The sequence below is a fragment of the Streptomyces sp. PA03-1a genome, from assembly GCF_033792805.1.
GTDB lineage: Bacteria > Actinomycetota > Actinomycetes > Streptomycetales > Streptomycetaceae > Actinacidiphila.
In genome coordinates this window covers 1-54,902 of record NZ_JARAVO010000027.1, presented here as the reverse complement: position 1 = coordinate 54,902, position 54,902 = coordinate 1, and the positions used below count along the sequence as shown (strand labels likewise).

General features: G+C 71.6%; 53 protein-coding genes, 5 tRNA genes and 1 pseudogene. 22 read left to right on the top strand and 37 right to left on the bottom strand.

Annotation, left to right across the window (positions count from 1 at the left end):
• Nucleotides 1-242 precede the first annotated feature (242 nt).
• Complete coding sequence (gene rpmB, locus PV341_RS08720; RefSeq protein WP_014628431.1) at nt 243-428, top strand: 50S ribosomal protein L28; 186 nt, start codon at nt 243-245, stop codon at nt 426-428.
• Between the two features lie 94 nt (nt 429-522).
• Here the strand turns inward: rpmB and thiD are convergent, their stop codons facing one another.
• Together thiD and PV341_RS08710 are read right to left on the bottom strand one after the other, a co-directional pair.
• Nucleotides 523-1,311 carry a bifunctional hydroxymethylpyrimidine kinase/phosphomethylpyrimidine kinase gene (gene thiD, locus PV341_RS08715; RefSeq protein ID WP_500325636.1) on the bottom strand — a complete coding sequence of 263 codons (789 nt, stop codon included), beginning with the start codon at nt 1,309-1,311 and terminating at the stop codon, nt 523-525.
• A gap of 22 nt (nt 1,312-1,333) precedes the next feature.
• On the bottom strand, nt 1,334-2,293 hold the full coding sequence (locus PV341_RS08710; RefSeq protein WP_499514196.1) for a thiamine-monophosphate kinase: 960 nt from the start codon (nt 2,291-2,293) through the stop codon (nt 1,334-1,336).
• A 155-nt stretch (nt 2,294-2,448) separates the two neighbouring features.
• Here PV341_RS08710 and PV341_RS08705 point away from each other — a divergent pair, with 155 nt between their 5' ends.
• Together PV341_RS08705 and PV341_RS08700 are read left to right on the top strand one after the other, a co-directional pair.
• Nucleotides 2,449-2,682, top strand: coding sequence for an Lrp/AsnC family transcriptional regulator (locus tag PV341_RS08705; RefSeq protein WP_018562083.1), 234 nt, complete (start codon nt 2,449-2,451; stop codon nt 2,680-2,682).
• Nucleotides 2,683-2,705: 23 nt separating this feature from the next.
• Nucleotides 2,706-3,197 carry a DUF3515 domain-containing protein gene (locus PV341_RS08700; RefSeq protein WP_500357270.1) on the top strand — a complete coding sequence of 164 codons (492 nt, stop codon included), beginning with the start codon at nt 2,706-2,708 and terminating at the stop codon, nt 3,195-3,197.
• Between the two features lie 34 nt (nt 3,198-3,231).
• Here the strand turns inward: PV341_RS08700 and PV341_RS08695 are convergent, their stop codons facing one another.
• Genes PV341_RS08695 through PV341_RS08685 form a run of 3 tightly spaced genes read right to left on the bottom strand, consistent with a single transcriptional unit; the run spans nt 3,232 to nt 6,119 of the window.
• A complete protein-coding gene (locus PV341_RS08695) occupies nt 3,232-4,368 on the bottom strand; it encodes a D-alanine--D-alanine ligase family protein (RefSeq protein ID WP_500325634.1) in 1,137 nt (378 codons plus the stop codon).
• Between the two features lie 27 nt (nt 4,369-4,395).
• Nucleotides 4,396-5,343, bottom strand: coding sequence for an NAD(P)H-dependent glycerol-3-phosphate dehydrogenase (locus tag PV341_RS08690; RefSeq protein ID WP_500325860.1), 948 nt, complete (start codon nt 5,341-5,343; stop codon nt 4,396-4,398).
• A gap of 50 nt (nt 5,344-5,393) precedes the next feature.
• Entirely contained in the window at nt 5,394-6,119 is a 726-nt protein-coding gene (locus tag PV341_RS08685) for a lysophospholipid acyltransferase family protein (protein ID WP_500325632.1), read from the bottom strand.
• A gap of 289 nt (nt 6,120-6,408) precedes the next feature.
• On the opposite strand from PV341_RS08685, the gene cofC reads away from it, so the two are divergent.
• Nucleotides 6,409-7,122: a 2-phospho-L-lactate guanylyltransferase gene (gene cofC, locus PV341_RS08680; RefSeq protein WP_500357268.1), complete on the top strand. Its 714-nt coding sequence runs from the start codon at nt 6,409-6,411 to the stop codon at nt 7,120-7,122.
• A 10-nt stretch (nt 7,123-7,132) separates the two neighbouring features.
• A complete protein-coding gene (locus PV341_RS08675; protein WP_018562077.1) occupies nt 7,133-7,351 on the top strand; it encodes a hypothetical protein in 219 nt (72 codons plus the stop codon).
• Between the two features lie 76 nt (nt 7,352-7,427).
• Here PV341_RS08675 and PV341_RS08670 read toward each other — a convergent pair whose 3' ends face one another.
• The 4 genes from PV341_RS08670 to leuC all read right to left on the bottom strand — a co-directional run bounded on the left by PV341_RS08670 (nt 7,428) and on the right by leuC (nt 10,549).
• On the bottom strand, nt 7,428-8,039 hold the full coding sequence (locus tag PV341_RS08670; RefSeq protein WP_500325631.1) for an HU family DNA-binding protein: 612 nt from the start codon (nt 8,037-8,039) through the stop codon (nt 7,428-7,430).
• A gap of 123 nt (nt 8,040-8,162) precedes the next feature.
• Nucleotides 8,163-8,396: an SCO5555 family protein gene (locus PV341_RS08665; RefSeq protein WP_018562075.1), complete on the bottom strand. Its 234-nt coding sequence runs from the start codon at nt 8,394-8,396 to the stop codon at nt 8,163-8,165.
• A gap of 132 nt (nt 8,397-8,528) precedes the next feature.
• Nucleotides 8,529-9,122 carry a 3-isopropylmalate dehydratase small subunit gene (leuD, locus tag PV341_RS08660; protein WP_500325629.1) on the bottom strand — a complete coding sequence of 198 codons (594 nt, stop codon included), beginning with the start codon at nt 9,120-9,122 and terminating at the stop codon, nt 8,529-8,531.
• Nucleotides 9,123-9,127: 5 nt separating this feature from the next.
• Nucleotides 9,128-10,549, bottom strand: a complete 1,422-nt coding sequence (leuC, locus tag PV341_RS08655; RefSeq protein ID WP_499514190.1) for a 3-isopropylmalate dehydratase large subunit — start codon at nt 10,547-10,549, stop codon at nt 9,128-9,130.
• Between the two features lie 161 nt (nt 10,550-10,710).
• On the opposite strand from leuC, the gene ndgR reads away from it, so the two are divergent.
• On the top strand, nt 10,711-11,427 hold the full coding sequence (ndgR, locus tag PV341_RS08650; RefSeq protein WP_499514189.1) for an IclR family transcriptional regulator: 717 nt from the start codon (nt 10,711-10,713) through the stop codon (nt 11,425-11,427).
• 15 nt (nt 11,428-11,442) lie between these two features.
• Here ndgR and PV341_RS08645 read toward each other — a convergent pair whose 3' ends face one another.
• Nucleotides 11,443-11,943, bottom strand: coding sequence for a DUF4188 domain-containing protein (locus PV341_RS08645; protein ID WP_500357266.1), 501 nt, complete (start codon nt 11,941-11,943; stop codon nt 11,443-11,445).
• Nucleotides 11,944-12,024: 81 nt separating this feature from the next.
• Between PV341_RS08645 and PV341_RS08640 the strand changes: the two genes are divergently transcribed.
• Nucleotides 12,025-12,669 carry a MerR family transcriptional regulator gene (locus PV341_RS08640; protein WP_500325626.1) on the top strand — a complete coding sequence of 215 codons (645 nt, stop codon included), beginning with the start codon at nt 12,025-12,027 and terminating at the stop codon, nt 12,667-12,669.
• 76 nt (nt 12,670-12,745) lie between these two features.
• Here the strand turns inward: PV341_RS08640 and PV341_RS08635 are convergent.
• From PV341_RS08635 to PV341_RS08590, 10 genes are all read right to left on the bottom strand, one after another.
• A tRNA-Glu gene (locus PV341_RS08635) sits at nt 12,746-12,818 on the bottom strand.
• 18 nt (nt 12,819-12,836) lie between these two features.
• Nucleotides 12,837-12,908, bottom strand: a tRNA-Gln gene (locus PV341_RS08630).
• A 12-nt stretch (nt 12,909-12,920) separates the two neighbouring features.
• A tRNA-Glu gene (locus PV341_RS08625) sits at nt 12,921-12,993 on the bottom strand.
• A gap of 27 nt (nt 12,994-13,020) precedes the next feature.
• Nucleotides 13,021-13,093, bottom strand: a tRNA-Glu gene (locus PV341_RS08620).
• Between the two features lie 17 nt (nt 13,094-13,110).
• Nucleotides 13,111-13,182: transfer RNA gene (locus PV341_RS08615), tRNA-Gln, on the bottom strand.
• An 87-nt stretch (nt 13,183-13,269) separates the two neighbouring features.
• A complete protein-coding gene (locus tag PV341_RS08610) occupies nt 13,270-13,989 on the bottom strand; it encodes an HAD family hydrolase (RefSeq protein ID WP_500325624.1) in 720 nt (239 codons plus the stop codon).
• Nucleotides 13,990-13,998: 9 nt separating this feature from the next.
• Nucleotides 13,999-14,958, bottom strand: coding sequence for a pseudouridine synthase (locus PV341_RS08605; RefSeq protein ID WP_500325622.1), 960 nt, complete (start codon nt 14,956-14,958; stop codon nt 13,999-14,001).
• Nucleotides 14,959-15,027: 69 nt separating this feature from the next.
• On the bottom strand, nt 15,028-16,512 hold the full coding sequence (gene gltX, locus PV341_RS08600; protein ID WP_500325621.1) for a glutamate--tRNA ligase: 1,485 nt from the start codon (nt 16,510-16,512) through the stop codon (nt 15,028-15,030).
• Nucleotides 16,505-17,296, bottom strand: coding sequence for a fumarylacetoacetate hydrolase family protein (locus PV341_RS08595; protein WP_499514183.1), 792 nt, complete (start codon nt 17,294-17,296; stop codon nt 16,505-16,507). The genes gltX and PV341_RS08595 overlap by 8 nt, the downstream gene beginning before the upstream one ends.
• 85 nt (nt 17,297-17,381) lie before the next feature.
• Complete coding sequence (locus PV341_RS08590) at nt 17,382-17,570, bottom strand: hypothetical protein (protein ID WP_500325619.1); 189 nt, start codon at nt 17,568-17,570, stop codon at nt 17,382-17,384.
• Between the two features lie 746 nt (nt 17,571-18,316).
• On the opposite strand from PV341_RS08590, the gene PV341_RS08585 reads away from it, so the two are divergent.
• From PV341_RS08585 to PV341_RS08545, 9 genes are all read left to right on the top strand, one after another.
• Nucleotides 18,317-21,613 (top strand): sensor histidine kinase, encoded by a 3,297-nt coding sequence (locus PV341_RS08585; protein WP_500357264.1) that lies wholly within the window; start codon nt 18,317-18,319, stop codon nt 21,611-21,613.
• A 9-nt stretch (nt 21,614-21,622) separates the two neighbouring features.
• Complete coding sequence (locus tag PV341_RS08580; RefSeq protein ID WP_018562063.1) at nt 21,623-22,036, top strand: roadblock/LC7 domain-containing protein; 414 nt, start codon at nt 21,623-21,625, stop codon at nt 22,034-22,036.
• Nucleotides 22,037-22,115: 79 nt separating this feature from the next.
• Complete coding sequence (locus tag PV341_RS08575; RefSeq protein WP_361792631.1) at nt 22,116-22,523, top strand: DUF742 domain-containing protein; 408 nt, start codon at nt 22,116-22,118, stop codon at nt 22,521-22,523.
• Complete coding sequence (locus PV341_RS08570) at nt 22,504-23,112, top strand: GTP-binding protein (RefSeq protein ID WP_078620110.1); 609 nt, start codon at nt 22,504-22,506, stop codon at nt 23,110-23,112. Before PV341_RS08575 ends, PV341_RS08570 begins: the two co-directional genes overlap by 20 nt.
• 462 nt (nt 23,113-23,574) lie before the next feature.
• On the top strand, nt 23,575-26,658 hold the full coding sequence (locus tag PV341_RS08565) for a sensor histidine kinase (protein ID WP_500325856.1): 3,084 nt from the start codon (nt 23,575-23,577) through the stop codon (nt 26,656-26,658).
• Nucleotides 26,659-26,667: 9 nt separating this feature from the next.
• Nucleotides 26,668-27,081 carry a roadblock/LC7 domain-containing protein gene (locus PV341_RS08560; protein WP_018562059.1) on the top strand — a complete coding sequence of 138 codons (414 nt, stop codon included), beginning with the start codon at nt 26,668-26,670 and terminating at the stop codon, nt 27,079-27,081.
• 71 nt (nt 27,082-27,152) lie between these two features.
• Nucleotides 27,153-27,692, top strand: coding sequence for a DUF742 domain-containing protein (locus PV341_RS08555; protein WP_500325615.1), 540 nt, complete (start codon nt 27,153-27,155; stop codon nt 27,690-27,692).
• Entirely contained in the window at nt 27,673-28,251 is a 579-nt protein-coding gene (locus tag PV341_RS08550) for a GTP-binding protein (protein WP_089224993.1), read from the top strand. Before PV341_RS08555 ends, PV341_RS08550 begins: the two co-directional genes overlap by 20 nt.
• A gap of 154 nt (nt 28,252-28,405) precedes the next feature.
• The gene (locus PV341_RS08545) at nt 28,406-28,987 is read left to right on the top strand and encodes an SUKH-4 family immunity protein (RefSeq protein WP_500325613.1); all 582 of its coding nucleotides are present in this window, start codon (nt 28,406-28,408) and stop codon (nt 28,985-28,987) included.
• A gap of 73 nt (nt 28,988-29,060) precedes the next feature.
• On the opposite strand, the gene PV341_RS08540 is transcribed toward PV341_RS08545, so the two are convergent.
• The 5 genes from PV341_RS08540 to PV341_RS08520 form a co-directional block, all read right to left on the bottom strand.
• Nucleotides 29,061-29,279 carry an acyl-CoA carboxylase epsilon subunit gene (locus PV341_RS08540; protein ID WP_089224994.1) on the bottom strand — a complete coding sequence of 73 codons (219 nt, stop codon included), beginning with the start codon at nt 29,277-29,279 and terminating at the stop codon, nt 29,061-29,063.
• 16 nt (nt 29,280-29,295) lie between these two features.
• Nucleotides 29,296-30,918: an acyl-CoA carboxylase subunit beta gene (locus PV341_RS08535; RefSeq protein ID WP_500325611.1), complete on the bottom strand. Its 1,623-nt coding sequence runs from the start codon at nt 30,916-30,918 to the stop codon at nt 29,296-29,298.
• Between the two features lie 167 nt (nt 30,919-31,085).
• Entirely contained in the window at nt 31,086-31,958 is an 873-nt protein-coding gene (locus PV341_RS08530; RefSeq protein ID WP_500325609.1) for an HpcH/HpaI aldolase/citrate lyase family protein, read from the bottom strand.
• A complete protein-coding gene (locus PV341_RS08525; protein WP_500357262.1) occupies nt 31,955-33,046 on the bottom strand; it encodes an HpcH/HpaI aldolase/citrate lyase family protein in 1,092 nt (363 codons plus the stop codon). The genes PV341_RS08530 and PV341_RS08525 overlap by 4 nt, the downstream gene beginning before the upstream one ends.
• Before the next feature lie 92 nt (nt 33,047-33,138).
• The gene (locus PV341_RS08520; RefSeq protein WP_500357260.1) at nt 33,139-33,618 is read right to left on the bottom strand and encodes a GNAT family N-acetyltransferase; all 480 of its coding nucleotides are present in this window, start codon (nt 33,616-33,618) and stop codon (nt 33,139-33,141) included.
• 69 nt (nt 33,619-33,687) lie between these two features.
• Between PV341_RS08520 and PV341_RS08515 the strand changes: the two genes are divergently transcribed.
• Nucleotides 33,688-34,521 (top strand): MOSC domain-containing protein, encoded by an 834-nt coding sequence (locus tag PV341_RS08515; protein ID WP_500325603.1) that lies wholly within the window; start codon nt 33,688-33,690, stop codon nt 34,519-34,521.
• Complete coding sequence (locus PV341_RS08510; protein WP_500325601.1) at nt 34,518-34,715, top strand: hypothetical protein; 198 nt, start codon at nt 34,518-34,520, stop codon at nt 34,713-34,715. The genes PV341_RS08515 and PV341_RS08510 overlap by 4 nt, the downstream gene beginning before the upstream one ends.
• On the opposite strand, the gene PV341_RS08505 is transcribed toward PV341_RS08510, so the two are convergent.
• From PV341_RS08505 to ureA, 6 genes are all read right to left on the bottom strand, one after another.
• Nucleotides 34,694-35,200, bottom strand: coding sequence for a hypothetical protein (locus PV341_RS08505; protein WP_499514173.1), 507 nt, complete (start codon nt 35,198-35,200; stop codon nt 34,694-34,696). The two genes, PV341_RS08510 and PV341_RS08505, sit on opposite strands and share 22 nt — an antisense overlap.
• A 220-nt stretch (nt 35,201-35,420) precedes the next feature.
• Nucleotides 35,421-37,025, bottom strand: coding sequence for a citramalate synthase (gene cimA / locus PV341_RS08500; RefSeq protein ID WP_500325599.1), 1,605 nt, complete (start codon nt 37,023-37,025; stop codon nt 35,421-35,423).
• Between the two features lie 320 nt (nt 37,026-37,345).
• Entirely contained in the window at nt 37,346-37,960 is a 615-nt protein-coding gene (locus tag PV341_RS08495; RefSeq protein ID WP_500325597.1) for a TetR/AcrR family transcriptional regulator, read from the bottom strand.
• Nucleotides 37,961-37,976: 16 nt separating this feature from the next.
• Entirely contained in the window at nt 37,977-39,020 is a 1,044-nt protein-coding gene (locus tag PV341_RS08490) for an agmatine deiminase family protein (protein ID WP_500357258.1), read from the bottom strand.
• 14 nt (nt 39,021-39,034) lie between these two features.
• Nucleotides 39,035-40,723: an urease subunit alpha gene (locus PV341_RS08485; protein WP_500357256.1), complete on the bottom strand. Its 1,689-nt coding sequence runs from the start codon at nt 40,721-40,723 to the stop codon at nt 39,035-39,037.
• On the bottom strand, nt 40,720-41,403 hold the full coding sequence (ureA, locus tag PV341_RS08480) for an urease subunit gamma (protein ID WP_500325591.1): 684 nt from the start codon (nt 41,401-41,403) through the stop codon (nt 40,720-40,722). The genes PV341_RS08485 and ureA overlap by 4 nt, the downstream gene beginning before the upstream one ends.
• Nucleotides 41,404-41,558: 155 nt before the next feature.
• Here ureA and PV341_RS08475 point away from each other — a divergent pair, with 155 nt between their 5' ends.
• Entirely contained in the window at nt 41,559-42,986 is a 1,428-nt protein-coding gene (locus PV341_RS08475) for a cytosine permease (RefSeq protein ID WP_500325589.1), read from the top strand.
• 99 nt (nt 42,987-43,085) lie between these two features.
• Here the strand turns inward: PV341_RS08475 and PV341_RS08470 are convergent, their stop codons facing one another.
• Nucleotides 43,086-44,174, bottom strand: coding sequence for a branched-chain amino acid aminotransferase (locus PV341_RS08470; RefSeq protein WP_500325587.1), 1,089 nt, complete (start codon nt 44,172-44,174; stop codon nt 43,086-43,088).
• Nucleotides 44,175-44,382: 208 nt separating this feature from the next.
• On the bottom strand, nt 44,383-45,420 hold the full coding sequence (locus PV341_RS08465; RefSeq protein WP_499514165.1) for a 3-isopropylmalate dehydrogenase: 1,038 nt from the start codon (nt 45,418-45,420) through the stop codon (nt 44,383-44,385).
• A 130-nt stretch (nt 45,421-45,550) separates the two neighbouring features.
• Between PV341_RS08465 and PV341_RS08460 the strand changes: the two genes are divergently transcribed.
• Nucleotides 45,551-47,161, top strand: coding sequence for a purple acid phosphatase family protein (locus PV341_RS08460; RefSeq protein WP_500325585.1), 1,611 nt, complete (start codon nt 45,551-45,553; stop codon nt 47,159-47,161).
• Between the two features lie 416 nt (nt 47,162-47,577).
• Here PV341_RS08460 and pruA read toward each other — a convergent pair whose 3' ends face one another.
• On the bottom strand, nt 47,578-49,218 hold the full coding sequence (gene pruA, locus PV341_RS08455; protein ID WP_500325583.1) for an L-glutamate gamma-semialdehyde dehydrogenase: 1,641 nt from the start codon (nt 49,216-49,218) through the stop codon (nt 47,578-47,580).
• A gap of 37 nt (nt 49,219-49,255) precedes the next feature.
• Nucleotides 49,256-50,185 carry a proline dehydrogenase family protein gene (locus PV341_RS08450; protein ID WP_500325581.1) on the bottom strand — a complete coding sequence of 310 codons (930 nt, stop codon included), beginning with the start codon at nt 50,183-50,185 and terminating at the stop codon, nt 49,256-49,258.
• Between the two features lie 142 nt (nt 50,186-50,327).
• Here PV341_RS08450 and PV341_RS08445 point away from each other — a divergent pair, with 142 nt between their 5' ends.
• Both PV341_RS08445 and PV341_RS08440 read left to right on the top strand, forming a co-directional pair.
• A complete protein-coding gene (locus tag PV341_RS08445) occupies nt 50,328-51,515 on the top strand; it encodes a PucR family transcriptional regulator (RefSeq protein WP_500325579.1) in 1,188 nt (395 codons plus the stop codon).
• A 138-nt stretch (nt 51,516-51,653) separates the two neighbouring features.
• Nucleotides 51,654-52,961: a glycosyltransferase 87 family protein gene (locus PV341_RS08440; RefSeq protein ID WP_500325577.1), complete on the top strand. Its 1,308-nt coding sequence runs from the start codon at nt 51,654-51,656 to the stop codon at nt 52,959-52,961.
• Here PV341_RS08440 and serA read toward each other — a convergent pair.
• Both serA and PV341_RS08430 read right to left on the bottom strand, forming a co-directional pair.
• Nucleotides 52,945-54,534 (bottom strand): phosphoglycerate dehydrogenase, encoded by a 1,590-nt coding sequence (gene serA / locus PV341_RS08435; RefSeq protein WP_499514159.1) that lies wholly within the window; start codon nt 54,532-54,534, stop codon nt 52,945-52,947. The two genes, PV341_RS08440 and serA, sit on opposite strands and share 17 nt — an antisense overlap.
• Before the next feature lie 253 nt (nt 54,535-54,787).
• Nucleotides 54,788-54,902, bottom strand: a pseudogene (locus PV341_RS08430) (ketol-acid reductoisomerase); the annotation flags it as partial.

Sequence of the window (54,902 nt, the reverse complement as noted above, 5' to 3'; positions counted from 1 at the left end):
GACCTGGGGTGGGGAGGTGTCCGCACGCAGCGTACTGAGCGCCGGGGCCCACCGGGCGACCGCCCGTACCGCTGACCATGGTAATTTCGAGGGACAGGAGCGGACGTAGTATGCTGCTCCGGTTGCCTGGGGCTGTCCCGGGCCGTCCCTCGGCATCACTGGTCTTCCTTCAATCATTTTGACGGATGCCGGATGCCGCCGGGATTTATCCGTTAGTGCATCTGAAGTCTTTGGAGTGACCCGTGGCTGCCAACTGCGACGTCTGCGGCAAGGGGCCGGGCTTCGGCAACAACATCTCGCACTCGCACCGCCGTACTCGCCGTCGTTGGAACCCCAACATCCAGACGGTGCGTGCTGTGGTCGGTCGGACGCCGAAGCGCCTCAACGTCTGCACCTCGTGCATCAAGGCCGGCAAGGTCGCGCGCTGACGCATAGGACGTCGTAGCGCAGCCTTGCGGCTACCGGAGCCGGTCCACCCTCGTGGTGGACCGGCTTTCTGCTGTGCCCTCCCGCCGGTTCGCCTCAGCGCTGCCGCCAGGCGTGGTCCACGGGGCCGATGCCGCCGCCCAGGGGGAAGCCCGCCGCGATGGCGCCGGTGACGTACTCCTTGGCGGCGTGGGCCGCCTCGGGGACGTCCAGGCCCCGCGCCAGGAACGAGGCGACGGCGGACGCCAGGGTGCAGCCGGTGCCGTGGGTGTGCCGGTTGTCGTGGCGCGTGGCGCGCAGCCAGTGCTCGCGGCTGCCGTCGGTGAGCAGGTCGACGGCGGCGCCGCTGAGGTGGCCGCCCTTGATCAGGACCCAGCGGGGGCCGCACTTGAGGACGGCCGCCGCGGCCTCGCGCATGGCGGGCTCGCCGTCCACGACGACTCCTGTGATCTGGCGCACCTCGTCCAGGTTCGGGGTGGCGACGGTGGCCAGCGGCAGCAGGCGGGTCCGTACGACGTCGACGGCGTCGGCGGCGAGCAGCGGGTCGCCGTGCTTGGAGACGCCGACGGGGTCGACGACCACGGGGACGTCGAGCGGGGCGAGGAGTTCCGCGACGGCGGTGACGAGTTCCGCCGAGGAGAGCATCCCGGTCTTGACCGCCTGGACGCCGATGTCGTCCACGACACTGCGGAACTGGGCCCGTACGGCGTCCACCGGCAGGTCCCAGGCGCCCTGGACGCCCAGTGAGTTCTGCGCCGTGACGGCCGTGACCACGCTCATCCCGTGGACGCCGAGGGCGAGCATGGTCTTCAGGTCGGCCTGGATGCCCGCTCCGCCGCCGGAGTCGGAGCCGGCGACGGTGAGCACACGCGGTGGGATCGTCATACGGCGAATCTAGTCGCCGTCGCTACTCGGATCCGAAGTGGTCCCAGCCGCCCGCCTTGTCCCAGGGGGCGCCGTCCACGGTGACCTGGGGTGCCGTGGTGGCCTTCACCACCCGGCCGATGACCCGCCAGCGGGCGGGCAGCTTCGTGTCCGGGGGGAAGGCGGCGACTATCGCGTGGTCCTCTCCCCCGGTCAGCACCCAGTGCAGCGGGTCGACCCCGACGGCCTGGCCGATGTCGGCCATCTGCGCGGGGATGTCGATGTCGGCGGAGGACAGGTCTATGGCGACGCCGCTGGCGGCGGCGATGTGGCCGAGGTCGGCGACGAGCCCGTCGCTCACATCGGTCATGGCCGTCGCACCGAGTTCCGCGGCGGCGGGACCTGCGTGGTACGGCGGTTCGGGACGGCGGTGGGCCTCGACGAAGGCCCGCGGCGAGCGGAACCCCCGGGAGAGGACGGCCAGTCCCGCCGCGGACCAGCCCAGCCAGCCGGTGACGGCGACGACGTCGCCGGGGCGGGCACCGGATCGGGTGACGGGTTCGCGGTCGCGCAGGTCACCCAGTGCGGTGATGGAGACCATGATCGTGTCACCGCGGACGACGTCGCCGCCGACCACGGCCGCGCCGGCCACCTGGCACTCGTCCCGGATGCCGTCCATCAGCTCGACCGGCCAGGTCACCGGCAGGTCGGCAGGGACGACCAGGGCGAGCAGCACCGCGGTCGGGACGGCACCCATGGCGGCGATGTCGGCGAGGTTCTGCGCGGCGGCCTTGCGGCCCACGTCGTAGGCGGTGGACCAGTCGCGGCGGAAGTGCCGCCCCTCCACGAGCGCGTCGGTGGTGGCCACCACCCGCCGGTCCGGGGCGGCGACCACGGCGGCGTCGTCACCCGGTCCGAGCCGGACGGCGGGGCTGGAGGTGAGCCGGGCGGTCAACTCCCTGATGAGTCCGAACTCCCCCAGTTCGCCCACGGTGCCCTTCATCTGACTGTCCCCTTCACCTGGCCGGTCCCCTTCTGTGTGCGCTTGCGCGACGGCTTCGGCACGGCCGGTACCGCGCGGGTCTCCCCGCGGCATGCGGCGACGCGGTACCGTGACGTTCCCTCCCACATGATCCTCGTAGCCGCCCTGGAGGTTCCGTGGTACAGGCGTACATTCTGATCCAGACCGAGGTCGGGAAGGCCTCGGCAGTAGCGGAGGTGATCTCCAAGATTTCCGGGGTCATCCAGGCCGAGGACGTCACCGGTCCGTACGACGTGATCGTGCGGGCCCAGGCCGACACGGTCGACGACCTGGGGCGCCTCGTGGTTGCGAAGGTGCAGCAGGTGGAGGGCATCACCCGCACCCTGACCTGTCCGGTCGTCCATCTGTAGGCCCCCTGTAGGCTCGGCGGGTGATGTACCGCCGGGTCGCGCTCGTCTCCCTGTCCGCCGTCGCGTGCTCGTCCGCGGCGGCGGTCTGGATTTCCGCTTCCGGCGGTGCCGCGGGCGGGGTCGCCGTCCCGTCGCCCTCCGCCTCCGCCGCCCGGATGTGCGGCGCCCTCCACGACGCGCTGCCGCGGAAGGTCGACGGCCTGTCGAAGCGGTCGGTGAGCCCCGTCTCCGACCTCACCGCCGGATGGGGGGATCCTACGGTGGTGCTGCGCTGCGGCGTGCCGCGACCCGAGATGCTGACCCCGGGCAGCGCGGCGTACAACCCCACCGCGGACGCGGTGGAGGTCAACGGCGTGAGCTGGCTCATCGAGAAGACCGACGACGGCTACCGCTTCACGACGACCGGCCGCAGGACCTTCGTCGAGGTGACGGTGCCGGCAAAGTACGCGCCCGAGGTCGATCCGCTGACCGACCTCGGACGCGCCGTGGAGACGACGATCCCCTCCGAACTCTGACGGGTCCGGCGGACCGCTCCCGGCCGATCGCGGCTCAGCGCAGGCCGGTGGAGCGCCGCAGCGCGGCCTGGATCAGCCGGTCCACCAGTTCCGCGTAGCCGACGCCGCTCTCCTGCCACATGCGCGGGTACATGGAGATCGGCGTGAAGCCGGGCATCGTGTTGATCTCGTTGATCACGAACTCGCCGTCGTCCTGCAGGAAGAAGTCCGCACGGACCAGGCCCTCGCAGGAGGCCGCGTCGAAGGCGGCCACGGCGAGCCGCTGCACCTGCGCGGTCTGCTCCGCGGTCAGCGGCGCGGGGACGACGCCCTCGGCGGAGTCGATGTACTTCGCCTCGAAGTCGTAGAAGTCGTGCGCGGTGACCGGGGGGATCTCCGCGGGGACCGAGGCGCGCGGGCCGTCCTCGAACTCCAGGACGCCGCATTCGATCTCGCGGCCCCGCAGCAACGACTCCACGAGCACCTTGGGGTCGTGCCGGCGGGCCTCCTCGATCGCCTCGTCCAGGCCGGTGAGGTCGTCGACCTTGCTGATGCCCATGGAGGACCCGGCACGGGCGGGCTTCACGAAGACCGGCCAGCCGTGGTCGGCGGCGAAGTCCACGACCTTCTTGCGGGCCGCGGCCGGGTCGTTCTCCCACTCGCGCGGGCGGATCACGACGTACGGGCCGACGGGCAGGCCGAAGGAGGTGAAGACCCGCTTCATGTACTCCTTGTCCATGCCCACGGCCGAGGAGAGCACTCCGGAGCCGACGTAGGGCACGCCGGAGAGTTCCAGCAGGCCCTGGAGGGTGCCGTCCTCGCCGTACGGGCCGTGCAGCATGGGGAAGACGACGTCGACGTCGCCCAGGACCTTGGGCACCGAGCCGGGCTCGCTGTAGACGACCTCACGGCTGGCCGGGTCCACCGGCAGCAGCACCGTGCCGTCGGAGGACTCGGTGAGCTGCGCGACGCTGGGCAGCGTGCGGTCGGCGATCGCCATCCGGGACGGGTCGTCGGCGGTGAGCGCCCAACGGCCGTCGGTGGTGATGCCGATCGGCAGCACGTCGTACTTGTCGCGGTCGATCGCGCTCAGCACCGCGCCTGCGGTGACGACCGAGATGGCGTGCTCGGAGCTGCGTCCGCCGAAGACGACGGCGACGCGCGGCTTGCGGGAAGAAGGCTGAATGCTCATGTCGCGTTGACCTTACCGTTCCGGACGTCAGCGTTCCGACTTCGCGGAGCGCGACATCAGCTCCTTGACCGCGACGACGGGCTGCTTCCCGTTGTGCACGATGTCGACGACGGTCTCGGTGATGGGCATGTCGACGCCGTGCCGGCGGGCCAGGTCGAGCACCGACTCGCAGGACTTGACGCCCTCGGCGGTCTGCCGGGTGACCGCGATGGTCTCCTCCAGCGTCATGCCCTTGCCCAGGTTGAAGCCGAAGGTGTGGTTGCGCGACAGCGGCGAGGAGCAGGTCGCGACCAGGTCGCCCAGACCCGCCAGGCCGGAGAAGGTCAGCGGGTCGGCGCCGAGCGCGATGCCGAGCCGGGTGGTCTCCGCCAGTCCGCGGGTGATCAGCGAGCCCTTGGTGTTGTCGCCCAGGCCCATGCCGTCGGCGATGCCGACCGCCAGGCCGATCACGTTCTTCACCGCGCCGCCGAGTTCGCAGCCGACGACGTCGGTGTTGGTGTACGGGCGGAAGTACGCGGTGTGGCTGGCGGCCTGCAGCCGCTTGGCGACGGACTCGTCACGGCAGGCGACCACGCTCGCGGCGGGCTGCCGCGCGGCGATCTCCTTGGCGAGGTTGGGGCCGGACAGCACGGCGACGCGCTCCGGGCCCGCCTTGGCGACCTCCTCGATGACCTCGCTCATCCGCTTGGCCGTGCCGAGTTCGACGCCCTTCATCAGGCTGACCAGCACGGAGTCGCGGGGCAGCAGCGACTGCCACTCGGCCAGGTTGCCGCGGAGCGTCTGCGACGGTACGGCGAGGATCACGAACTCCGCGTCCCGGGCGGCCTCGGCGGGGTCGGTGGTGGCCCGGATCGACTCCGGCAGCTCGGTCCCGGGCAGGTAGTACGGGTTGCTGCGCGTGCTGTTGACGGCCTCGATCACCTCGGGGCGGCGGCCCCACATGGTGACCTGGGCACCCGCGTCGGCGAGGACCATCGCGAAGGCGGTGCCCCAGGAGCCCGTGCCGTAGATCGCGCAGCGCGTCGTCACTTGGTGCTGCCCTTCTGCTTGCGCGGGTCGAAGCGCTCGGCGGGCGGGGTCTGACCGCGCAGTTCGCCCAGCAGCTCGCTGACCGCGGCCATGATGGTGTCGGTGGCGTCCTTGAGCACCTCGACGCTGGCCTCCTGTCCGTAGAAGGCCGACAGGTCCACCGGCGGCCCGGCGACGACCCGCAGCGTCTTGCGCGGGAAGAGGCGCAGCTTCTTCTCCTTCGCGTACGGCGGCATGACCTCGTTGGCGCCCCACTGGGCGACCGGGATCACGGGGGCCTTGGTCATCAGCGCGACCCGGGCGACGCCCGTCTTGCCCACCATCGGCCACATCTCGGGGTCGCGGGTCAGCGTGCCCTCCGGGTAGAAGGCGACGCACTCGCCGGAGTTGATGGCGTCCACCGCGGCCCGGAAGGCGTTGGCGGCGTCGGTGCTCTCCCGGTAGACGGGGATCTGGCCGGTGCCGCGCAGGATCGCGCCGACGAAGGCGGGCTTGAACAGCGGCGCCTTCGCGAGGAAGCGGGGGACCCGGCCGCTGTTGTACTGGAAATGCGCGTACGACAGCGGGTCGAGGTACGAGTTGTGGTTGACCGCCGTGATGAATCCGCCCTCGACCGGAATGTGATCCATTCCGCGCCAGTCCCGCTTGAAGAGAACGACAAGCGGCGGTTTGGCGATGACGGCTGCGAGCCGGTACCAGAAGCCGATTCTGCGGCGGGACACCAGAACTCCTCCTCGTTCCGCCGCCGACCCGGGATCACCGGACCGCGGCCTGCTGTGGTCGGCGGCACCGTACGGCCGGTGCGGCCGCACAAGTGTCGCCGGTAGGGCCACCGTAACGCCAGGGCGAAAGGCCCTCGGGGTGCTCCCCGGCGGAAGCACCGAGGCCAGGAGGCCCGGGCACGCACCAGGGAGATCGTGCACCCGGAGGCGGGCCGCCGGGAAGGGGGGTTGAGGGCAGGGTGGTGGTGGGCCCGGGGGACCCGAGCACAATAGTTCGGTGTCACCACCCGTGGAATGGTCGCTCGTCGTCCCGCTGAAGCCGCTGGCCGCCGCCAAGAGCCGCCTCGCGGAGGCCGTCGGCCCCGTGCGGCCCGGACTGGCACTGGCCTTCGCGCAGGACACCGTGGCCGCCGCCCTCTCCTGCGAGGCGGTACGAAATGTGACGGTCGTCACCGATGATCCGCTCGCCGGGGCCGCGCTGTCGGCCCTCGGGGCGCGCGTCCAGGCGGACTCCCCGGCGGCCGGGCTCAACGCCGCGCTGCGGCACGGCGCCGACGTGGTCCGCAGGCGCCACCCCACCGCGGCCGTGGCGGCCCTGAACGCCGATCTCCCGGCCTTGCGGCCCACCGAACTGGCAGCGGTGCTCCGCGCGGCCGCCCGGCGCCCAGGACGGTCGTTTCTGGCCGACGCGGCCGGAATCGGCACCACGCTGCTTGCGGCCACCGCCGGGACCGCCCTCGCGCCGGCCTTCGGGGGGCCCTCACGCGCCCGCCACCGGGCTTCCGGCGCCCACGAGATCGTCCTGCCGGACGTGGACTCCGTGCGCCGGGACGTGGATACGGGCGAGGACCTGGCCGCCGCCCTGGTGCTGGGGGTCGGGCCGTACACGCGGGCGCTGCTGCGGCCCGGACTTCGGGCGGCTCCGCAGGAGGGTCCCGCGGGGCCCGGGCCCGCCGATTGCCCGGCGGCGGGCGCACCGGCCCCGGGAAGCGGTGCCCGATAGGCTGGGGCCCATGCAGGCCACCGCGTACACCTACGACCCCGAGACCCGCGCCGGCAGCGTGCTGCTGGACGACGGGACGCCGCTGCCGTTCGACGCGGCGGCGTTCGACGCCGGGGGCTTGCGGCTGCTGCGGCCCGGTCAGCGGGTGCGGATCCGCACCGAGGGCAGCGGGGACGGGCGCCGGGTGGTGTTCGTGACGCTGCAGACCTTCCCCGACCCGGGGGCCTGAGGACATGACGGCACGGGCCGGGTGCCCCTGAGTCAGGGGTACCCGGCCCGTCGGCGTGTGCGGGTCCGCGGAATCGTTACCGCTTCGCGGTCCGCTTGGTGGCGGTCTTCCGGGCCGCCGACTTGGCGGGCGCTTTCTTGGCCGGGGCCGTCTTCTTGGCGGTCGCCTTCTTCGCCGTGGTCTTCTTGGCGGTCGCCTTCTTCGCCGTCGTCGCCTTGGCCGCGGTGGTCTTCTTGGCCGTGGCCTTGGCGGCGGTGGTCTTCTTGGCCGTGGCCGCCTTGGCAGCGGTGGCCTTCTTCGCCGTCGTCTTCTTCGCGGCGGCCTTCTTGGTGGTGGCCTTGGCGGTGACGCCTCCGCTCAGGCTGCCCTTGGGCGCCTTCTTGACGGAGACCTCTCCGACCTTGGGGAGCTTCTTCGACCCGCTGACCAGGTCCTTGAAGCCCTGACCGGCGCGGAAGCGCGGGACGGAGGTCTTCTTGACCCGGACCCGCTCCCCGGTCTGGGGGTTGCGGGCGTAGCGGGCGGGACGCTCCACCTTCTCGAACGAGCCGAAGCCGGTGACCGAGACCCGGTCCCCGCTCACCGTCGCGCGGACGATCGCGTCCAGGACGGCGTCGACCGCGTCCGCGGCCTGCTGACGGCCGCCGAGCTTGTCGGCAATCGCTTCAACGAGCTGCGCCTTGTTCACGTCTTCCCCTTCGGAAACTTGCCCGGCGATGAAGTTCGGGCTTTTTCGCACGCTAGGCGGATATATACCGCAAATCAAATACGAAACGGGCGAATCACCCTTGTGCCGCAACGAACTCGGGGCTCAGGAAGACCTTTGATCGGGGAATCGGCCTTCGTCGAGGTCCTTCATCAGTTCCTCCAGACGCCTTGCCGCACCTGCGAGATCGTGCTTCGCGGCCGCGGTGATGACGAGCAGCCGCCGGGTCAACTGCATCCTGACGTCCTCCGGCACTTGCAGACCCGCCACCCGGGTGTGGGCCTGCTTCAACCTGGCAGCGAGGAACCCGTACAGCTCGAGTTGGCCATCGTGTTCCATGTGCCGATTGTGTCATCTGCGGTGAGTTGTCACGAGGTGTGGAGCCGAACACGCCGCAGCGCCCCCCGCCCGGTGGGGGCGGGGGGCGCTGCGGAGGTGGGCCGGCGGCGGCCGCGGGGGCCGCCGGACCGCTCAGACCTGCAGGGTCTGCGGCTTGAAGGAGGGGCGCTTGGCCTCGTAGGCGGTGATGTCGGCCTCGTTCTGCAGGGTGAGGCTGATGTCGTCCAGGCCGTTGAGCAGCCGCCAGCGGGCGTTGTCGTCCAGTTCGAAGGGGGCGGTGATCCCCTCGGCGCGGACCTCGCGGGCCTCCAGGTCGACGGTGATCTCGGCCGTCGGGTCGGACTCGGTCAGCTTCCAGAGCTCCTCGACCGTCTCCTGCGGCAGGATCACGGTGAGCAGGCCGTTCTTCAACGAGTTGCCGCGGAAAATGTCGGCGAAGCGCGCGGAGATGACCGCCTTGAAACCGTAGTTCTGCAGGGCCCACACCGCGTGCTCGCGGGAGGAGCCGGTGCCGAAGTCCGGGCCCGCGACCAGGACGGTCGCCCCCTGGCGCTCGGGCCGGTTGAGGACGAACTCGGGGTCCTTGCGCCAGGCCTCGAACAGGCCGTCCTCGAAGCCGTTGCGGGTGACCTTCTTCAGCCAGTGGGCCGGGATGATCTGGTCCGTGTCGGCGTTGCTGCGGCGCAGCGGGACGGCGCGGCCGGTGTGCGTGGTGAAAGCTTCCATCGTTCTCAGGCCTCCAGGACGGCTGCGCCGGGCAGATCGGCGGGGGACGAGAGGTGGCCGGTGACCGCGGTCGCGGCCGCGACCTGCGGCGACACCAGGTGGGTGCGGCCGCCCTTGCCCTGCCGTCCCTCGAAGTTGCGGTTGGAGGTGGACGCGGAGCGCTCACCGGGGGCCAGTTGGTCGGGGTTCATGCCCAGGCACATCGAGCAGCCCGCGTGCCGCCACTCGGCGCCGGCCTCCTTGAAGACCTTGTCCAGGCCCTCCTCCACGGCCTGCAGGGCGACCCGGACCGAGCCGGGCACGACCAGCATCCGCACGCCGTCGGCGATCTTGCGGCCCTTGACGACGGAGGCGGCGGAGCGCAGGTCCTCGATGCGGCCGTTGGTGCAGGAGCCGACGAAGACGGTGTCGACCTTCACCTCGCGCAGCGGCGTACCGGGCTCCAGGGCCATGTACTCCAGGGCCTTCTCGGCGGCCAGGCGGTCGCTGGGGTCCTCGAAGCCGGCCGGGTCCGGCACGGAGGCGCTGAGCGGGGCGCCCTGGCCGGGGTTGGTGCCCCAGGTGACGAACGGGGACAGGGAGGCGGCGTCGATGACGACCTCGTGGTCGAAGACGGCGTCCTCGTCGGTCCTGAGCGTGCTCCAGTACGCGACCGCCGCGTCCCAGTCCTCGCCCTGCGGGGCGTGCGGACGGCCCTGCAGGTAGTCGAAGGTGGTCCGGTCGGGGGCGATCATGCCGGCCCGGGCGCCCGCCTCGATCGACATGTTGCAGATGGTCATCCGGGCCTCCATCGAGAGCTTCTCGATGGCCGAGCCGCGGTACTCGATGACGTAGCCCTGACCGCCGCCGGTGCCGATCCTGGCGATGATCGCCAGGATCAGGTCCTTGGCGCTGACGCCCTCGGGCAGCTCGCCGTCGACGGTGATCGCCATGGTCCTGAACGGGGCCAGCGGCAGGGTCTGGGTGGCCAGCACGTGCTCGACCTGGCTGGTGCCGATGCCGAACGCCAGCGCGCCGAAGGCGCCGTGGGTGGAGGTGTGGCTGTCACCGCAGACGACCGTCATGCCCGGCTGCGTCAGGCCCAGCTGCGGGCCGACGACGTGCACCACGCCCTGCTCGACGTCGCCCAGCGGGTGCAGCCGCACCCCGAACTCGGCGCAGTTCTTGCGCAGCGTCTCCAGCTGCGTGCGCGATACCGGGTCGGCGATCGGCTTGTCGATGTCGAGGGTGGGGGTGTTGTGGTCCTCGGTCGCGATGGTGAGGTCCAGCCGGCGCACCGGGCGGCCGTTCATCCGCAGACCGTCGAAGGCCTGCGGGCTGGTGACCTCGTGGAGCAGGTGCAGGTCGATGAAGAGGAGGTCGGGCTCGCCCTCGGCGCGCCGTACGACGTGATCCTCCCAGACCTTTTCCGCGAGTGTCCGTGCCATCGCATTCCCTCCGACCGGCCGCTCTGCCGGCCTGTTCGTCGTTGCCCTGCGTGTCCGCCCCCTTGTGGGGAGTGGCCGCAGCGGCCCTGTGCATTCCAGCGTGCCGCGTCCGCCGGAAAATTGAACTTGCGTTTCACAGAGTGAGACGGGAGTATCGTTGCATGGACAACAGTAGTGGCGTCGGCGTTCTCGACAAGGCGGCTCTGGTGCTCAGCGCACTGGAGTCCGGCCCGGCCACCCTGGCCGGGCTCGTGGGCGCCACGGGTCTCGCCCGCCCCACCGCGCACCGTCTCGCCGTCGCCCTGGAGCACCACCGGATGGTGGCGCGCGACATGCAGGGGCGCTTCATCCTCGGTCCCCGGCTGTCCGAACTGGCCGCCGCGGCGGGCGAGGACCGCCTGCTGGCCACGGCCGGGCCGGTGCTCACGCATCTGCGGGACATGACCGGCGAGAGCGCCCAGCTCTACCGTCGCCAGGGCGACATGCGCATCTGCGTGGCCGCCGCCGAGCGGCTGTCCGGACTGCGGGACACCGTCCCGGTCGGCTCCACGCTGCCGATGAAGGCCGGCTCCGCCGCCCAGGTCCTGCTCGCGTGGGAGGAGCCGGAGCGGCTCCACCGCGGGCTGCAGGGGGCCCGCTTCACCGCCACCGCACTGTCCGGCGTACGGCGCCGCGGCTGGGCCCAGTCGATCGGCGAGCGCGAACCGGGCGTGGCGTCCGTCTCGGCCCCGGTGCGCGGCCCGTCCAACCGCGTCGTGGCGGCGGTCTCCGTCTCCGGCCCGATCGAGCGGCTCACCCGGCACCCCGGGCGCATGCACGCGCAGTCCGTCGTCGACGCCGCCGCCCGCCTGTCCGAGTCCCTGCGCCGCAGCGGCTGAGCCGGGACGCCGGCCTCAGGCCGCCCGCCCCTCGCCCGCCGTCAGCCGCTGGGCCGCGGTCTCGCCGCGGCGGCCCACCGGGACGACCCCGGTCGCGGCGCCCAGCCCGAAGGCGGGCATGTCGACGTACACGGACTCGTAGCCGCCCGCCGGCACGGCGTACGTCTCGTGCCAGAAGCCCACCCTGCCCTTACCGGCCCGCGCGCGACGGTTGAACGCCGCCCACGCGGGCCGGTGCTGCTTGTCCTGCTGGGAAGCGTAGGCGAAGAGCTGCTCCGTGGACTTCCAGTACTGGACGACGTAGATCACGCGGGGCCCGCCGAACAGCAGCCGGTACCCGAGGAACCCGCTTCCGTCGTCCTGCGACAGCTCCCGCAGCATCCGCGGCATGGCCCGGAACACCGGGAGCCAGCTGCCCAGGGACCGGAAGCGGTTGATCCGCATCCCGATGAGGAACACGACGATGCCGCCCTCGGCGGCGGCGGTGTTGCGGCCCGGAATCACCTGCGCGGACATGAGGAACCCCTGTCGGTCGTCTTGGATAGTGGCACTATCCATGCTTGGATAGTGCCACTATCCAATGGAGGGCGCAAGGGAATGCGACTGGCCGAGCTGAGTGAACGCAGCGGCGTGGCGACGGCCACGATCAAGTACTACCTGCGCGAAGGGCTGCTCCCGCCCGGCCGTCGCGTCACGGCCACGCAGGCCGAGTACGGGGAGGAGCACCTGCGCCGGCTGCGGTTCGTCCGGGCGCTGATCCAGATCGGCAAGGTGCCGGTGGCCACCGCGCGGGAGGTACTCGCCGCGGTGGAGGACGAGTCGCTCAACCAGCACCTGCGGCTCGGCGCCGCCACCTTCGTCCTGCCGCACGGCCCGGAGCCCGACGAGGACGACCCGGCGACGGGGACCGCCCGCCGCGAGGTGGACGGGCTGATGGCCGAACTGGGCTGGCGGTACGGCAGCGAGGAGCACGGCCCCTCCCCCGCCTACCGGATGCTCGTCACGGCGGTCGCCGCCCTGACCCGCCTCGGATACCCCAGCAGCGCACGGCACTTGGCGCCCTACGCGCGCCTTGCCGCCCAACAGGCCGTCCACGACCTGGATCTGGTCGAGATGTACGACACCCCGCTGGAACAGGCGGCCGCCGCCGTGACGCTCACGGTGCTCTACGAGCCCGTGCTGCTGAGCCTGCGCCGGCTCGCCGAGGCCGAGGAGTCCCGCCGCCGCTTCGGAGTTGGGTGAGGCGGGCCGCCGGGAACGGGCGCGGACGGGGAAACAGGAGAGGCCCCCCGCCGAAGCGGGGGGCCTCTCCTCGATGTACCCCCGACCGGATTCGAACCGGCGCTACCGCCTTGAGAGGGCGGCGTGCTAGGCCGCTACACAACGGGGGCAAGTCTTGTGGAAATGTGCTGGGGTACCAGGACTCGAACCTAGACTAAATGAACCAGAATCACTCGTGCTGCCAATTACACCATACCCCATGGTGTGTCAAGTACCCCCGACCGGATTCGAACCGGCGCTACCGCCTTGAGAGGGCGGCGTGCTAGGCCGCTACACAACGGGGGCCCTAGCGATCCCTACCAGAGAGATCAGTACCCCCGACCGGATTCGAACCGGCGCTACTGCCTTGAGAGGGCAGCGTGCTAGGCCGCTACACAACGGGGGCTTTGCAGAAGATCTGCGCTGGGGTACCAGGACTCGAACCTAGACTAACTGAACCAGAATCAGTCGTGCTGCCAATTACACCATACCCCACCAAAACTCAACCCCCCGTGGGGGGTTTTGTTTGGCCGCGCTTCCCGCGCTGGCCTTTCGGCCCGCCCGGGCGGCGCAGGAAGAACATTACCCGATCGGTGACGGGGCTCCAAAACGAGTATCCGCCGCCAGAAGTGCGGGCAGCTCCGCGAGCCCCGTGATCCGCCGCAGGTCCGGCGCGGTGACGGAACCCGTACGGTCCAGCCACACCCCGTACAGGCCCGCCGCGTCCGCGCCGCGCGCGTCGGTGTCGGCCTTGTCGCCGACGTAGGCGACCTCCGCCGGCGGCAGTCCCAGCGCCTGGCACGCTCCCAGGAAGGCCTCCGGCGCGGGCTTGGCGTGCCCCAGTTCCTGCGAGCACACCAGGCACTCGAACCGGTCGCGCAGGCCCAGCCGGGTCAGCTTGCGCTCCTGGTGGGCGGTGCCGGAGTTGGACAGCAGGCCGTGCCGGTAGCCGGGGGTGAGCGCCTCCAGGGCCGGTACGACGTCGGGGAAGACCGCCCAGGCGGCCTCGAAATGGACGTAGTAGGCCGCGAACCAGGCGTCGGCCGCGGCGTCGCCGACGGCCGGCCCCAGCAAGGCCCTGACCCGCTCCCTGCGGTGCTCGGTGAAGGTCAGCTCGCCGGTGAGGAAGCGCGTGTAGTGCGTCTCCATGACCTCGCGCCACGTGCGCAGCGCCCGCTCCTCGCCGCCGAACGCGCCGAGCAGGCCCTCGGCCTCCAGGTGACGCAGCGCTCCGGTCCGCTCGGCGCCCGAGTAGTCGAAGATCGTGTCGTCGATGTCCCAGAGCACGGCGCGGATCGGCATATGCCGACTCTAGCCCTGTGCTCCGTCCGGGGTACCGGCGCGCGGCGGACACCGGGTGAACAGCGTCCGGCCGCTCTCGAAACGGTGCCGCTCGCCCGTCACGGGGTCGTCGAACTCCAGCACCCGGGCCAGCAGCCGCAGCGGGCGGGAGAAGTCACCGGGCGCCGCGGGCGGCAGGACGTGCGGGTAGACGGGGTCGCCGAGGATCGGCACCCCCAGGGCGTTCATGTGCACCCGCAGCTGGTGGGTACGGCCGGTCTCCGGGCGGAGCCGGTAGCGGGCCAGCCCGTCGCGGTGGTCCAGCAGTTCCACGTGGCTGCGGGCGTTGGGTTCGCCGGGGACCTCCCGGGCCGCCATCTGCCCGCGCTCCTTGACGATCCGGCTCTCCACCGTGCGCGGCAGCGCCAGGGCGGGGTCGTGCCGGGCCACCGCCTCGTACTCCTTGCGGGCCAGCCGGTCCCGGAAGATCGTCTGGTAGGCGCCGCGCAACTCGGGGCGGATCACGAACATCACCACGCCCGCCGTGAGCCGGTCGAGGCGGTGGGCCGGGCTCAGCTCGGGCAGCGCGAGGTCGTGGCGCAGCCGGGTGAGCGCCGTCTCCACGACGTGGCCGCCGCGCGGCATGGTGGCGAGGAAGTGCGGCTTGTCGACGACGAGCAGCCGGTCGTCCCGGTGGAGCACCTCGATGTCGAAGGGCACCGGGACCTCGTCCGGCAGCTCCCGGTGGAACCAGACGTGGCCGCCCGGACGGTAGGCGGCGTCGCGGGCGAGCGGGCCCTCGGCGCCGTGCACCTCCCCCGCCGCGAACATGGCGTCCAGCCGCTCCGGGGAGACCGCGGCGCCGAGCCGGTCCACCAGGTGGTCGCGGACCGTCGCCCAGGTCCCGGTGCCGGGCAGCCGCACGCGCACGGGGTCGACCCCGCGGCGCTGGGGCAGCGGGGGGATCGGGGGCCTGGTCCTGCGGCGCATGGCGTGGTCCGGGAAGCGTGCCGCCCCGGGCTCCTGGTCAAGGGCCCGGGGCGGATCGGCGTACCGCGGTCAGCCGGCCAGCTTCGCCAGGGCGGCGTCGACGCGGGCCAGGGTGCGCTCGCGGCCGAGCACTTCGAGGGACTCGAAGAGCGGCAGCCCGACGGTGCGGCCGGTGACGGCGACCCGGACCGGCGCCTGGGCCTTGCCGAGCTTGAGGCCGTGGGTCTCACCGGCGGTGAGGACGGCGTCCTTCAGGGCCTCGGCGTTCCAGTCCGCGGCCGCCAGGTTCTCCCGGGCGGTGGTGAGCAGCGCCGAGGCGGCAGCCGCGTCCTTCATCGCCTTCTGCCAGGACGCCTCGTCCTCCACCGGCGTGTCGAGGAAGAGGAAGTCGACGTTGTCGGTGATGTCGGAGAGCACGGTCAGACGGGTCTGCGCGTGCGGCGCGATCGCCTCGAAGGCGGCCTGGTCGAACGCCTCGGGCGCCCAGGGGGCGAACGGGGCCTTCAGCCACGGGCCGCAGGCCTCGGCGAACGCCTTCACGTCCAGCAGGCGGATGTGGTCGGCGTTGATCGCCTCGGCCTTCTTGAGGTCGAAGCGCGCCGGGTTGGCGTTGACCGCGTCGATGTCGAAGGCGGCAACCATCTCCTCGACGGTGAAGACGTCGCGGTCGGCGGAGAGCGACCAGCCCAGCAGCGACAGGTAGTTCAGCAGGCCCTCGGGGAGGAAGCCGCGCTCCCGGTAGAGGTTGAGGGAGGACTGCGGGTCGCGCTTGGAGAGCTTCTTGTTGCCCTCGCCCATGACGTACGGCAGGTGGCCGAAGTGCGGGGTCGTGCCGTTGCCGACGCCGATCTCGGCGAGCGCGCGGTAGAGCGCGATCTGGCGCGGGGTGGAGGACAGCAGGTCCTCGCCGCGCAGCACGTGCGTGATCTCCATCAACGCGTCGTCGACCGGGTTGACCAGCGTGTACAGCGGGGCGCCGTTGGCCCGGACGATGCCGTAGTCGGGCACGTTGTCCGGGGTGAAGGTCAGCTCGCCGCGGACGAGGTCGGTGAAGGTGATCGTCTCGTCGGGCATGCGGAAGCGGACGATGGGCTCGCGGCCCTCGCGCTCGTACGCGTCGACCTGCTCGGCGGTGAGGTCGCGGCAGTGGCCGTCGTAGCCGGAGGGGCGGCCGGCGGCGCGGGCGGCCTCCCGGCGCTCGTCGAGCTCCTCGGTGGTGCAGTAGCACTTGTACGCGTGACCGGACCCGAGCAGCTTCGCGGCGACGTCCTTGTAGACGTCCATGCGCTGCGACTGCCGGTAGGGCGCGTGCGGGCCGCCGACCTCGGGGCCCTCGTCCCAGTCGAAGCCGAGCCAGCGCATGGCCTCCAGCAGCTGCTGGTACGACTCCTCGGAGTCGCGGGCGGCGTCGGTGTCCTCGATCCGGAAGACCAGGGTGCCCTGGTGATGGCGGGCGAACGCCCAGTTGAACAGGGCGGTGCGGACCAGGCCCACGTGGGGGTTGCCGGTCGGCGAGGGGCAGAAACGTACGCGTACGGGTGCTGCGCTAGTCACGCTTGATCACCTTGTTGGTGAGAGTGCCGATGCCTTCGATGGTGACGGCGACCTCGTCGCCGACGTGGAGCGGTCCGACCCCCGCCGGGGTGCCGGTGAGGACGACGTCGCCCGGGAGCAGCGTCATGGCCTCGGTGATGTGCACGATCAGGTCCTCGATGGAGCGGATCATCTGGCTCGTGCGGCCGGACTGGCGCGGCTCGCCGTTGACAGTGGCGGTGACGGCGAGGTCGTTGGCGGCGGCGAGGTCGAGGTCCGTCTCGATCCAGGGGCCGATGGGGCACGAGGAGTCGAAGCCCTTGGCGCGCGCCCACTGCTTCTCGGCCTTCTGGGCGTCCCGCGCGGTGACGTCGTTGGCGCAGGTGTACCCGAGGACGACCTCGGCGACGCGCTCGCGCGGGACCTCGCGGCACATCCGGCCGATGACGACGGCGAGCTCGGCCTCGTGGTGCACCTCCTGCGAGAAGGAGGGGTAGACGATGGGGTCGCCCGGGCCGATCACCGAGGTGGACGGCTTGAAGAAGGCGACCGGGACCTCCGGCACCTCGTTGCCCAGCTCGGCGGCGTGTTCGGCGTAGTTCCGCCCGATCGCGACGACCTTGCTGGGGAGCACGGGCGGCAGCAGCCGGACCTTGCTCAGCGGCACCTTCGTGCCGGAGCGCTCGTACTCGGCGAACGGGATGCCCTTGATGATGTCGAGGACGAGTCCGTCCGGGACGGACTCGTCGCCCTCGACGACGCCGAAGGCGACATTGCCGTCGATGGAGAACCTGGCGATGCGCACGGGAAGCAGCTCACCTCACTGGCCGGAGACTGACGCTCCAGGTTATCCCGGGGGTGGCTCCCGGACCCGCCCGCCGAGCCGCGCCTCAGGCGGTCGGCAGCTCCGTCAGGACGGTGCGGCGGGGGTTGGCGGTCTGCCGGGGCAGCACGACGGCTTCCGCGTCCTCGACGGCCGGAGCGACCTCTGCGGTCCGCGTGTCCTCGGCGTCCGCCAGGTGCGCGAGGGTGGTGCGGCGCGGGTTGGCTATGGGTCGCATGATCATGGTCGTCTTCATGGGCCGGTCAGAACCTCGTGTTGTTACCGGGCGCCCGGGCAGGCGCGGTTGACGTAGTACACGGCTGTGTCAAACGTCAATCTATCGGCGCCCATTCCCCGATCTGGATGACCAATACAACTGACGGTCTGTGATTTTGCTCACGAACGCGGGGACAAGCAGGGCGAATCGGTCGGCCGCCCGATACCAGCGAAACCGACATCACGGCCCATCCGGACTCTTCACCCCCGGTTGGCAGCAGCCGGGCACCGGCCGACGGGCCCCAACACCCCTGGAGAAAGCCCGGATTGCCGGGAGACATCCGAAAGGCCACCGACACCGTGTGATCCACCGGACGCACTGAGTCACGTATTCCACTCGAAACCTGTCGGCCCTTGTTGGACGTGCGGCACTGTGCTGGAATTCCCCGGACCGCCGTATCAACAGATGCCGGCGCGCAGGGGGGAGCGTGCGATCGCCGAGCGGCGGCGGCCAATGGGTATCCGCCGGGGAGGGCGGGACTCCGAAGACTCGACACCGTCCTGCCGCCCGTGCGGGGGACGCCTGGTCCAGAGGTTGCGACGCTAGTGCAGGGACGTTTCAAGAGGGATGGCGGCGCTGCGGGCGACCCGGAACAGCGCGGTGGGACCGATCACGGTCCCGCCCGCCGGGATGAAACCGCAGACGCCGGAACCGCGGGCGCACAGAGCAGCGCCACGCCGGGAAGCGGTGTGCGCACCGGCCCGAAGCACGGCTCCCGAATAGCCATGCGCAACTGGCGCATCAGCACTCGTCTGGTGTCGCTGCTCGCGCTGCCGGTGGTCGCCGCGACCACCCTGGGTGCGCTCCGCATCCAGAGCTCGCTGGAGAACGTGCAGCAGCTGGAGGCCATGACCTCGCTGACCGACCTCACGGAGCAGGCGACCAAGCTCGCCGCCGCGCTCCAGGAGGAGCGAGACGTCTCGGCCGGCCCGCTGTCCAGCACGCCCCGCGACGATGGCGACGACAACATCGTGGCCGCGCAGGCGAAGACCAAGCTGGCGCGCACGGCGTTCGTCAGCGCCGCCAACGAGGTCTCCCCGGACCTCACGGGCGTCAACGCCTCGCTGACCTCGATCAGCCGCCAGCTCGGCACCCTGCAGGCCATCCGCGAGCGTGCGTACGACCAGCCCGGCTACATCGCGCAGACGGTCAGCGAGTACGACGAGCTCATCCGCTCGCTCATCGACCTCTCCCAGGAGATGGCCGAGGCGACCGGTAACTCGGACATGATCTCCAGCACCCGCGCGCTGGCGGCGTTCTCGTCCGCCAAGGAGTACGACTCCATGCAGCGGGCCATCATCAGCGCCGCCCTGGCCGACAACCAGACCCTCAGCTCCAACGACTTCCGCTACCTGCAGGGCGTCCACCGCTCCGAGGGCACGGAACTCAAGCAGTTCAGCCAGATCTACGGCCGGACGAACGCCGAGGAGCTCCTCAAGGGCCTCAACGGCGGCAACGACATCGTCAACAAGGTCGGTGAGCAGGCCGACCGCATCGCGGCCTCCGAGTCGAGCATCCAGAACTTCCAGGGCAAGTACCTGGACTGGGACGACGACGCCAAGACCAAGATCCAGCTCATGGGCCAGATCGAGCAGACCCTGCTGCAGCAGATGCAGCAGAAGGCCCTGACGCTGCGCGACGAGGCCCAGCAAGAGGCGATCATCAGCGGTGCGCTGATCCTCCTCGTGCTCGGCATCTCGGTCGTCGGCGCCTTCGTCGTCGCCCGGTCCATGGTCCGCTCGCTGCGCCGGCTGCAGGACACCGCCCAGGAAGTCGCCCAGAAGCGACTGCCCGAGCTGGTCAAGCAGCTCTCCGAGTCCGACCCGCAGGACGTCGACACCTCGGTCGAGTCGATCGGCATCCACACCCGCGACGAAATCGGCCAGGTGGCCCGCGCGTTCGACGAGGTCCACCGCGAGGCGGTCCGACTCGCCGCCGAGCAGGCGCTGCTGCGAGGGAACGTCAACGCGATGTTCACCAACCTCTCGCGCCGCAGCCAGGGCCTGATCCAGCGTCAGCTGAGCCTGATCTCCGAACTGGAGTCCCGCGAGGCCGACCCGGACCAGCTGTCCAACCTCTTCAAGCTCGACCACCTCGCGACCCGTATGCGCCGGAACGGCGAAAACCTCCTCGTCCTCGCGGGCGAGGAGCCCGGCCGCCGCTGGACCCGCCCGGTCCCGCTGGTCGACGTCCTCCGCGCCGCCGCATCCGAGGTGGAGCAGTACGAGCGCATCGAGCTCACCTCGGTGCCGGCGGTCGAGGTCACCGGCCGCGTCGTCAACGACCTCGTCCACCTGCTCGCAGAGCTGCTGGAGAACGCGACCTCGTTCTCCTCCCCGCAGACCAAGGTGCGGGTCACTGGTCACGCGCTGCCCGACGGCCGCGTGCTGATCGAGATCCACGACACCGGCATCGGTCTGTCCCCGGAGGACCTCGCCGACATCAACGAGCGGCTCGCCAATCCGCCGACGGTGGACGTCTCCGTCTCCCGCCGCATGGGTCTGTTCGTGGTCGGCCGCCTGTCCCTGCGGCACGGCATCCGGATCCAGCTCCGTCCGTCCGACTCGGGCGGCACCACCGCGCTCGTCATGCTGCCGGTGGACGTCACCCAGGGTGGCGCCAAGCCCCAGCCCGGCGCGGGCAACCGCGGTCAGCAGCCGGGCGGTGCCCCCGCCGCGGCTCCGGGCGCTCCCGCGCCGGCCATGGGTGGCGGCGGCGGTACCGGCCTCGCCGGCATGCACCGCGGTGGGCAGCGCGGCCAGGTGTCCGGTTCCGCGTCGCGCCCGGCCCTCAACTCCGGTCCCGGCATGGGCCCGCAGGGCGGCCGTCCGGCCGGCCCCGGTGCTCCGGCGGCGCCCGGGCCGCAGCGCTCGGGCCCGAGCTGGGCCAACGAGCAGGTCCCCGGTGGCCAGGGCAGGCCGCAGCAGCAGCAGCAGCCGCAGCGACCGGCCGCTCCCCCGCAGCGTCCGGCGGCGCCGCAGCCGATGGGCGCGGCCCACGGCCCCGAGGCCGACATGCCGCGCGGTCACGAGGACCTGGAGTCCACGGCGCAGTTCGAGCGCCCGGACTTCAACGCCATGCCGCACACCGCACCGGCGTACGGCGGCCCCCAGACCCAGCAGATACCGCAGATGCCGCAGCACGGCGGCCAGCCCCAGCAGATGCCCCAGATGCCGCAGCACGGTGGCCAGGCCCCGCAGCAGCAGGGCCAGTTCACCCGCAGCGATGTCTTCCAGCGCCCCGCGGCACCCCACGTGCAGCAGGCGCCGCAGACCCCGCCGGCCGCCCCGGCGGCGCCCCAGGGACCGCGCCACTCCGGCGGGTACGCCCAGGGACCCGGCGCCGCCCATCAGCAGCGTCCCGCGGCCCCGCAGGCCGACCGGCAGCCGCTGCCGGCCGTCAACGAGCCGATGGCGCTGCCTCCGGCCCCCGTTCGCCACGACGAGCCGAGCCCGATCTTCGACTCGCTCGAGTCGGACTGGTTCCGCACCGGTCGCGCCGAGCGCATGCAGCAGGTGCACGTCGAGCGGGGCCCGGTCGGCCCGCAGCAGAACGGCAACGGCCCGGGCGCCGCAGCGCCCACCCGGCCGCCGCAGCGCCCGCAGCAGCCCGCCCCGCAGCAGCACCCGCAACAGCCGCAGCGGGCCCGCGCCGAGCACGCGGCGCCGCCTTCGCAGCCTGCGCACCCGCCGCAGCCCTCGCAGCCCCCGCGGCGCGACTCGGCGGCGTGGCGGTCCTCGCCGAACGACGAGGTGTGGGAGCGCGCGGGCCAGGTCCGCCAGCCGTCCGCGGGCGGGGTCACCCCCTCCGGGCTGCCGCGGCGGGTCCCCAAGGCCAACCTCGTCCCGGGAGCCGGTGCTCCCCAACAAGCCCCACAGGGCGGTCCGCAGGTTTCCCGGGCCCCCGACGACGTGCGCGGACGCCTGACCAACCTCCGTCGCGGTATCCAGCAGGGTCGCCAGGCCGGTACGGGAACGACCGACGGCCGCGGCTTTGGCACCACTCACCAGCAGGAGCGTTAGTTGAGTCAGATGAGCCAGGCGGCACAGAATCTGAACTGGTTGATCACCAACTTCGTGGACAACACCCCCGGGGTGTCCCACACCGTGGTGGTATCCGCCGACGGCCTGCTGCTGGCCATGTCCGAGGGTTTCCCCCGTGACCGCGCCGACCAGTTGGCGGCCGTCGCCTCCGGCCTCACCTCGCTGACCGCGGGCGCGTCCCGCATCTTCGAGGGCGGCAGCGTCAACCAGACCGTCGTGGAGATGGAGCGCGGCTTCCTCCTCCTGATGTCGGTCTCGGACGGATCCTCGCTGGCCGTACTGGCGCACCCCGAGTGCGACATCGGCCTCGTGGGCTACGAGATGGCCCTGCTCGTCGACCGAGCGGGCGCCGTTCTCACCCCCGACCTGCGCGCAGAACTCCAAGGCAGCCTGATGGGCTGAGCTCCTCCCCGGAGCCCGGCCGAATGCACGCCCCATGACTACTCGCGACACGCGTCCGCTCTTACCCGGAGGACCATTCATGACCCCGCCGCCCGCCTCGCCCGGCCCGTACGGCGCGCCCCACCATGCGCCGTACGGGGGCGAAGGCGACCAGCCGCTGGTGCGGCCGTACGCCATGACCGGTGGTCGCACCCGGCCGCGCTACCAGCTCGCCATCGAGGCACTGGTCAGCACCTCCGCGGACCCGAGTGCCTACCAGGGGCTGCTCCCCGAACACCAGCGCATCTGCCACCTGTGCATGGAGATCAAGTCGGTCGCCGAGATCTCCGCACTGCTGGGGATCCCGCTGGGGGTGGCCCGGATTCTGGTGGCCGACCTGGCTGAGGCCGGTATGGTCGCCATCCACCAGCCGAGCAGCGGCGAGGCCGGCGGACAGCCTGATGTGACACTGCTCGAAAGGGTGCTCAGTGGACTTCGCAAGCTCTAGGCCGGGGCAGCAGGCGGCGTACGGTGCGCCGCCCGCGGCCCGGTCCACCACCTCGGCGAAGATCGTGGTGGCGGGTGGCTTCGGCGTGGGCAAGACCACGTTCGTCGGGGCGGTCTCGGAGATCAACCCGCTCCGTACGGAGGCCGTGATGACCTCGGCATCCGCGGGCGTGGACGATCTGACGCACGTGGCCGACAAGACCACGACGACCGTGGCGATGGACTTCGGTCGTATCACGCTCGACGACGACCTGATCCTGTACCTGTTCGGTACGCCGGGCCAGGACCGCTTCTGGTTCATGTGGGACGACCTGGTCCGCGGTGCCATCGGCGCCGTCGTCCTGGTCGACACCCGCCGGCTGGCCGACTGCTTCCCGGCCGTCGACTACTTCGAGAACAGCGGTCTGCCGTTCGTCATCGCCCTCAACGGCTTCGACGGCCACCAGCCGTACACGCCCGACGAGGTCCGGGAAGCGCTGCAGATCGGCCCGGACGCCCCCATCATCATCACGGACGCCCGGCACCGCGCCGAGGCGAAGAGCGCGCTGATCACGCTCGTCGAACACGCGCTGCTCGCTCGTCTCAAGTAAGCATTTCAGCTTGCCACTTCGCGTATGGACCGGCTGTGTCTTTTGACATGGCCGGTCCTTCTGTTCATAACGTTTCGACCGCGAATCGGAACAACCCGAACACCGCCCGCGCCCAGTCGGCTTCACTGCGCATACATCTACCCAGTGAATTGCCACCGCTTTACGCTTATGCCCGTTTTAACCGGCGCGTGATCATGGCTTCGCAGTCCTCGCCGGACGTTTGTGGAGCACCCCCATGACGTGCTGGAATTCATCGAAACCCGAGAGTAGGAACGGCGCCGCCCGCGCCGTCGCCGAGAGGTTGTTGGTCGAGTGAGGAACACGAGGCGAGCAGAGCCGGGTCCCGCGGACCACCCGCGTGGCAATTTCACCCCGCCTGCGCGATACGGCACGGCCCAGGCCGCTGCCCCCGAGGCGGCCACCGCGCCCGAGCCGGTGACGAGCCCGGGCAGCCGCTTCGCCATGCGCAACTGGCGGGTGGCCACCCGTCTGAACGTCATCCTCCTCATCCCGGTGATGGTCGCCCTGGTCTTCGGCGGCTTCCGGGTGCAGAGCTCGGTGCAGACCTGGCAGGACGCCGACGACGCGGTGCGGACCGCCAACGCCGTGCGCGCCGCAGTGGACTACGCCAACGCCGTGCTGAACGAACGTGACCTCAGCGTTGTTCCCCTGCTGGCCGGCGACACCGAGAACAAGGACGTCGTCGCGACCCGCGCGGCCACCGACCAGGCGGCCGCGAAGTTCGACGCCGCCGTCGCCGAGCTGCCCGTGAGCGACCGGCTGCAGCGCCGCGTGGCGAACATCCGCGAGGGCGAGAAGGTCCTGGCGAAGCTGCGTGACACGGCCTTCACCCGGCAGCTCCCGGGCGTGCAGACCGAGGAGAAGTACGTCGAGGTCCAGCACCCGCTGATGGAGCTCGCGAACGAGCTGGGCTTCGGCACCAACAGCATCGCCTCCTACGGCCGCACCCTCTACGCGCTCGAACTGACCAAGGCCGCCGAGTCGCTGACCCGCTCCATCGGCACCCACCTGCTCGTCGAGGACCGCGACAAGCTCGTCGACGGCGAGCTGAAGCTCCAGCTGACCGCCTTCACCTCGTACGCCTACCTCCAGCAGGTCGCTCTGGAGGAGTACCGGGGCGGTGGCACCGACGCGGACTACCAGCGACTGCTGGACGCGCAGGACGCGGCCCTGGAGAAGGGCAAGGAGCAGGTCGCCCAGGCCGCCCAGGCGGCCAAGCAGGCCGGCCAGCCCTTCAAGGCTCCGCCGAGCCTGGAGAACATGATCAAGCTGATCGCCTCCGGTCAGAGCACCGAGCAGCTCAAGGCCCAGGGCGTGACCGCGGAGAGCTGGTTCGGCGCGACCACCCTCGCCTTCGACGCCTACAAGAGCGTCGAGCAGCACCTGGCCAACCAGGCGTACAACGACTCGAGCGACATCGCCGACAGTGCCCGCATCGAAGCGATCGTCAACTCCGCCATCGTGCTCGTCGCGCTGATCATCGCCTTCATCGTGGCCGCCATGGTGGCCCGTTCGATGAGCAACAGCATGCGACGGCTGCGCACCGCGGCCTTCGAGGTCGCCGAGCAGCGCCTGCCGGCCCTGGTCGACCAGCTCTCCCGCACCGATCCGGGCAAGGTCGACACCCGCGTCCAGACGATCCCGATCACCTCGAACGACGAGATCGGCGAGGTCGCCCGCGCCTTCGACCAGATCCACCGCGAGGCCGTACGGCTCGCCGCCGAGCAGGCCCTGCTCCGTGGCAACGTCAACGCGATCTTCACCAACCTCTCCCGCCGCAACCAGGGCCTCATCCAGCGCCAGCTGACGCTGATCACGGACCTGGAGAACAACGAGGCGGACCCGGACCAGCTGGAGAACCTCTTCAAGCTGGACCACCTGGCGACCCGCATGCGCCGCAACGGCGAGAACCTCCTGGTCCTCGCCGGCGAGGAGCCCGGCCGCCGCTGGAACCAGCCGGTCCCGCTGGTCGACGTGCTCCGCGCCGCGGCCTCCGAGGTGGAGGCGTACGAGCGCATCGAACTGGTCGGCATCCCCGAGACCGAGATCCACGGCACCGCCGTCACCGACCTCGTGCACCTGCTGGCCGAGCTGCTGGAGAACGCCACCACGTTCTCCTCGCCCCAGACCAAGGTGCGGGTCACCGCGACCCGGCTTCCTGACGGCCGCGTCATGGTCGAGATCCACGACAAGGGCATCGGCCTCACCGCCGAGGACTTCGCGGACATCAACCACAAGCTGGCCGAACCGCCGACCGTCGACGCGTCGATCTCCAAGCGCATGGGCCTGTTCGTGGTCGGCCGTCTCGCCGACCGGCACGGCATCCGCGTCCAGCTGCGCCCGTCCGGCGAGCAGGCCGGCACCACCTCGCTGGTCATGCTCCCCGAGCCGATCACCCACGGTGGCGGCGGCGAGGAGATGCCGCTGGAGGACGACTTCACCGTGTCCCGGATCGTGCCGGAGCTCGAGACCCCGCAGTTCGCCGCCTACGGACCGACCGCCGCGGAGCTCGGCTTCGACGACTCGCGCTACGAGCGCGCCGAGGCCCCGGCCGACACCCGCTCGCTCGACCCGGTCGGCCGCTCGCTCATGCGTGACCAGCGCCGTGCCCAGCTCGAGGCCGCGGCCGGCGACCGTGCCCCGGAGCAACTGCCGTTCGAGGGCGACGCCCGGGAACCGGGCTACCAGGAGACCGGCGCCGAGGCCGCGTTCCAGGACAACGGCTTCCAGGACAACGGCTTCCCGGCGAACGGCTTCGACCAGCAGGGCTACCAGGAGCCGCAGGGCCAGCCGTTCCAGGAGCAGCACGGCTACGACGCGCAGCCCGGGTTCCAGGAGCCGGTGTACACCGAAGGCGGCTACGCCGAGCAGGGGTACGCCGCTGCGCAGAACGGCTACGCCCAGGACGACTGGCAGCAGCAGAACGGGTACGCCCAGGAACAGTGGACGGCGACGCCGGGCGGCGAACTGCCGCAGACGGCCCAGCCGCAGGGTTTCCCGGCCCAGGCGACGGCCGATTCCGCCACAGCCACCCCCTTCGAAGCCCCGGAGCGCGTAGGCTTCGACCGACCGGCTCCGGCCACCGGCCCGCTGCAGTCCTCGGTGACCGACGCGGGGCTGCCGCGCCGCGACCGCGGATGGCAGCAGTCCGGACAGGCGGCCCCGGCGCAGCCGGAGCCCCAGTCGGCGGACGGCTTCCCGGCGCAGCCGGCGCCCTCCGTACCCGCGTCGGACGGGGAGTCGGAGTGGCGCTCCACGAACGACGACAACTGGCAGCGGGCCGAACAGGCCCGCAAGCCCAAGGCGGGCGGGGTCACCCCCTCCGGCCTGCCCCGACGGGTCCCCAAGGCCAACCTGGTCCCGGGTACCGCACAGCAGACTCCGCAGGGCGGACCGATGGTCTCCCGTGCACCCGAGGACGTCCGTGGCCGCCTGAGCAATCTGCGGCGCGGTGTCCAGCAGGGACGCACTGCGGGAACTGACACGAACGGCCAGGGCTTCGGCCCCAAGCACCAGGAGCGTTAGTTGAGTCCGATGAGCCAGGCGGCACAGAACCTGAACTGGTTGATCACCAGTTTCGTGGACCAGACCCCAGGGGTCTCCCATACGGTTGTGGTCTCTGCCGACGGTCTGCTGCTGGCGATGTCCGAAGGCTTCCCGCGGGACCGTGCGGACCAGTTGGCCGCGGTGGCCTCCGGTCTGACCTCGCTGACCGCGGGTGCCTCGCGCATCTTCGAGGGCGGGCACGTGAACCAGACCGTCGTGGAGATGGAGCGCGGCTTCCTCTTCATCATGTCCGTCTCGGACGGTTCCTCGCTGGCCGTGCTGGCGCACCCGGAGTGCGACATCGGCCTCGTGGGCTACGAGATGGCCCTGCTGGTCGACCGCGCGGGCAACGTGCTCACGCCCGATCTGCGTGCGGAATTGCAGGGCAGCCTGCTCAACTAACGGACAGGCATGCGGGCGCGTCTGGAGACCCGTAGGGTTTTCAGACGCGCTACCCAGCTGGAGGAGGAACCGTGGCAACGCCCCCAGGCGGAGATCAGTACGGCAATCACCAACAGCAGCCGCCCTTCAAGCGGTTCGACTTCCCCTCGGCACCCAGCCAGGACCCAGGTCCCGGCCCCACGCCGTCGCACCGGCAGCCGAGGATCCAGCCGTACGAACCCCCGCAGGCGCCACCGCCTCGGACAGCGCAGACCGGGCGTTCCAAGCCGCCGTCCGGTCTGGTACGTCCCTACGCCATGACCGGTGGCCGCACCCGGCCGCGCTACCAGCTCGCCATCGAGGCACTGGTCAGCACGACCGCCGACCCGGTCCAGCTGCGGGGCCAGTTGCCGGAGCACCAGCGGATCTGCATCCTCTGCCGGGAGATCAAGTCGGTCGCGGAGATCTCCGCGCTCCTCTCCATCCCCCTCGGCGTCGCCCGAATCCTCGTCGCCGACCTGGCGGAGGCCGGGCTCGTCGCCATTCACCAGCCCGGTGGCGACGATGCCTCGGGCGGACAGCCAGACGTGACACTGCTCGAAAGGGTGCTCAGTGGACTTCGCAAGCTCTAGCGGTCCAGCTCGCTCAACCACCTCGGCGAAGATCGTGGTGGCGGGCGGCTTCGGCGTGGGCAAGACCACGTTCGTCGGTGCCGTATCGGAGATCAACCCGCTGCGTACCGAAGCCGTGATGACCTCCGCCTCCGCGGGGATCGACGATCTGACGCACGCGCCGGACAAGACCACGACGACCGTGGCGATGGACTTCGGCCGTATCACCCTGGACGAGGACCTGATCCTCTACCTGTTCGGCACGCCGGGCCAGGACCGCTTCTGGTTCATGTGGGACGACCTGGTGCGCGGCGCCATCGGCGCGGTCGTCCTGGTGGACACCCGCCGGCTGGCGGACTGCTTCCCGGCCGTCGACTACTTCGAGAACAGCGGTCTGCCGTTCGTCATCGCCCTCAACGGCTTCGACGGCCACCAGCCGTACAACCCCGAGGAAGTCCGCGAGGCCCTCCAGATCGGTCCCGAGGCCCCCATCATCATCACGGACGCCCGGCACCGCGCCGAGGCGAAGAGCGCGCTGATCACGCTGGTCGAACACGCGCTGATGGCGCGGCTGCGGTAGCGGTTCCCGCTTCCCGTACGACGCGAAAGGCCCCGCACGGCATGTGCGGGGCCTTCGCGTCGGGCCGGACCACAGGAGGACCGTTGCCCACACCCTTCGAACCGGACGACCCGGCGCACCTCGGCATCCCCGGAGGCCTGGGGTGATCGCCCCCGTGACGGCCGCTTCCCTTGCCGAGGTCTTCGCCCCGGAGCAGATCGTGCGCGTCCACGCCACGGGGCACCGTGCCACGGGGCAGGACGCAGGGCTCACGCACGGGCCCACCCGCGGCTTCCTGGCGGACGTGGGCCTGCCGGTGGCCGACGGTGTGCTCTTCGAGCTCCGGAAGGACCTCTCGGGCGGGCCGACGCCGCTGCGGGACGCGTCCCTCGTCGAGGACCTGACGGACTACGAGGGGTTCTCCCCCGGCGTCCACCGGTGGCTGCACCTGGGCCGGGCCCTCCACGCCGAGGTGGCCCTCGACGGCGGCACCGGAAGGGTGCACGTGGTCGACCACGAGGTGCGCAGGATCGAGTGGATCCACACCGACGTCTCGTCGATGGTCCACGGGATGTGCCTGCTGCAGCTCAGGCGCCCGGACTACGACCCTCCCGGCGTGTTCCCCGAGATCGACGACCTCATCCGTATCGCCGAGGAGATCCGCGACGCCCTGACCGCCGTCGATCCCGTCCCGTTCGGCACGGGCGACGGGCTGTGGGAGGCCGTCTTCGACGACATCGCGGGCGGCATGTGGTGAGGACGTCCCCGTACGACGACGGCGGCGCGGCACCCGCGATGGGGGTGCCGCGCCGCCGTTCGGAGCCGGAGGGTCAGCTGCGCCAGCTGTGCGGCGCGCTGAAGCCGGACTGCCGCTCGAGGCGGCGCCAGCCGGCCGTGGAGCGGGGCTTGACGTAGTCGGTCGCGTCCTGGCCCTGGGCCGCGGCGCGGGCGAGCAGGACAGCGGTGAGTGCGGCCAGTTCCTCGTCGCTGGCGTGGCCGCGCTCCACGCGCACGAGCGCGGCGGAGGTGCTGTCGGCAGGAGTGCTCACGGGGTTCGTCTCTCCCTTACTGGGGCGGGTTGCCGTGCTTGCGGGACGGCAGGTCGGCGTGCTTGGTGCGCAGCATCGCGAGCGAGCGGATGAGGACCTCGCGCGTCTCGGCGGGGTCGATCACGTCGTCCACCAGGCCGCGTTCGGCGGCGTAGTAGGGGTGCATCAGCTCGGACTTGTACTCCTTCACCATGCGGGCGCGCATGGCGTCGGGGTCGTCGGCCTCGGCGATCTGGCGCCGGAAGATCACGTTGGCGGCGCCTTCGGCGCCCATGACGGCGATCTCGTTGGTCGGCCAGGCGTAGGTGAGGTCGGCGCCGATCGACTGGCTGTCCATGACGATGTAGGCACCTCCGTACGCCTTCCGCAGGATCAGCGAGATCCGCGGCACGGTCGCGTTGCAGTACGCGTACAGCAGCTTGGCGCCGTGCCGGATGATGCCACCGTGCTCCTGGTCGACGCCGGGCAGGAAGCCGGGGACGTCCAGGAGGGTGATGAGCGGGATGTTGAAGGCGTCGCACATCTGGACGAAGCGCGCAGCCTTCTCGCTGGCCTCGATGTCGAGGACGCCGGCGAGGGAGGCGGGCTGGTTGGCGATGATGCCGACGACCTGGCCGTCGAGGCGGGCCAGGGCCACGATGATGTTGGTCGCCCAGCGCTCGTGGATCTCCAGGTACTCGCCGTCGTCGACGAGCTCCTCGATGACCTGGTGCATGTCGTACGAGCGGTTGCCGTCGGCGGGGACGATGTCCAGCAGGACGTCGCCGCGCCGATCGGCCGGGTCCGCAGCGGGGACCGACGGGGGGTTCTCGCGGTTGTTCTGCGGCAGCATCGACAGCAGGTAGCGGACCTCCTCCAGGCAGGTCTGCTCGTCGTCGTACGCGAAGTGCGAGACACCGGAGACCTCGGAGTGGACGTCGGCGCCGCCGAGCCCGTTCTGGGAGATCTTCTCGCCGGTGACGGCCTGGACCACGTCCGGGCCGGTGATGAACATCTGAGAGGTCTCCCGGACCATGAACACGAAGTCGGTCAGGGCCGGGGAGTACGCGGCGCCGCCGGCGCAGGGGCCGAGCATCACGGAGATCTGCGGGATCACACCGGAGGCACGGGTGTTGCGCTGGAAGATGCCGCCGTAGCCGGCGAGCGCCGAGACGCCCTCCTGGATGCGGGCGCCGGCACCGTCGTTGAGCGAGACCAGCGGGGCGCCGGCCGAAATGGCCATGTCCATGATCTTGTGGATCTTGCTGGCGTGGGCCTCGCCCAGCGCGCCGCCGAAGATCCGGAAGTCGTGGGCGTACACGAAGACGGTCCGCCCGTGGACGGTGCCCCAGCCGGTGATGACCCCGTCGGTGTAGGGCTTCTTCGCCTCCAGGCCGAACCCGCTGGCGCGGTGCCGGCGCAGCGGCTCCACCTCGTTGAAGGAGCCCTCGTCGAGCAGCAGGTCGATGCGCTCGCGCGCGGTGAGCTTGCCCTTGGCCTTCTGGGCCTGGGTCGCCTTCTCGCTGGGGCCGAGCCGGACCTGCTCGCGGATGGCGTGCAGTTCCGCGACGCGCCCGCGGGCGTCGTTCGCCGGCTGCGCGGCCTCTTCGGCCCCTTCGGCCTCGGCGGGCTGGGTCGGCACCTCGTCCAAAACGCTCATGACATCGACCATACGAGCGGAGGGCCGTCATAATCGGCGTCGACTTCGTACAGTGTCCGGACCCGCTTCATGGAGCATCTGGACAGAACCAACACAAGAAAGGCCCCGCACGGCACGTGCGGGACCTTTTCTTTGTAGCGGTCGTCCACCCGGACGCAACGGGACCGCTACCTTCCGGATACCGCCTCGGCCAGCGCAAGGACACGCCGGGCGTCATCCACATGGAGGTTCTCGATCATCCGGCCGTCCACCGTGACCACCCCGCGGCCCTCGGCCACGGCCTGCTCGAAGGCCTCGATGATGCGCCGCGCCCTGTCGGCTTCCTCCTGCGAGGGGGCGAAGACCCTGTTGCAGACCTCCACCTGCCGGGGGTGGATGAGGGTCTTGCCGTCGAAGCCGAACTGCCGGCCCTGGACGCACTCCGCCTCGAAGCCGGTCTCGTCGGTGACGTCGTTGTAGACACCGTCCAAAATCACCTTGCCGGCCTCGCGCGCACCCAGAAGGGCGAGAGAGAGCCCGGTGAGGAGCGGGGCCCGGCCCGGGACGTGCTCGGCGTGCAGCTCCTTGGCGAGGTCGTTGGTGCCCATGACCAGTACGCGCAGCCGCTCGGAGGCCGCCGCGACGGCACGGGCGTCCAGCATCGCGCGCGGGGTCTCCACCATCGCCCAGATGGCGGTGCGGTCCGGGGCGCCGGCGGCCTCCAGGGCCCGCTCGACAGCGTGCACGGTCGCGGCCGAGTCGACCTTGGGGACGACCACGGCGTCGGGGCCCGCCTCGGCGGCGGCCCGCAGGTCGTCCTCGTGCCAGGGGGTGCCGGGCGAGTTCACCCGGATGGTGACCTCCCGGTACCCGTACTCCCCGGAGGCGGCGGCAGCGGCGACGCGCTTGCGGGCGTCGGCCTTGGCGTCCGGCGCGACGGAGTCCTCCAGGTCGAGGATGAGCGCGTCTGTGGGGAGGGCCTTCGCCTTCTCCAGGGCGCGCTCGTTCGCGCCGGGCATGTAGAGGACGGAGCGGCGCGGCCGCAGGATCGCGTCGGTCATCGGTTCTGCTCCTGCTCCTTGTACGCGGCCTCGTACGCCTGCGCCAGCTCCGGGTCGCGGGCGGCCAGCGCCTCCGCGAGCTCGATGACGACGTGGCACTGCTTCACCGTGGCGTCGTCCTGCATCTTGCCGTCGATCATCACCGCTCCGGTGCCGTCACCCATCGCGTCGATGACCCTGCGCGCCCAGGCGACGTCCGCCGGCGCCGGGGAGAAGACCCGCTTGGCGATGTCGATCTGCACCGGGTGCAGGCTCCACGCCCCGACGCAGCCGAGCAGGAAGGCGTTGCGGAACTGGTCCTCGCAGGCGGTGGTGTCCTTGATGTCGCCGAAGGGCCCGTAGTACGGCAGGATCCCGTGCGCGGCGCAGGCGTCGACCATGCGCGCGATCGTGTAGTGCCACAGGTCCTGCTGGAAGGTCAGCCGCGGCAGCTCCGCGTCCCCTTCCGCGCCCAGGGGGCCTTTCGGGTCCTCCCGCACGAGGTACCCCGGGTGTCCCCCGCCGACGCGGGTGGTCTTCATGCGGCGGCTCGCCGCCAGGTCGGCCGGGCCGAGGGAGATGCCCTGCATCCGGGGGCTGGCCCCGGCGATCTCCTCGACGTTCGCCACGCCCGTGGCGGTCTCCAGGATCGCGTGGACCAGGATCGGCCGCTCGATGCCCGCCTTGGCCTCCAGCTGGGCGAGCAGCCGGTCGACGTAGTGGATGTCCTCGGCGCCCTCCACCTTGGGCACCATCACGACGTCGAGCTTGTGGCCGATCTCGGTGACCAGGGTCAGCAGGTCGTCCAGCGCCCACGGCGAGTCCAGGCTGTTGATCCGGGTCCACAGCTGGGTGTCGCCGAAGTCGTGGGCCTTGGCCGTGTCGACCAGCCCGGCGCGGGCGGCCTCCTTGCGGTCGGCTGAGACGGCGTCCTCCAGGTTGCCCAGCAGGACGTCCACCTTGGGGGCGATGGAGGGGACCTTCGCGGCCATCTTCTCGTTGCTCGGATCGAAGAAGTGGATCATCCGCGACGGCCGGAACGGTACTTCCCGTACGGGGGCCGGGGCCCCCACGGCCAGCGGTCGGAAGAAGTCCTTCGCGGAACGCATGCGGTCTCCCGGGGTCGAGGGTGGGGAGCGGACGGCGCTCACTTTATGATCCGCGGGACCTCCGCGTTACTGGTCGGTACGTGTGCCGTTGGTCACCGGTCGGCCACGGGCGGCAGACGGTAGGTCAGGTCGGGCTCGCCCTCCTCGTTCGCGGTGCTCTCGCTGCCGGGGACGGCCCGGAAGCCGTGCCGTTCGTAGAACGCGCGTGCCGCGGCGTTGCGCCGGAAGACGTGCAACGACAGTGGGCCGTCCGGGTGGTGGCGCACGACCTCGTCGAGCAGCCGCGAGCCGATGCCACGTCCGCGCGCGTCGGGCCGCAGGTAGAGGTGCTCCAGCCAGTCGCCGTCGAGCGCCGCGAAACCGGCCGCGGCACCGGTCGCGGCCTGCTCCGCGACCCAGACCCGGCACTGCTCCAGGACGACGTTCGCGACCCACCACCGGGTCTCCTCGTCGGTGTGCAGCCGGGGCAGCCAGGGCATCGCGGCCGCCCGGGAGGCGAGGAAGACCGCGGTGATCGCGTCCGCGTCCGCGGCCTGTCCGGGCCTGATCCGTATCGCTGTGTCATCGGTCACGCGATGACCGTACGCCGGGAGCGGGAGCGTGATCGAATGGGTTTCTCCGCCCCGGGAAGGACGAGCCCCATGACCACCGCGACCGTGCACTCGCTGACCTGCTACCCCGTCAAGGGCTGTGCCGGCGTGCCCTTGGACGGCGTCGCCGTCGGCGCGACCGGTCTGGCCCACGACCGTACGTTCATGGTGGTCGACGCCGCCGACGGGTCCTTCCGCAGCCAGCGGGCGCTGCCGCGGATGGCCGTGGTGCACGCGGACGTCACCGACGACGGCAAGCATCTGGCGCTGTCGGCGCCCGGCGCCGGGGAACTGACGCTGGAGGTGGCGTACGAGGGGCCGCCGCGTGAGGTCGTCCTGTTCGACCGGCCGCTGGGGCCGGCGGTGGACCAGGGCGAGGAGGCCGCACGCTGGTTCTCCGAGGCGCTGGGGGCGCCCTCGCGCCTGGTGCGCGTGCGCCCGGGCTTCGACCGGGACGGCTGGGGCGAGCACCCAGGCAAGGTCAACTTCGCCGACGCCCACGCCCTCTCGGTGGCCTCGCTGGCCTCGCTCGACGACCTCAACCGGCGCATCACCGAGCGCGGCGGCACGCCCGTGCCCATGGACCGCTTCCGTCCCAACATCGTGGTCGCCGGCTGGAGCGAGCCCCACACCGAGGACCGGGTGCGGCTCATGGACGTCGGCACCGCCCGGCTCGGCTACTCCGTCCGCGCGATGCGCTGCTCCGTGCCGCTGGTCGACCAGGCGACCGGCCGTACGGCCGGCCCCGAGCCGGTGCGCACCCTGGCCGGCTACCGGCGGGAGCCCGAGTACGGCAACAAGGTGAGCTTCGCGATGAAGGCGGCGGTGCTCCGGCCGGGCACGATCGCGGTGGGCGACCCGGTGGAGGTGCGGGCCTGGGCGTGACCGCCCTCCCCGGCCGGCCGAACGCGGGCCTGCCCTGGCCGCAGCTGGACCCGGGCCGCAACAAGGTCGTGGTGCCAGAGCCCGACGGTTGCGACGCGCCCGTCGTCGAGGTGCGGGACCGCCGCCCGCGGCCCGGCCGGGACCGGGCCGCGGGCGGCTCACCCGGCGAGGATCAGCAGCCGCCGCAGTTGTAGTACAGGACGTCCCAGTGGTTGCCCTCGTCGGCGTAGATGTTGCCCGAGCCGGAGCGGTACTGGGGGGCGCCGTCACCGCGCAGGCCGATGTAGGTGAAGGCGCTGTGGATGTAGTTGGTGACGCAGCTGTTCTTGCCGTAGTCGAGCTTGTAGCCGTTCCAGTGCGAGTAGGTGCCGCTCGCGTGACCGGTCTCGGTGCCGCCGGTGATGTTCAGGGCGCAGCCGGTGGCGCCCTTCAGGGTGACCGCGCCCTGGGCGGTCGCCTGGTTGAGCTGGTCGAAGGACGTGCAGGTCGCGTTGTTGCGGTTGGAACAGCCACCTGACGAGGACCAGGTGATCCCGGCGTTGCGGAACATCGTCGTGGCCTGGGCGTGCGTCAGTTTGGTGACGGCGTAGGCGTCGTGGGACGCGGCGAGACCGACGCCGGGGGCGAACAGCACTCCGAGCGCGAGGACGAGTGCGCTCAGGACGGAGCGGATCTTCATCGGGGATTCCTCCTGCTGGTGACCGTGCTTCCGGTGGGGCGGCTGTGCAGCTGGAGCAGGTGGAGCAGGAGGAGTGTGCCCGGCGTTCTACGCGCGTATGCACGGCAGTTGGGCCGCCGTCGAAGGGGACGCGGACGCGGACACGGTTGGTGCCGGGTCCACGGCCGCGTCCACGGCCGTGTCCGTGTCCGTGTCCGCCGAGCTCATCGGCCGGCGGCCGTCAGTCGTTCCGGCGCGGCTCCACACCGGCGCGCAGCAGCCCGTACGCGTACGCGTCCTCCAGGGCCTGCCAGGAGGCGGCGATGACGTTCTCGCCGACACCGACGGTGGACCACTCGCTGATGCCGTCGGAGGTGGAGACCAGTACCCGGGTGATGGACTCCGTGCCGTGCTTGCCCTCCAGGATGCGGACCTTGTAGTCCACCAGCTCCAGCTTCGCCAGCTGCGGGTAGGTCCGCTCCAGCGCCACGCGCAGCGCGCGGTCCAGCGCGTTGACCGGGCCGTTGCCCTCGGCGGTGGCGACGATGCGCTGGCCGTCGGCCCACACCTTGACCGTCGCCTCGTTGGCGTGGGTGCCGTCGGGGCGGTCCTCGACGATGGCGCGCCAGGACTCGACCCGGAAGTAGTGCAGCGGGCGGCCCTCGACCTCCTCGCGCAGCAGGAGTTCGAAGGAGGCGTCGGCGGCCTCGTAGGTGTAGCCCGCGAGTTCGCGCTCCTTGACGCGCGCCACGACCCGGCCGATCAGCTCGCGGTCGTCACCGAGGTCGATGCCGAGTTCCTTGCCCTTGAGCTCCACCGAGGCGCGGCCCGCCATGTCGGAGACCAGCATGCGCATGGTGTTGCCGACAAGCTCCGGGTCGATGTGCTGGTAGAGGTCGGGATCGACCTTGATCGCCGAGGCGTGCAGCCCTGCCTTGTGGGCGAAGGCCGAGATTCCCACGTACGGCTGGTGGGTGGAGGGCGTGAGGTTGACGACCTCGGCGATGGCGTGCGAGATGCGGGTCATCTCGACGAGGGCGCCGGCGGGCAGGACCTTGCGGCCGTACTTGAGCTCCAGCGCCGCCACGACCGGGAAGAGGTTGGCGTTGCCGACCCGCTCGCCGTAGCCGTTGGCGGTGCACTGGACGTGCGTGGCGCCCGCGTCGACGGCGGCGAGGGTGTTGGCGACGGCGCAGCCGGTGTCGTCCTGTGCGTGGATCCCGAGACGCGCGCCGGTGTCGGCGAGCACGGTGCGGACGACGGCGGTGATCTGGGCGGGGAGCATCCCGCCGTTGGTGTCGCACAGGACGACGACGTCGGCGCCGGCCTCGTGGGCGGCGCGCACGACCTCCTTGGCGTACCCCGGGTTGGCCTTGTAGCCGTCGAAGAAGTGCTCGCAGTCGACGAAGACCCGGCGGCCCTGGGAGCGCAGGTAGGAGACGGTGTCCCGGACCATCTCCAGGTTCTCCTCCAGCGTGGTCCGCAGGGCCAGCTCGACGTGCCGGTCATGGGACTTGGCGACCAGGGTGATGACCGGTGCGCCCGACTCCAGAAGCGCCCTGACCTGGGGGTCCTCCGCCGCATTGCCGCCGGCGCGACGCGTGGCGCCGAAGGCCACCAGCTGGGCGTGCGACAGGTCCAGCTCGGCGGCGGCGCGGGCGAAGAACTCGGTGTCGCGCGGGTTGGCGCCGGGCCAGCCGCCCTCGATGAAGCCCACCCCGAAGTCGTCCAGGTGCCGGGCGATCGTCAGCTTGTCGGCGACGGTGAGGTTGATGCCCTCGCGCTGCGCGCCGTCGCGCAGCGTGGTGTCGAAGACGTGGAAGCTGTCGTCCAGTACGGCCGTCATGGTTCGTTCCAACTCCTGTCGGGTGAGTGGTTCCGGAGGACCGGGCTCCACTTGCCCCCATCTTCCCTCGCGCTGCACCGCCTCCGGCACGGGTGGGCCGGGAAACGAAAAGACCCCTCGCGGGTGCGAGAGGTCTGCGCGCGGGTCTGGGACACGGTGGTCGCTTCCGCGGTGGTCTGCGGTTCGGCGATCACTGAGGACCGGCGCGCCTGCTGCCGATAATCATGGCGAACGAGGACACATCGGCAGTCTGCCACAGGACCCGCGGGCGTGGGACACGGTCTCAGGATGCGGGCACCCGGTCGGCCGCGGGCCGACCGTCAGGCGGTGGGCGCCGGGGTGAGGGCGTCATCCAGGAACTCCTTGACGTGCTCCAGGGCCTGCTCGCGGTCCAGCCCGGGCAGCCCGATGACCAGAGGCACGCCGAAGCCGTCCAGCAGCGCCCTCAGCCGTACGGTGAAGCGCTCGGGATCCAGTGGCCGGAAGTCGCCGCGCGAGATGCCCTCGGCGAGCAGGGCGACCAGGTCGCGGTGCCAGACCAGTTCGAGATCGAGTTGTCGGCGGAGCACCTCCTCGGCGGCCGTCGTCCTGTTCCAGATCTCGGACCAGAGCGTCCATCGCGGGTCGCGGCGCCCGTCGGGCAGGTACAGGTCGATGACGGCGTCGAGCCGTACCCGGGGAGCGGTGGGGCTGCCCAGCACCCGCCGGCGCTCGGCGGCGAGCTGCTCCTCGCTCCATTCGAGGGTCTGCAGCAGCAGCTCGTCCTTGCTGCCGAAGTAGTAGAGGACGTGGCCGCTGCTCATGCCGACCTGCCGGCCGAGGCCCGCGATGGTCAGCTCGGCCAGCCCGCGCTCGGCGATGGTCGCCATGGCGGCGGCCATCACGTCCTCGCGGGGCTGCTTGAGCCGCCGCCGCGGGCGGGCGGGTCCGGTCACGGTTCCTCCGGGGCGGTCACATCTGGGGCTGCTGCTGGGTGATGCAATGAATACCACCACCGTGGGCGAAGATCGTACGAGCGTCCACCAGCACGACCTCCCGCTGCGGGAGGAGCCGCTCGAAGACGGCCTTGTTGACCTCGTCGGCGGGGTCGTCGAAGGCGCACAGGATCACGGCGCCGTTGCAGAGGTAGTGGTTGACGTACGAGTAGTCGACCAGCTCCCCGTCCACCTCCTGGAGCTGCGGCGCGGGCAGCTCCACGACCTCCAGCGGCCGGCCCTTGGCGTCGGTGGCGGCCCGCAGCAGGGACGTGACCTCCCGGGAGACGGCGTGGTCGGGGTGGGCCGGGTCCTGCTGGCTGTGGACGACGACCACGCCGGGGCGGACGAAGGCCGCCACGATGTCGACGTGCCCCCGGGTGCCGAAGCGGCCGTAGTCGGCGGTGAGCCCGCGGGGCAGCCAGATCGCCTTGCGCGTTCCGAGGAAGGCGTGGACCTCGGCTTCCACCCGCTCCCTGGTCCAGCCAGGGTTGCGGCCCGGGTCGAGCTGCACGGTCTCGGTGAGCAGCACGGTTCCCTCGCCGTCGACGTGGATGCCGCCGCCCTCGTTCACGAAGGACGTGCCGTAGCAGGTCGCGCCCGCCCGTCCGGCGACGAAGGCGCCGATCTCCGCGTCGTGCCCCCAGGCCGCCCACTCCTGGGCGCCCCAGCCGTTGAACGTCCAGTCGGCGGCCGCGAGGCGTCCGGCACCGGTCAGGAAGGTCGGGCCCATGTCGCGCATCCAGGCGTCGTCCAGCGGCGCCTCGGTGACCGTGACGTGCGCGCCGCCTGAGCCGAGCAGCTCCCGTGCGCCCGCGGCGTCCTCGGGGCGTGCCACGACGGTCACCGGCTCGAAGCGGGCGACCGTCCGGGCCACGGCGGCCCAGGCCCCGCGGGACACGGCCAGGTCCTCGGCGCCGTCGAAGGTGACGCTGGGGGACGGCCACGCCATCCAGGTGCGGGTGTGCGGGGCCCACTCGGGCGGCATCGTGTAACCGTCGGCGGCGGGGGTGGCGGGCATGGTGCTGGTCCTTGTCACAAGAAGTAGAGACGGCTGAGCGACACCTGTTCCGCGGGCTCGGAACGCAGCGGGTCGCCGTCGAGCGTCACCAGGCCCGTCCCGCCGTCCACGTCGACCTGCCCGGTGCGGGAGTTGAGGACGAGGTCGGCCGGGCCGATGCCGCGGGTGCCGCGCACGGCGACGCGGCGGCGCCGGGTGGGCATCCGGTCGTGCTCCAGCTCCAGGGCGGGGCGGGCCACGAACGCCACGGACAGGTCGGCGGCGGTCGCGCCGTGGGCCCCGAACAGCGGGCCGAGGACGAGCGGTTCGCAGGTGTCGGTGGCGGCGCCCGGGTCGCCGGTGACCCCGTACGCGGGGAAGCCGGACTTGAGCACCATCTGCGGCTTGGCGCCGAAGTACTGCGGTCGCCACAGCACGATGTCGGCGAGCTTGCCGACCTCGATCGAGCCGATCTCGTGGGCGAGGCCGTGGGCGATCGCCGGGTTGATGGTGAGTTTGGCGACGTAGCGCAGCACGCGGGCGTTGTCGTCGTCCGGGCCGTCCCCCTCCAGGGGGCCGCGCTCGGACTTCATCTTCCCGGCCATGGCGAAGGTGCGGCGTACGGTCTCACCGGCGCGGCCCATGCCCTGGGCGTCGGAGGAGGTGATGCCGATCGCCCCCAGGTCGTGCAGCACGTCCTCGGCGCCCATCGTGCCGGCGCGGATGCGGTCGCGGGCCATCGCGGCGTCGCCCGGCAGGTCGGGCTTGAGGTCGTGGACGGAGACGATCATCCCGTAGTGCTCGCCGACCGCGTCGCGGCCGAAGGGCAAGGTGGGGTTGGTGGAGGAGCCGATGACGTTGGGCACGCCCGCCATCTTCAGCACGTTGGGGACGTGCCCGCCGCCGCAGCCCTCGATGTGGAAAGCGTGGATCGTGCGGCCCTCCAGCACGCGCAGGGTGTCCTCCACGGACAGGCACTCGTTCAGGCCGTCGCTGTGCAGGGCGACCTGGACGTCGTACTCCTCGGCCACGCGCAGCGCGGTGTCCAGGGCGCGGGTGTGGGCGCCCATGTCCTCGTGGACCTTGAAGCCGGACGCCCCGCCCTCGGCGAGCGCCTCGACCAGCGGCGCCGGGTCGGAGGACGAACCGCGGCCGAGGAAGCCGATGTTGACGGGCCAGGCGTCGAAGGAGTTGAAGGCGTGCCGCAGCGCCCAGGGCGAGTTGACGCCGACGCCCCACACGGGCCCGAACTCCTGGCCGATGATCGTGGTGACCCCGGAGGCGAGCGAGGCCTCCATGATGCGCGGGGACAGCAGGTGGACATGGGTGTCCACGGCTCCGGCGGTGGCGATCAGCCCCTCGCCGGACACGATGGAGGTGCCCGTGCCGACCACGACGTCCACCCCGTCGAGGGTGTCGGGGTTGCCGGCCCGGCCGATGGCGTGGATGCGGCCCTCGCGGATGCCGATGGACACCTTGCGGATGCCGACGGCCGCATCGATGACCAGCACGTTGCTGATCACCACGTCGCAGGTCTCGCGGACGGCGGCGGCCTTGAGCGCCAGCCCGTCGCGGGCGGTCTTGCCGAACCCGGCGAGGAACTCGTCCCCGGGCCGCTGGGAGTCCGACTCGACGCGGACCACCAGGCCCGAGTCGCCCAGCCGGACCCGGTCCCCGGCACGCGGTCCGTGCACGGCGGCGTACTCGTACGGGTCGATGGTCATGACCGCGCTCCCAGGTATCCGCAGGCGGCGGCCCGCCGCAGCGCCTCCGCCTTCGCGCCGGGCGCGTCGAGCGGACCGTCGACGAGCCCGGCGAAGCCGATCACCACACGGTCGCCGCCGACCGGGACCAGCCCGACCTCCCGCGCCTCCCCCGGCCCGAAGCGCACGGAGGAACCGGCCGGCACGTGCAGCCGCATGCCGTACGCCGCCGAACGGTCGAAGTCCAGCCGGGGGTTGGCCTCGAAGAAGTGGAAGTGCGAGGTCACGCTGACCGGTACGGAGGCGGTGTTGCGCACGGCCACCACCACCTCCGGGGGCTGCTCGGGAACGGCCGGGCCCGGCAGCACGGCGCCGGGGGCGTCCGACCCCAGCGAGCCCCCGCCGATCGGGTCCGTGATCACGGCCAGCCGCGAGCCGTCGTCGAAGACGGCCTCCACGTGGACCTCGGTGACGACGTCCGCCACGCCGGGCAGCACGTCGCCGGGGCCGAGTACGGCACGGCCGGCCTCGACGGCCTCCGCGAGGCGCGCCCCGTCCCGCGCGGCCTCGCAGACCGTGTCGGCGATCAGGGCGGTGGCCTCGGGCACGTTGAGCCGCAGCCCGCGCGCCCGGCGGGCCCGGGCCAGCTCCGCGGCGCCGAACAGCAGCAGCCGGTCGCGCTCGGTCGGGGTGAGCCTCACGTCTCCGCACCTCCCACATCGACCTCCCACATCGATCACCGTTTAGAGCACCACTCTAAACCTGAAAGCCGCCCAGGGGAAGTATTGACCTCGGCGCAGGGTGGGAGGAAATTGAGTGGCGTTCAAACTTTCCCGGCACGGCAAGGGAGCCCGCCATGCAGATCGAACAACGCGGAGTGGACACCGTCCCCGACGAGGAACGGACCAGTCGCCCCCGCGACCTGGTCAGCATCCTGCTGGGCTCCAACCTCGCGCTGGGCGTGATCGTCTTCGGCTGGCTCCCGGTCTCGTTCGGCCTCGGCTGGTGGGCCTCCGTCACGTCCCTGCTCCTGGGCACCGTGGTCGGCACGGTGCTGGTCGCCCCGCTTGCGCTGGTCTCGCTGCGCACCGCCACCAACCTCTCCACGAGCAGCGGCGCCCACTTCGGCGTGCGCGGCCGGCTGCTCGGCTCGGTCATCGGCCTGCTGCTGTCGCTCGGCTACACCGCGCTGACCCTGTGGGTCGGCGGCGATGCCGTCGTCGGCTGCCTCGGCCGGCTCGTCGGGCTGCCGGCCGGCGGCTGGAGCTACACCGTGGTCTACGCCCTGCTCGCGGCCTGCACCGCCACGTCCGCCGTCTTCGGCTACCGGATGCTGCTGCGGCTCAGCCGCGCGCTGTCCGTAGGGCTGACGGTGCTGCTGGTCATCGGGGTCCTCGCGTACGCGGGGGACTTCACGACGGCCGCGCCCGCCGGCACGCAGTACCTGCTCGGCGGCTTCTGGCCGACCTGGCTGCTCGCCACGGTCTCGGCGGGCCTGAGCGGGCCGATCGCGTTCATCACGCTGCTGGGTGACTACACGCGCTACATATCGCCGCGCCGCTTCTCCCAGCCGCGGGTCTTCCGGGCCACCTGCGCCGGGCTCGTCGCCGGACTGCTCGTGCCCCAGCTCTTCGGCACCTTCACGGCGCTCGCGGTGGGGGCCGGCGAGGACTACGCGGGGCCGCTGGTCGCGGCGGCGCCCGCCTGGTACCTGGTGCTGCTGCTGGCCAACGCGTCGGCGGGCTCGGTGGGCAACGCGGGGCTGATGCTCTACAGCATGGGCCTGGACCTGGACGCGATCCTCCCGCGGGCGACGCGCACGCAGGCGACCTACGTGGTGGCCGCGGTCTCCACCGCACTGGTCTACCTCGGGCACTTCGCCTGGGCCGCCCAGGACGCGATGACCTCGTTCGTCCTGCTGCTCACCGCCGTGGGCACCCCGTGGGCGGTCGTCACCCTCATCGGATTCGCCCGGAGCCGGGGCCGCTACGACACCGACGCCCTCCAGGTCTACAACCGGCGCAGCCGCGGCGGTCTGTACTGGTACCGCGGCGGCTGGAACGTGCAGGCCACGCTCGCCTGGGCGGCGGGGTCCGGCATCGGGCTGCTCGCCGTCGACACCCCGGCCTACAGCGGACCCCTGCTGTCCGTGACCGGCGGGATCGACCTCAGCTTCCTGATATCGGGTGCCGTCACGGCCGCGGTGTATCTCGTGCTCAACGCGGGCCGCCCGCACCCCGTGCCGCCGACTCCGGAACGGGTCGCGGTCACGGTCACCGTGTGAGGCGGGGCCGCTCCCCCGCCCGGCCCCGCCGTCGCACGGACAGCGGCGCGGCGCCGCCCGGTCCTGCCCGGCGCGGCGCCGTACGGGGGCGATGGGCGGTCAGCCGCCCAGAGGGTGCATCCAGCCGTGGGTGTCGGGGGACTGGCCGGTCTGGATGTCGAGCAGCGCCTTGCGCAGCTTCATGGTCACCTCGCCCGGCTCGCCGTCGCCGACGGTCCAGTCCGCACGGGTGGACTTCACGGAACCGACCGGCGTGATGACGGCCGCGGTGCCGCAGGCGAAGACCTCGGTCAGCGATCCGTCCGCGTTGCCGTTCTTCCAGTCGTCCACGCTGATGCGGCCCTCGCGGACCTCGTAGCCGAGGTCGGCGGCGATGCGCAGCAGCGAGGCGCGGGTGATGCCGGGGAGGAGGGAGCCGGTGAGCTCGGGGGTGACGATCGTGTCCCCGTACACGAAGTACAGGTTCATGCCGCCCATCTCCTCGATCCAGCGGCGCTCGATCGCGTCGAGCCACACGACCTGGTCGCAGCCGTGCTCGATGGCCTGGGCCTGGGCGACCAGCGACGCGGCGTAGTTGCCGCCGGCCTTCGCGGCGCCCGTGCCGCCGGGCGCGGCACGGACGTACTCCTCGGAGAGCCAGACGGAGACCGGCTTGACGCCACCGGGGAAGTAGGCCCCGGCCGGGGAGGCGATGACCATGAACAGGTACTCGTTGGCCGGCCTGACCCCGAGACCGACCTCGGTGGCGAACATGAAGGGGCGCAGGTACAGCGACTGCTCACCTTGGCTCGGCACCCACGCCTCGTCCTGGGTGACGAGCGCGTCGACGGCGGCGAGGAAGGTCTCGACGGGCAACTCGGGCATGGCCAGGCGGCGGGCGGAGGCCTGGAAGCGCTCGGCGTTGGCCTCGGGACGGAAGGTGGCGACGGACCCGTCGGGCTGACGGTAGGCCTTGAGACCCTCGAAGATCGTCTGCGCGTAGTGCAGCGTCATGTTCGCGGGGTCGATGGAGAGCGGCGCGTACGGGACGAGCTCCGCGTCGTGCCAGCCACGGCCCTCGGTCCACCGGATCGTCACCATGTGGTCGGTGAAGTGGCGGCCGAATCCGGGGCTGGCGAGGATCGCCTCGCGCTGCGCGGCGGGCAGCGGGCGCGAGGAGGGCTTGAGCTCGATCGTGGGCGTCGTCATCTGTCGTGTCCTTCGCGTCAGGGTCAGGGCGGACCGCACCCGCCGTCCCGAGGTGCTAGGACGTCCGAGTTTCCCCTCGCACAGCGGCCCCACCGCTGATTATCGCAGCGGCGGGGCCGGAGACGTACATGCGCGGCCCGAGAGGTCAGGGTCAGTCGTGGAGCGGTCACTGACCGGCCGGGCCGACTGGCGGAGGCTAACCCGGCGGTCAGCCGGCTACTCGCGCGGCGAGCGCGTCGCCGATCTCGGAGGTGCTGCGCGTCCCGGAGCGCTCGGCGAGGTCCGCGGCGACGGCGGCCTCGATCCGCTCGGCCTCGGCGGTGTAACCGAGGTGCCGCAGCAGCATGCCGACCGAGAGCACGGTGGCGGTCGGGTCGGCCTTGCCCTGGCCGGCGATGTCCGGGGCGGAGCCGTGCACCGGCTCGAACATCGACGGGAACGCACCGCCCGGGTTGATGTTGCCGCTGGCGGCGAGGCCGATGCCACCGGTCACGGCGGCGGCCAGGTCGGTGAGGATGTCACCGAAGAGGTTGTCGGTGACGATCACGTCGAAGCGCTCGGGCTGGGTGACGAAGAAGATCGTCGCGGCGTCCACGTGCAGGTAGTCGGTGGTGACCTCGGGGTACTCCTCGCCGACCTTGTCGAAGATGTTCTTCCACAGGTGGCCGGCGTGCACGAGGACGTTGTTCTTGTGGACCAGCGTCAGCTTCCTGCGGGGGCGCGCCTGGGCGCGGGCGTAGGCGTCGCGCACCACACGCTCGATGCCGAACGCCGTGTTGAGGCTGACCTCGGTGGCCACCTCCTGCGGCGTACCGGTGCGCAGGGAGCCGCCGTTGCCGACGTACGGGCCCTCGGTGCCCTCGCGGACGACGACGAAGTCGATGCTCGGCTCGCCGGCCAGCGGACCCTTCACACCCGGGAAGAGCCGGGAGGGCCGCAGGTTGACGTGGTGGTCGAAGGCGAAGCGGAGCTTCAGCAGCAGCCCGCGCTCCAGGACGCCCGAGGGCACCGACGGGTCGCCGACCGCGCCGAGCAGGATCGCGTCGTGGGCCTTGAGCTGTTCCAGCTCCGCGTCCGGCAGGGTCTCGCCGGTCTCGTGCCAGCGCTTGGCGCCGAGGCTGTACTCCTTGGTCTCCAGCTTCACGTCCTGCGGAAGGACGGCGGACAGGACCTTCAGGCCCTCGGCCACCACCTCCTGGCCGATTCCGTCGCCGGGGATCACTGCGAGACTGATGCTGCGAGACATGGCGAGAACCCTACTCCGCCGTCCATGGAATGACACATGATGTCCGCATGGCGGACGCCTCCTGTACGCGCCAGGTGCTGTTCACCCGTATGACCGTGCTGAGTTGGCGGCGGAAGGGAATTCCCTGTCCATGGACACTCCACGCATGGGCATCGACGAGGATCTCGCCGGCCGTCTGAGCATGGCGGAGCAGCATGCCTGGCTGCGGGAGCGGCACTCCCGCAGACGGGTGATCCGGGGCGGTGCCGCGGTCGCCGGGACCGTCGCCGGGGCCGGTGTGCTGGGCGCGTCGGCGTACGCCGGGAGGGAGCCGGCCGCCGCGCCGGCGCGCTTCCCCGCGGTGCCCGTCCCGCCGGCCGCGGTCCACGTGGACGGTGCGCTGGTGGCCCCGTTCGGCCGGCACCTGGCCTTCGGCGCCGACCCCGGGACCCAGATGCGCGTCTCCTGGCAGGTGCCGCTGCCGGTGCGGGGGCCGTTCGTCCGGGTGGGGCTGCGGCCCTGGGACCTCGGGCAGCGGATCGAGGCCGAGGTGCGCCCGCTGCACACGGCAGCGCTCGGCAAGGAACTGCCCGCGGTGGAGCAGTACTACCTGCACGCGGCGCTCGACGGGCTGCGCCCCGGCACCACGTACTACTACGGCGTGGGACACCAGGGCTTCGACCCCGCGTCGGCGCCCGCCTACGCGACGATCGGCTCCTTCGCCACCGCCCCGGACCCCGGGCAGCGCAGGTCGTTCGTGTTCACGGCCTTCGGCGACCAGGGTGTCAGCTACCACGCCCTGGCCAACGACAGTCTGATCCTGGCTCAGAACCCCGCGTTCCACCTGCACGCGGGCGACATCTGCTACGCCGACGACTCGGGCCGGGGCACGGAGGGCGACACCTACGACGCGCGCGTGTGGGACCAGTTCCTCGCCCAGACCGAGAGCGTCGCCTCACGCGTCCCGTGGATGGTCGCGCTCGGCAACCACGACATGGAGGCCTGGTACTCCCCCAACGGCTACGGCGGCCAGGAGGCCCGCTGGTCGCTGCCGGGCAACGGCCCGGACCCGGGGCGGCTCCCCGGCGTCTACTCCTTCGGCTACGGCAACGTGGCCGTCGTGGCGCTGGACGCCAACGACGTGTCGTACGAGATCCCGGCCAACCACGGGATCAGCGGCGGCCGGCAGACCGCCTGGCTGGACCGCCGGCTGGGCGAACTGCGGGCCCGGCGCGGCGTCGACTTCGTCGTCGTCTTCTTCCACCACTGCGCCTACTCGACCACCAGCGCGCACGCCTCCGAGGGCGGGGTGCGCGAGGCCTGGGTGCCGCTCTTCGAGAAGCACCGAGTCGACCTGGTGGTCAACGGGCACAACCACGTCTACGAGCGCACCGACGCGGTGCTCCGCGACGCCGTGGGCAAGGACGTCCCCGTCGGGGCGACCACGCACCCCGAGCGCGACGGCATCGTCTACGTCACGGCGGGCGGCGCCGGGAAGAGCCTGTACGCCTTCCCGGTGCCGGACAGCCACGAAGGGCACGTCAAGGACCTGGACGGCGTGGAGACCTACCACTGGGTGAAAGGTGCCCACAAGGTCACGGAGACGGTGGAGTGGTCACGCGTCCGCTACACCGGCCACTCGTTCCTGACCGTGGAGTCGCAGCCCGCGCCGCCCGGTGGGACGGCGCGGCTGGTCGTCTCGGCGCTCGCCGAGAACGGCAGACGGATCGATCACTTCACCATCGCGCGGACGGCCAGGTAGGCCAGGCGTCGCAGACGGCGGAGGGGATGGGGAACGGAGTGGCCGGTCAACGCGGCTCGTGTCCCGTCGATCCGCCGTTGTCACGGCGGTCCAGGGCGCGCTGGAGGGCTTCGGCGGCGTTCTTGCGGGCGGTCTCGTCCATGGTGAACAGCTCCCGGAGAAGAAGAGAGGGTTGTGTCGCCATAGAACGGGGCGGGGAGCGGCGCTGCAGGGGGTGACCTGCCACAGGTGCGCGGCTGTCCGCCGGTCGCTGGTGGAGCGAGACGTTCGGCTCCTACAAAGCTAGGACAGCTCCGCCGATCTGTCTCCACAATTACTCGGACTTCCTACTATCTGAGACGGCGAAGGCCCGGCACCCCACGGAATCGGGGGTACCGGGCCCTGCCCCTTGCGGGCTCGTCCGGGTGACGCGGAGATCAGCCCATGTGCGGGTAGCGGTAGTCGGTCGGGGGCACCAGGGCCTCCTTGATCGACCGGGTCGACGTCCAGCGCATCAGGTTCTGCGCGGCACCCGCCTTGTCGTTGGTGCCGGAGGCACGGCCGCCGCCGAACGGCTGCTGGCCGACCACGGCGCCGGTGGACTTGTCGTTGATGTAGAAGTTGCCCGCGGCGAAGCGCAGCCGCTCCATGACGTGGGCGACCGCGGCGCGGTCACGGGCGACGACCGAGCCGGTCAGCGCGTACGCGGCGACCGATTCCATCTGGGTCAGCATCGCCTCGAAGGCGCCCTCGTCGGCGTCGTCGTAGACGTGGACGCCGAGCACCGGGCCGAAGTACTCCTCGCGGAAGATCTCGTTCTCCGGGTCGGAGGAGACCAGCACGGTCGGCCGGACGAAGTAGCCGACGCTGTCGTCGTAGGTGCCGCCGGCGACGACCTCGACGGTCGGGTCGGCCTTGGCGCGGTCGATGGCGGCCTTGTTCTTGGCGAAGGCGCGCTCGTCGATCACGGCGCCGATGAAGTTCGACAGGTCGGTGACGTCACCCATGGTGAGGCCGTCGACCTCGGCCGCGAACTCCTCCTTGAAGCCGTTCTCCCACAGGGAGCGCGGGATGTAGGCGCGGGAGGTGGCGGAGCACTTCTGGCCCTGGTACTCGAAGGAGCCGCGGGTCAGCGCGGTCTTCAGCACCGCCGGGTCGGCCGAGGGGTGGGCGACGACGAAGTCCTTGCCGCCGGTCTCGCCGACGATCCGCGGGTAGGAGCGGTACTTGTCGATGTTGGTGCCGACCGTCCGCCACAGGTGCTGGAAGGTCCGGGTGGAACCGGTGAAGTGGATGCCGGCCAGGTCCGGGTGCTCCAAGGCGACCTCGGAGACGGCGATGCCGTCGCCGGTGACCAGGTTGATGACGCCCTTGGGCAGCCCGGCCTCCTCCAGCAGCTCCATCAGCAGCACGGCGGCGTGCGTCTGGGTCGGGGAGGGCTTCCACACCACGACGTTGCCCATGAGGGCCGGGGCGGTCGGCAGGTTGCCGGCGATCGCGGTGAAGTTGAAGGGCGTGATCGCGTAGACGAAGCCCTCGAGCGGGCGGTGGTCGAGGCGGTTCCACACACCCGGGGAGTTGGCGATCGGCTGCTCCGCCAGGATCTGGCGGGCGAAGTGCACGTTGAAGCGCCAGAAGTCGACCAGCTCGCAGGGGCTGTCGATCTCCGCCTGCTGGGCGGTCTTGGACTGGCCGAGCATCGTGGAGGCGGCGATCGTCTCGCGCCAGGGGCCGGCCAGCAGGTCGGCGGCGCGCAGGATGATGGCGGCGCGGTCGTCGAAGGACATGGCGCGCCAGGCCGGGGCGGCGGTCAGCGCGGCGTCGATCGCCTCGCGGGCGTCGTCCTGCGTGGCGTTGGCGTAGGTGCCGAGGCGGGCGCCGTGGTTGTGCGGCTGCACGACGTCGAAGCGCTCGCCGCCGCCCATCCGCCGCACGCCGCCGATGGTCATCGGCAGCTCCACCGGGTTCCCGGCCAGCTCCTTCAGCTTCGCCTCGAGCCGGGCCCGCTCCGGGCTCCCCGGGGCGTAGGAGTGCACCGGCTCGTTCACCGGGGCGGGGACCTGGGTCACAGCGTCCATGGAAGACATCTCCTTGTGTCCTTGTGGGGTCGTGGGCTCAGCGGGTGGGGAGGAAGGACCGCAGGAAGAAGGCCAGGTTCGCCGGCCGCTCCGCGAGGCGCCGCATGAAGTACCCGTACCAGTCTGCGCCGTACGGGACGTAGATGCGCATGCGCTCGCCCTCGTCGGCCAGGCGCCGCTGCTCGGCGGTGCGGATGCCGTACAGCATCTGGAACTCGTACGAGCCCTGCTTGCGGCCGTGCCGGTGCGCGAGCTCCTGGGCGATGGAGATCAGCCGCGGGTCGTGGGAGCCGATCATCGGGTAGCCCTCGCCCGCCATCAGGATCTTCAGGCAGCGCACGTAGGCGCGGTCGACCTCGGCCTTGTCCTGGTGGGCGACGGTGGCGGGCTCCTTGTAGGCGCCCTTGACCAGGCGCACGCGGGAGCCGGCGACGGCGAGGGCGCGGGCGTCCTCCTCCGTGCGGAAGAGGTACGACTGCAGGACGGCTCCGGTGCCGGGGTGGCGCAGGCGCAGATCGGCGAGGATCGCGAGGGTGGAGTCGACCGTGGTGTGGTCCTCCATGTCGAGCGTGACGGTGGTGCCGATCTCGCTCGCCAGGTCGGCGACGGGGCGGACGTTCTCCAGTGCGATGTCGTGGCCGCCGGCCGGCAGGGCCTGCCCGAAGGCCGACAGCTTGACGGAGACCTCGGCGCGGGTGCCCAGGCCCTCGGCCTTCAGGGCCTCCAGCAGCCGCAGGTAGGCGTCACGGGTCGCGAGCGCGGTCGCCTTGTCGGTGACGTCCTCACCCAGGTGGTCGAGCGTGACCTCCAGGCCGGAGGCGGTCAGCGACCGCACGGTCTCCATCGCGGGCGCCAGCTCGTCACCCGCGATGAAGCGGTTCACCACGGGGCGGGTGATCGGCGCGCCCGCGACGACGCGGCGCATACGGTCGCTGCGCGAGGCGGCGAGCAGCACGGGACCCAGCACGGTCTCCTCCTGGAGGAAGGGCTGCCCAGGGGGCAGGCAGCGTCGCCGTGAAATCTAGGATCCACCTACCCCGCCCACCATCGACAGCTGTCACGCATCCGATCGGCATCCCTCATACAGATGTATGAGGGAGAATGGCGGCGTGCGCGGTGACTACCAGGAGCTGGTCGACGAGGTCTCGGCGCTGCTCGGCGCTCCCGCGACCCTGGAGGACCGCGACTTCCGGCTGATCGCCTTCGGCGCGCACGACAGCGACGACGACGCCGCCATGGACCCGGTGCGGACCCGGTCGATCCTCACCCGCCGCTCCACCGCCGAGGTCCGCTCCTGGTTCGAGCGCTTCGGCATCGCCCGCGCAACGGCCCCGGTCCGCATCCCCGCCGCCCCCGACGCCGGGGTGTTCCGGCCCCGGCTGTGCCTGCCGGTGCGGCACGGCGGCGTCGTCCACGGCTACGTGTGGCTGCTGGACACCAGCGGGTACACCGACGCCCAGCTGGCCGCCGCCATGGCGGTCGCCGCCCGCATCGGCGCGTTGCTGGCCGCCGAGTCCCGCGCGGGCGCCGACGCCGGCCGGGCGCTGGGCGATCTCATCGGCTCCGCCCCCGGGCCCGGCCGCACGGCCGCCCGCGAGGCGTTGCGGGCCGCGCTCGGCCCGGACGCGGACGAGGCGCACGCGGTGGTGTGCGTCCTGCCCTGGCCGGGTGGCGAGGACGGCGACGCCCCGGGACCGCGCGGTGTGCCGGGCGCCGCCGCGCTGTGCGTGGTGCCGCCGCGGGAGACCGCGGGCGAGTCGCACCGGGAGCCCCCGGTCGCGGCGCTCGCCGCCCTGGTGCGGCTGCGCTCGGCGACGATGTCGGGGCCCGCGCTCACAGCGGCCGCACGGCTGATGGAGGGCAACGGCCAGGCGGCGGAGCCGGGCGCGCGGGCCGGCATCAGCGCCCCGCGCCAGGGACTCGCCGAGCTGCCCGAGGCATGGCACGAGGCCGTCTCCGCGGCCCGCGCCGCCCGCGCCCAGCCCCGGCTCGGGCGCACGGCGGAGTGGGACGCGATCGGCCCCTACCGGATGCTGGCCGCACTGCCCACCGGGGCGGTGGACCCGGCGGTGCGCCCGCTGCTGGAGCCCTCGCACGCCGACCTCGCACGGACCGCCGAGGTGTACCTCGACCGTGCGGGGCAGGCCGGGCGCGCCGCCGCGGAACTGCGGATACACCGCCAGACGCTCTACTACCGGCTGTCCCGCGTCGAGCGGCTGACCGGCCTCGACCTCGACGACGGGGAGGACCGGCTGCTGCTCCACATAGCCCTCAAGACGGCCGGGCTCGGGGACTGATGGGACTGTTGCCGACCCGAGGGGGCACAAGTAACGTGGCGCGAGGCCGTTGGGGGGCTTGATCAACACGCGCAGGACGCGGGCGACCCGCGCGTCCCGCGCGGACACCGCGGAGCGAAACAAGGGGATCGGGAGCCGGTGACTCATTCCACGGAGGCCCACGGACGCGAACGCCCGGCGCTGTGGAGGACGCCGCCGGCCGTCCCCGGCAGACCGCGCCCCGACCGCAGACTGCTCCTGGCCGGGCTGCTGCTGGTCGTGTCGCTGGCCGCCTTCACCGCGCTGTGCCTGTCGATGCCCGTGCCCATGGCCGACATGCAGGTCTACCGTGCCGAGGGCGCGGCCGCCGTCGACGGCACCGACCTGTACGGCTTCACCGTCACCGAGTGGAAGCTGCCCGCGACCTATCCGCCCTTCGCCGCGCTGCTGTTCGTACCGACGACGTGGCTGCCCGTACCCCTGCTGAAGCTGGCCTTCATGGGCGGCAACCTGCTGCTGCTCGGGCTGCTCGCGCACCTGTCCTGCCGGGCGACGGGGTGGCCGCGCGCCCGTGGCTCGCGCTGGGTGGTGGTGCTCCTGGCGATGGCCCTCGGGCTGTGGCTCGAGCCGGTCTTCCAGACGATGCTGTACGGCCAGATCAACCTGCTGCTCACGGTGCTGGTGCTGTGGGACCTGAGCAGGCCGGACGGCGCACGCGGCAAGGGCATCGCGATCGGTGTGGCGGCCGGCATCAAGCTCACCCCGGCGATCTTCGCCGTCTACCTGCTGCTGACCGGCCGGCGCAAGGAGGCCGCGGTCGCCGCCGCCGCCTTCGCCGGCACCACGCTGCTGGGTGCGCTCGCGCTGCCCGGCGCGAGCGTCGACTACTGGACCCGCTGCCTGTTCGACACCAGCCGGATCGGCAAGGTCTGGATCGTCGACAACCAGTCCCTGCAGGGCCTCGTCGCCCGGATGCTGCACACCGCCCACCCGGGCGCCGTGTGGGCGGTCGCCGCGCTCGTGGTGGCCTGCGCGGGGCTCGCGGTCTCGGTGCGGATGGGCCGGCTGGGCCGGGAGGCCTGGGGCGTGGTGTGCTGCGCAGTGACGGCGCTGCTCATCACCCCGATCAGCTGGTCGCACCACTGGGTGTGGTGCGTGCCGATGCTGATCCTGCTCGCCGCCGAAGCGCCGCGCTGGGCGCTGCGGGTGGCCGCGGTGGCCTTCCTGGCGCGCACGCTGTGGATCGTGCCGAAGGCCGGTGACCTCGATCTGCACCTGGCGTGGTGGCTGCAGCCCTTCGCCTCCCCGTACCCCGTGCTGGGCCTGGTCTTCCTTGCGGCGGTGGCGCTGCGCTTCCGGCCCGGCTCCCCCGCGGTGGCGGCGCTGACGGCGAAGGGGCGGCCGTCCCGGATCGCCCGGGTCGGCCGCCCCCAGCGGAGCGAACCGGCCGTCAGTCCTCGAGATTGACCGCGCGGGCCGAGCTCGCGCCGATCTCCTCGGCGATCTCGGCCAGCACCGGCGCCGGGATGGCGGTGTCGACGGTCAGCGCGACCAGCGCCTCCCCGCCGGCCTGGTCACGGGCGACCTGCATGCCCGCGATGTTGACGCCGGCGTCGCCCAGGATGCGGCCGATGGTGCCGACGACGCCGGGACGGTCGGTGTAGCGCAGGAAGCCCATGTGGTCGGCGAAGACCAGGTCCACGTCGTCGTCGCCGACGGCGACGATCTTCTGGATGTGCTTGGGGCCCGCCAGCGTGCCGGAGACGGCCACCTCGGTGCCGTCGGAGAGCGTGCCCCGCACGGTGACCAGGTTGCGGTGGTCGGGCGACTCGCTGCTGGTGGTGAGGCGGACCTCGACCCCGCGCTCCTGCGCGAAGAGCGGGGCGTTGACGTAGCTGACGGTCTCGTCGACCACGTCCTCGAAGACGCCCTTGAGGGCGGAGAGCTCCAGCACCTTCACGTCGTGCTGGGTGATCTCGCCGCGCACCTCGACGTCGAGGCGGACCGCGACCTCGCCCGCGAGGGCGGTGAAGATCCGGCCGAGCTTCTCGGCGAGCGGCAGGCCCGGGCGGACGTCCTCGGCGATGACACCGCCCTGGACGTTGACCGCGTCCGGCACCAGCTCACCGGCGAGCGCCAGGCGCACGGAGCGGGCGACGGAGATACCGGCCTTCTCCTGGGCCTCGTCGGTGGAGGCGCCCAGGTGCGGGGTGGCCACGACGTTGTCGAACTGGAAGAGCGGCGAGTCCGTGCACGGCTCCTTGGCGTACACGTCCAGGCCGGCGCCGCCGACCCGGCCCTCCTTGAGCGCCGCGGACAGCGCCTCCTCGTCCACGATGCCGCCGCGGGCGGCGTTGACGATGCGGACGTGCGGCTTGACCTTGCGCAGCGCCTCCTCGCCGATCAGGCCCACGGTCTCCGGGGTCTTGGGCAGGTGCACGGTGATGAAGTCGGAGACCTGCAGCAGCTCGTCGAGGCTGAGGATCTTCACGCCCATCTGGGCGGCGCGCGCGGGCTGGATGTAGGGGTCGTACGCGACGATCTTCATCCCGAAGGCCGACATGCGCTGCGCCACCAGGGCGCCGATGCGGCCGAGGCCGACCACGCCGAGGGTCTTCTCGGCGAGCTCGACGCCGGTGTACTTGTTGCGCTTCCACTCGCCCTGCTTCAGGGCCGCGTTCGCCGGGGCGATGTTGCGGGCCACGGCGATCAGCAGGCCGCACGCCAGCTCGGCGGCGGTGACGATGTTGGAGGTCGGGGCGTTGACGACCATCACGCCGGCCTTGGTGGCCGCGGAGACGTCCACGTTGTCCAGGCCGACGCCCGCGCGGGCCACGACCTTGAGCTTGGAGGCTGCGGCGATGGCCTCGGCGTCCACCTTGGTGGCGCTGCGGATCAGGATGGCGTCGGCGTCGGCGATCGCGCTCAGGAGTTCTCCCCGGTCGGCGCCGTTGCAGTGCCGGATCTCGAAGTCCGGCCCGAGGGCGTCAACGGTGGCGGGCGACAGCTCTTCAGCGATGAGTACGACGGGGTTGCTCACGTGAGTCCTCACTAGTCCCTGGTCTACGGCCGCGTCCCGACGGCCGAAGGCGGTGGAGAGGGATGGCATGCCGCGTGGAAGACGCACGACGCTGTGAGCCTGACGCGCTTGTTAATGGAGTGTATCGGCGGCGGGCCCGGCATCCTGCGACAACGTGGAAGGATCACCCGCACGAGGGTGTACGGGGTGGCCAAAGCCGCCGGTCCCGGGGGCGCGGCGCCCCCGGGACCGTTCCGACCGCGGTGCGGAGGACTTACGCCTCCTCGTCCACCCAGCTCATGAGCTTGCGGAGCTTCTTGCCGGTGGTCTCCAGCAGGTGGTTCTCGTCGGCCTTCTTGTACTCGTTGTACCGGGGCAGGCCGGCGTTG

Excerpts from the sequence above, each read along its gene's own strand:
- thiD (WP_500325636.1), bottom strand. The coding sequence starts at position 1,311 with ATGACGATCCCACCGCGTGTGCTCACCGTCGCCGGCTCCGACTCCGGC.
- PV341_RS08710 (WP_499514196.1), bottom strand. The coding sequence starts at position 2,293 with ATGAAGGGCACCGTGGGCGAACTGGGGGAGTTCGGACTCATCAGGGAG.
- PV341_RS08700 (WP_500357270.1), top strand. The coding sequence starts at position 2,706 with ATGTACCGCCGGGTCGCGCTCGTCTCCCTGTCCGCCGTCGCGTGCTCG.
- PV341_RS08695 (WP_500325634.1), bottom strand. The coding sequence starts at position 4,368 with ATGAGCATTCAGCCTTCTTCCCGCAAGCCGCGCGTCGCCGTCGTCTTC.
- PV341_RS08690 (WP_500325860.1), bottom strand. The coding sequence starts at position 5,343 with ATGGTCCTCGCCGACGCGGGTGCCCAGGTCACCATGTGGGGCCGCCGC.
- PV341_RS08675 (WP_018562077.1), top strand. The coding sequence starts at position 7,133 with ATGCAGGCCACCGCGTACACCTACGACCCCGAGACCCGCGCCGGCAGC.
- PV341_RS08665 (WP_018562075.1), bottom strand. The coding sequence starts at position 8,396 with ATGGAACACGATGGCCAACTCGAGCTGTACGGGTTCCTCGCTGCCAGG.
- leuD (WP_500325629.1), bottom strand. The coding sequence starts at position 9,122 with ATGGAAGCTTTCACCACGCACACCGGCCGCGCCGTCCCGCTGCGCCGC.
- leuC (WP_499514190.1), bottom strand. The coding sequence starts at position 10,549 with ATGGCACGGACACTCGCGGAAAAGGTCTGGGAGGATCACGTCGTACGG.
- ndgR (WP_499514189.1), top strand. The coding sequence starts at position 10,711 with ATGGACAACAGTAGTGGCGTCGGCGTTCTCGACAAGGCGGCTCTGGTG.
- PV341_RS08645 (WP_500357266.1), bottom strand. The coding sequence starts at position 11,943 with ATGTCCGCGCAGGTGATTCCGGGCCGCAACACCGCCGCCGCCGAGGGC.
- PV341_RS08640 (WP_500325626.1), top strand. The coding sequence starts at position 12,025 with ATGCGACTGGCCGAGCTGAGTGAACGCAGCGGCGTGGCGACGGCCACG.
- PV341_RS08610 (WP_500325624.1), bottom strand. The coding sequence starts at position 13,989 with ATGCCGATCCGCGCCGTGCTCTGGGACATCGACGACACGATCTTCGAC.
- PV341_RS08605 (WP_500325622.1), bottom strand. The coding sequence starts at position 14,958 with ATGCGCCGCAGGACCAGGCCCCCGATCCCCCCGCTGCCCCAGCGCCGC.
- PV341_RS08590 (WP_500325619.1), bottom strand. The coding sequence starts at position 17,570 with ATGAAGACGACCATGATCATGCGACCCATAGCCAACCCGCGCCGCACC.
- PV341_RS08585 (WP_500357264.1), top strand. The coding sequence starts at position 18,317 with ATGCGCAACTGGCGCATCAGCACTCGTCTGGTGTCGCTGCTCGCGCTG.
- PV341_RS08580 (WP_018562063.1), top strand. The coding sequence starts at position 21,623 with ATGAGCCAGGCGGCACAGAATCTGAACTGGTTGATCACCAACTTCGTG.
- PV341_RS08575 (WP_361792631.1), top strand. The coding sequence starts at position 22,116 with ATGACCCCGCCGCCCGCCTCGCCCGGCCCGTACGGCGCGCCCCACCAT.
- PV341_RS08565 (WP_500325856.1), top strand. The coding sequence starts at position 23,575 with ATGCGCAACTGGCGGGTGGCCACCCGTCTGAACGTCATCCTCCTCATC.
- PV341_RS08560 (WP_018562059.1), top strand. The coding sequence starts at position 26,668 with ATGAGCCAGGCGGCACAGAACCTGAACTGGTTGATCACCAGTTTCGTG.
- PV341_RS08535 (WP_500325611.1), bottom strand. The coding sequence starts at position 30,918 with ATGAGCGTTTTGGACGAGGTGCCGACCCAGCCCGCCGAGGCCGAAGGG.
- PV341_RS08530 (WP_500325609.1), bottom strand. The coding sequence starts at position 31,958 with ATGACCGACGCGATCCTGCGGCCGCGCCGCTCCGTCCTCTACATGCCC.
- PV341_RS08525 (WP_500357262.1), bottom strand. The coding sequence starts at position 33,046 with ATGCGTTCCGCGAAGGACTTCTTCCGACCGCTGGCCGTGGGGGCCCCG.
- PV341_RS08515 (WP_500325603.1), top strand. The coding sequence starts at position 33,688 with ATGACCACCGCGACCGTGCACTCGCTGACCTGCTACCCCGTCAAGGGC.
- PV341_RS08505 (WP_499514173.1), bottom strand. The coding sequence starts at position 35,200 with ATGAAGATCCGCTCCGTCCTGAGCGCACTCGTCCTCGCGCTCGGAGTG.
- cimA (WP_500325599.1), bottom strand. The coding sequence starts at position 37,025 with ATGACGGCCGTACTGGACGACAGCTTCCACGTCTTCGACACCACGCTG.
- PV341_RS08490 (WP_500357258.1), bottom strand. The coding sequence starts at position 39,020 with ATGCCCGCCACCCCCGCCGCCGACGGTTACACGATGCCGCCCGAGTGG.
- PV341_RS08485 (WP_500357256.1), bottom strand. The coding sequence starts at position 40,723 with ATGACCATCGACCCGTACGAGTACGCCGCCGTGCACGGACCGCGTGCC.
- PV341_RS08475 (WP_500325589.1), top strand. The coding sequence starts at position 41,559 with ATGCAGATCGAACAACGCGGAGTGGACACCGTCCCCGACGAGGAACGG.
- PV341_RS08470 (WP_500325587.1), bottom strand. The coding sequence starts at position 44,174 with ATGACGACGCCCACGATCGAGCTCAAGCCCTCCTCGCGCCCGCTGCCC.
- PV341_RS08465 (WP_499514165.1), bottom strand. The coding sequence starts at position 45,420 with ATGTCTCGCAGCATCAGTCTCGCAGTGATCCCCGGCGACGGAATCGGC.
- PV341_RS08460 (WP_500325585.1), top strand. The coding sequence starts at position 45,551 with ATGGACACTCCACGCATGGGCATCGACGAGGATCTCGCCGGCCGTCTG.
- pruA (WP_500325583.1), bottom strand. The coding sequence starts at position 49,218 with ATGGACGCTGTGACCCAGGTCCCCGCCCCGGTGAACGAGCCGGTGCAC.